This is a genomic window from Streptomyces sp. NPDC093261 (genome assembly GCF_044753645.1).
Lineage (GTDB): Bacteria > Actinomycetota > Actinomycetes > Streptomycetales > Streptomycetaceae > Streptomyces.
Genome location: NZ_JBIVNO010000027.1, coordinates 1 through 57175, shown reverse-complemented (window position 1 = coordinate 57175; position 57175 = coordinate 1). Strand labels below are relative to the sequence as shown.

Below are 57175 nucleotides of genomic sequence, written 5' to 3'. Positions count from 1 at the left end.
GGCCGGCTCGGCTCCATCCTGCGGACTAGTCGGTGGCTTTGCAACCCTGGCGAGAGCGTCACTCGAGCGACCGAAGCAGACGACGGCGGCCGCCCGAAGCCCGGCCATCGTCGCCACGGAAGCGGAAGCTTTCCGGCAGAAGCGGAAGCGGAAGACCGGCAGCGCCCGCACCTGCGGACCGGCGGCCTGGTGGAGGACGCACGTGTCCTCCCGCCGAGAGGTCACCAGTCCGGCCGCGCGCAGCTCCGCCAGGTCCTGGGAGGCGGCCGCGACACACGCCTCGATCGGCTCGGCCAGACGGCTGACCGGCAGCTCGCGCTCGCTCGATGCCCACAGCAGCCGGTAGCCCGACGGGTCGGCCGCCGCCTCGAGCGCCACGACCGACCGCCCGGCCCGCTCCTCGTCCCATGGCGCTACTTGCGCTTCCATGCACATACGGCAACCGGCGGTATGGACGACGCCTCCCGCCGTCAGGGGGGTGAGCCATGACGGCATGACGGTCCCGACCCGCGTCCGGACCGTCGTCGGCACCGTCAACACCGCAGCCACCCGCTTTGACCCGGCCCTTACCCACCCCTGGCACACTGCGCGGACCCGGCGAAGGAGAGTACCTGCATGTCAATGGTCGGCAACCTGCGCAAAGTGGCCAGCCTGACGCGTCGCAACCGCCGTCGCGTGGACCTCAGTCATCCCGCCCGCTCCCCGCTCGGCTCGGCCGTCGTCAACTGCGTCATCTACCGCGACGGCGTCCGCCAGGAGACCGCCCCCACCGTGGAGCAGTCCGTCGCCCGGGTCCGCGAACACGGTGACGGCTTCGTCTGGCTCGGCCTGCACGAGCCCACCGAAGCGGAGTTCGCGCGCGTCGCCGAGCTGTTCGGCCTGCACCCGCTCGCCGTCGAGGACGCCGTACAGGCCCATCAGCGGCCCAAGTTGGAGCAGTACGACGACGTGCTGTTCGCCGTCTTCAAGACGGTCACCTACGTCGAGCACGAGCGGCTCACCGCGACCAGCGAGGTCGTCGACACGGGCGAGATCATGGTCTTCACCGGCCCCGACTTCGTCGTCACCGTCCGCCACGGCCGCCACGGCTCCCTCGGCCCCCTGCGGGAGGACCTGGAGGCCGCACCCGAGCAACTCACCAAAGGCCCCTCAGCGGTGCTGCACGCGATCGCGGACCACGTCGTCGACGACTACGTGGGCGTCGCCGACGCCGTCCAGGAGGACATCGACGAGGTCGAGACCGAGGTCTTCTCGCCGAAGGGCACCAAGACCGCGGACGCCGGCCGCATCTACCAGCTCAAGCGCGAACTCCTGGAACTGAGGCGGGCGGTGGTCCCCCTCGGTCGCCCCCTGGAAGTGCTCTCCACGACTCCGCCGCGCACCATCGACGCGGAGATACGGGCGTACTTCCGCGACGTCGCCGACCACCTCGATCGCGTCACCGAGCAGATCACCGGCTTCGACGCCCTGCTGGACTCCATTCTCCAGGCCCACCTCGCGCAGGTCGCCGTCGCCCAGAACGACGACGCCCGCAAGATCACGGCCTGGGCGGCGGTCATCGCCGTACCCACCATGGTCACCGGCATGTACGGCATGAACTTCGAGCACATGCCCGAGCTGCACTGGCGCTACGGCTACCCCCTCGCGCTGAGCGTGATCATCGTGATCTGTGCCGTCATCTACCGCGGGTTCAAGCGCAACGGCTGGCTGTGATCGGTGGGGCCGGGGTACCCCCGCTTCGCGGCGGGGCAAGCGGCCGCCTGCCGGAACCGATGCCGTCGCCTCTCTGCCCCTCCTGAAGCGTTCGTACGCGAAACGTACGACGAACGTACGCGATCGGTACGCCTGACGAAGTAGGATGCCGTCAGGAGGTGTTGATGTCCGAGTTGTTCGACGCGGTCGACGCGCTGGTCGCGTCCCGGTCCCCGTTGCCGCCGCCGGAGGAGCGCAAGCGGCTGCGCCAGGCCCATGGGCTGACGCTCGACGAGGTGGCCGGGGCACTCAAGGTGCGCCGGGCGACGGTGTCCGGCTGGGAGTCCGGCAAGACCGAACCGCGGCCGCCGGAGCGGGAGGCCTACGCGCGACTGCTCCAGCAACTCGCCACGCTGTACCCCGCCCCGGCCGAGACCGCGGCGACCGCCACCGGTGCGGCGCCCGAGACGCCGGACCGCACGCCCGCTCCGGCGGCGCAAGCGCGGACCGTGCCCCGCGATCGGGCGCCCGAGGCTGCGGCCACGGCTCCTTCGAGGACCACCGCACCCCGCGCCGTCGCTCGCGCCGGCGTGTCGGGTCCGGCGGTCGCCGCCGGGCCGTCGTCGACGCCGCGCTGCCCGGCCCGAGAGCAGACGGCCTCCGCGAAGGCCTCGTCGGCTGGAAGTGACCGGTTCGGCAACGGGCCACTGCTCGTGGTCGACGTCGATGACGACCGCCAGGTCACCGGCTACGGCATCGGCGGCCTGGTTCTGGACGTACCCGCCAAGTCGCTGCCCGCGCTGGTGGAGTGGACGCTGAAGGAGGCACGACTGGGGGCCGACAAGCTGCACGGCTCCGGCAAGGACGCCGACCCGCTGCTCGTGCTCACCGCCGCCGCGTGCGAGCGATACGGGCTCTCGACCGAGCTGTCGGAGTCCGAGCGGCTCGCCGGGCGACTCCCGGACGGGCACAAGGTCCTCAAGCAGCTCGACCGCGCCGGCTGGCAGCTCACGAGGCGCGGGTTCGGGCCGTGGGCGAGGATCTACCGCCCCGCCCAGGGACGGGAGCGGCAGTGTGTGCAACTGTGCATCGCGTCGTGGAACGCGCTCGACGCCCGCACCTGGGGCCATGCCGCACAGCTCGAGCCGGCGGAACTCGCCCGGCTGCTGGGTACCTACGCGACCCGGGTGATGACGCCGCGGGGCTCCACGGCAGTCACCGGCCTGGAACTGATGACCGCCCTCAACCCGCCGACCCGTGCGAGTGAGCCGGACGCGAGCGGCAAGCGGCACAAGGAACATCGGCCTGGCTCACTGGGCGAGCACCCGATCGACTGCGCGCCGTGCGAGGCACCCGACGGACACCCGCTGCTCGCCGACCTGCCCCGCTTCCACCAGCGGGGACCCGCTCAGATGCTGTGCGAGGAGGCGTACGACTGGGCACGGGAGCTGACCGACGCGGAGTGTATGAAGCGGTGCCTGGTCGGCATCGACGTCAACCTCGCCTTCGGCGCGGCCGCCAACGGCGCGGTCGTCGGGTTGGCGACTCCGCCCGAGCACGTCACCCACCCCGCCTTCGACCCGACGCTGCCCGGGGCATGGCTGGTCGACCTCTCCCACGTCGACCTCTCCCATGTCCTGGTCGGAAAACAGTGGCGGCACCTGGAAGGCGCTCTGCTGCCCAGCCCGTTCACACCGACCGGCGAGCGCCCGACGGGTCCCGCCTGGTACGCGACCCCGACGGTGGCGTACGCGGTGGAACTCGGCTACGAGGTCGCCCCGATAGAGGCCTGGGTGCGGGGCGAGAAGGGCAGGTTCCTGGACGGCTGGTACAAGCGACTGCGCAACGCCTACGTCGACACCATGCGGGATCTGGGTGTGGACGAGTCGCTGCCCCCGCGGCAGTTCCTCGAGGCGATGGACGGCTGCAAGCAGCGTGATCCGGAAACGGCGATCGTGCTGGACGCCATCAAGTCCACGGTGAAGGGCGGCATCGGCAAACTGCGCGAGCGGGCGCGCGGTGGCGGCTGGAAGCCGGGCCAGGCGTGGCCGGCCCTCGCGCGGCCCACGTGGCGGCCGGACATCCGTGCCGTCGTCATCTCCCGGGCCCGCATCAACATGCACCGCAAGATGCTGGCCCTCGCCGCGGCCACCGGCCGCTACCCGGTGGCGATCCTCTCGGACTGCGCCGTGTACGCCGCCGACGGGCCGTCCCCGCTGGACGTCCTGCCGTACGACGCCGACGGCAGGACGGTGCCCGGCTCCTTCCGGCTGGGGGTGTCGCCGGGGATGGTCAAGCACGAGGGTACTCAGACCACCCTGTGGGCGGAGGAAGTGCGCGAGCGGTACGGCCAGGCCCTCAACCTCGCCCGCTACATCAAGACAGGCGAGGTCACCGCCAAGGACGACGGAGAGTAGGAGACGAGGGCCGATGGACAGGGTCGGGGACGGCCTCGACGCCGTACTGGAGAAGGCGTTCACCCGTCCGATCCCCAAAAGGGCGGGCGCGCAGATGCGGTACCTGGTCAGACAGCTCAAGGGCACCAGGGCGGTGGCCGAGCTGCTCGGCATCACCCAGCGAACCGTCGAGCGGTATGTGAAGGACCAGATCAAAAGGCCGCGGCCGGAGTTGGCGCAGCGCATAGAGCGTGAGGTCAGGAAGCGGTGGCAGCCGCAGATCCGCGCCAAGGCCAAGCAGGACGCCGCCACCACCGGCGGCATCGTGATCGACACTCGCGCCCGGTTCGGGTACACCGCCGCCCCCGGCAGCACCGACGACGCCCGGCTGCGCCACCTCACCGTCGCGCTGCCCCCGCAGTACGCCGCCCGCCTCTTCGAGACGAAGGACGCCGGCGGCACCGAGCAGCAACTGCGGGACATCGCGGCCGAGGGCCTCCAGGAGATCTACTTCAAGGACCAAGGGCGCCGGGCCCAGGGCCTGCTGGTGGAGTTCACCGATGTGGAGCAGGTGGAGTTCGACCTGTAGGCACACCGCGACGGAGCTTGCCACGTCCAGGAGGCCCGATCGAACCCGGCGGTTGCGTACGAGACGTGACACAGACCGGCGACCCGCACGTCCGGCTCCGCGCCCCACCGGCTCAACAGCCGCGCCACACGGACCAGGTGTTCCAGGAGCGTTCCTCCGGATGCGGCATCCGGTCCGCGCCTCGGGCGGCCGGGAACCCTGTGATCTTTGGCCGGTCCGTCGCGCGGCCGGGGCCGCCTGCGGGGGAGTGTCCGCCGGTGGGGGATGGGCGCTGCATCACACCTGCTGATGCACCGCGCGGGCCACCTGGGCCACGAGGCGGGCCGTGACCGGGGTGCCGACGCCGTGAGCGGCCGCGGCCCGCAGGACGGCTCCGCCGATGGCATCGAGTTCGAGCGGGCGTCCTGCCTCGGCGTCGCGCTGCATCGAGGACTTCATCGTCTGCGGGGCACGGTCGAAGAAGGAGAGCACGGCGTCGGTGGTCGCGGCCGCGCCCGCGGCCCGCGCCACGGTGGTGATCTCGTCGAGGACGGCGAGCAGTTCCGGTCGGTGCTCGGTGCGGACGGTGCCGACATCCGTCCGGTGGGAGGTGGTCAGCAGGGCGAAGGGAGCGAGGAAGGCGAGCTTGTCCCAGAGCATCGCGTCCTCGTCGTCGCGCAGGCAGACACCGAGGCCGGCTTGACGCAGCCGGTCAGCCAACTCGGCTGCCGGAGCGGCCAGTTCGATGTCGGCGAACGGGCTGGTGTGGACGATGCGCCCAGGGGAGACGCGGGTGGCCTCGACTCGGATCGTCCCGGCGACGACCCGGCCCGTCGGGTAGCGCCCGCGGATCACGGCGAGGTGGTCGAGTCCGTTGAGCAGCGGAACCACGACGGCGTCGCCGAGCACATGGGGCGGCACGCGGTCGAGCGCCGTCGCGAGGGCGGTCTGCTTGACGGTCACGAACAGCACATCCACCGGCTCGCGCAGCCGGGTGTCGGCCTCCACCGCCGCGGTGAAGTCACCGTACCGCGTGCTCTCGACACGCAGGCCGTCCCGGCGCAGCACGGCTGCGGTCTCCTCGCCGGCCAGGCAGAGGACGCGGTGCCCGTCGCGGGCGAGCAGACCGCCGACCAGACCGCCGATGCCGCCCGGACCGAGGACGGCCACCGTCAGAGGGGAAGTGGTCACGTGGGCTCCTGTCCTTGGGAGAACGATGTGTTGTGGGTCGGCACCCGCCCTGCGTCCGTGGGTCCGGACCGCGGTGGAAGCTCGGGGCGGGTTGCCGCCCTGGGCCCTGGACCGATGATCAAGCACCCCTGAAGCCCAAGTCAATGCAGGTGTCTGCTGGGGAGCCCCCAGGCAATGCCTTGGGGGCTCGTGACACTCGACGATCTCCGCGTTCTCGCCGTGGTCTGCCGGACCGGCTCACTGAGCGCCGCCGCCCGCGACCTGACCTGCACGCAGTCCGCGATCGGTCAGCACGTGAAGCGGCTTGAGCGGGAAATCGGCCTCAGCCTGCTCGAGCGCCGACCACGGGTCGCGCCAGAGGTCAGGACGTGCAGGTGGGCACGTCGTCGAGCCAGGCCGGGCCCTGGATGTAGATGTTGGTGACCCAGGCCCGGTAGTCGGGGAGATAGGACCAGGCGTCGTTGGTGTATCCGTCGGCGGTGACGACTTCCGCGTGCTTCTGGCACTCGACCCGGATCGTGGTCGGGCCCGGGAAGGCGTACACCCGTGCCGCCTTTGTGGACGGCTGGGCCTTTGTCCAGACACCGGTGCCCCAGGTATGGAACACATGCCCGGTCACCGCACCGGTGTTGACGCGCAGCGCGCCGAAGTAGTCGCCGCCGAGGCGGACGTCACTGACCATCAGCTTGGTGCCCGACTGCCGTGCCTCGACCATCTTGCCCGCGCCCAGGTAGATCGCGATGTGGTGCAGGTCCTGTGAGGTGCCCCAGGCGAGCAGGTCGCCGGGCAGCAGCGGGGCGAGACCCTGAGCGGCCGTGAAGCGGGAGGCGGCGCGGGCCGTGTAGTACTGGGCGCCGGCGTCGCCGTTGAGGATGTCGGACCCGGCGGCCTGCGCGTAGGCGTAGCGCACCAGCCCCGAGCAGTCGAAGCCGAGCCGTTCGGGATCGTGTTCGCTGGCCGGGTCGGTCGGGTCGACCTGACCGTAGGTGGCGCCCGGCCGCGTGCCGTGGCCGCCACCCCAGGTGTACCAGACCCCCGCCGCCACCTGGGCGCAGGCCGCGGCGATCGCCTGCTCGGCCCCCGCGGAGGCGCCCGGCGCGAGGACGGCGCACCTTTCGTCGTCGTGCGGTGCGGTGATGGTGGTGGGCGTCCGCTCGGCCGCATCCGCCGAGGAGGCGGACGCCCAGGTGATCAGGGTGAGTACGCCGATGACGGCGCCGATGAGACCGGTCCTGTCGCGCATGCCGGTACCCCCGTTCCTGTCGTGGATGTGCAGTGGTCGTCAGCGGTTCCCCGCCGCGGCGAAGGACGCCGCAGCGCCGGTGTGCGGGCGCCGCTCGGTGTCCAGGCTGCCGATCGGCCGCAGGGCCGGTCGACGCCGGCGCGGCACCCTCTTCGGGAGGGCGACGGGAAACCCTTGGGAAACCCCCGCCCGGCACGGCGGTCGCGGGCTCAAGTGCGGCCGCAGGCCTGCGCGACGGACACGCCGGCACCGGGGGTGAGCCCCACGGTCGCGTTGCGGCCGGCGGACTCGAGCAGTCGGCAGACCTGTGCCAGCCGCGCGGAGAGGTCCAGGTCCCACAGCCGGACGGTGCCGTCGTTGCTGCTGCTGGCCACCGTCCGCCCGTCCGGGGAGAAGACCACGCCCCACACCGCGTTGGTGTGTCCGGTCAGGGCGGCCCAGGCGCGTCGCCCCCGTACGTCCCACAGCCGCACCGTCCGGTCGCTGCCGCTGCTCGCCAGCAGACGGCCGTCCGGTGAGAAGGCGATGCCCCGCACCGCCCCGGCATGGCCGGTCAGGGAGGCCTCCGGTCGGTTCCGGCTGAGGTCCCACAGGCGTACGGTGCCGTCGTTGCCTCCGCTGGCCAGCGTGCGCCCGTCGGGGCTGTAGGCCACCGCGCGCACCGCACCGGTGTGGCCGGTGAGTGTGGCGGTGGGGCGGTGGGTGGCCACATCCCACAGCCGTACGGTCAGATCGTCGCCGGCGCTGGCGAGGGTGCGTCCGTCGGGACTGAAGACCACGTCGTTGACGAAGTCGGTGTGCCCGGTGAGCACGGCGAGCGGGCGGCGGGTCGCAACGTCCCACAGGCGTACGGTGCCGTCGGATCCTCCCGACGCCAGCGTGCGGCCGTCGGGAGCGAACGCCACCGCGAACACGCTTCCGTGGTGGCCTTCGAGCACGGCGAGCGGGCGGCGGGTCGCAACGTCCCACAGGCGTACGGTGCCGTCGGATCCCGCCGACCCCAGCGTGCGGCCGTCAGGAGCGAAGGCCACCGAGACCACGCTCTCGCGATGGCCGGTCAGGGTGGCCAGCGGCCGTCGCGGGGCCACGTCCCACAGCCGTACCGTGTGATCGGTGTCGGCGGTGGCCAGCAGCTTCCCGTCCGGGCTGTAGGCGGCGTGCGAGACCTCGGTGAACGGCGGTGCGGCGAGCGCGCGGCCCCTGAGGTCCCACAGTACGACGGACTGGTCGAAGCCCGCGGTGGCCAGCAGGGTCCCGCCGCCGTTCACCGCCACACCGAGCACGTAGTCCGTGTGCCCGGCCAGCGTTGCGGTCGGCCGTCCGCTGCGCACGTCCCACAGCCGGGTCGTGCCGTCGCCCCCCGCGCTGACGACACTCGCACCATCGGGTGTCCAGGCGACGCCATTGACGTCGTCACCGTGTCCGGTCAGTGTCGCGGTCGGCCGGTGCGCGGCCACGTCCCAGAGCCGCACGGTCCGGTCCACGCCTCCCGAGGCCAGGCTGTGCCCGTCCGGTGAGAACGCCACGCCCAGCACCTCGTCGGTGTGGCCGCGCAGTTCGGCGACGGGGCGCGCCGCGTCGGTGCTCCACAGCCGTACGGTGCGGTCGGAGCCGGCCGAGGCCAGCGTCCGGCCGTCAGGGGAGTACGACAGCGCGGTGACGGTCCCGGAGTGACCGCTGAGCACCGCACGGGCCCGGTGGCCGGGGCCGGTGTCCCACAACTGCACCGTACCGTCGCCGCCCGCGACGGCGAGCGTATGGCCGCGGGGGTCGAAGGCCACCGCTCGGGCGCCCGCGGTCCGTTCGGGCAGCACGGTCTGTGTCCGTCGGCCGCCCGTGAGCCATAACCGCACCGGGCCGCCTGTCGAACCGGCCGCGAGGCTACGGCCGTCGGGGCTGAAGGCGACCGAGCGTACCCGCCCGGGCAAGGTGAGCGTGGCGACGGTGCGGTGGTCGGACAAGCGCCGCAGCTTCACGGTTCCGTCGGAACTCGCCGTTGCCAGCAGCCGGCCGTCCGGCGAGAAGGCGAGGGCGTTGACCGGTCCTCGGTGGCCGCCGAGCCGGCCGGCGAACGGCTGGGCCTGGGTGCTCAGCAGGGCACCGCGTGCCTCGGCCGTGGCGCGGGCCCGGTAGGCCGCCACCGCCAGCACCATCGAGGCCTCGGGCCGGCCGCCGGCCAGCGAGGTGGACTGCAGGGCGAGGGCCTGGGAGCGGGAGACATGCTCCTGCTCCAGCGCTGCCGTGCGCTGCCGATAGGCCAGGCCGCCCGCGGCCAGGGCGAGACCGAGCAGGGCGACGAGCGTGGCGAGCATGGCGTCGCGCAGCCGTTCCTGACGCCGGGACCGCCGCTGCCGTGCCTTCTCCTCGGCGCAACTCGCCTGCAGAAACGCCTTTTCTCCCCGGCTGAGGCGGATCGAGCCGTCCAGTTCATCGGCCCAGGAGCGTGCCGTCTCCAGCCGGGTGCCCCGGTACAGGGCGGAGGCGTCGCAGCCCTCCCGCTCCCAGTCCGCGGCGGCATGGGCGAGCTGCTGGTGGATCAGGAGGCCGGCCCGGTCCGCGTGGATCCAGTCGCGCAACCGTGGCCAGGCGTGCAGCAGTGCCTCGTGGGTGATCTCGACCATGTCGTGGTCCACGGTGATCAGCCGCGCCCGTACGAAGGCGTCGAGCGCCGCGGCGACATCGTCCGTGTCGCCGAGCTGCTCCATCAGAACGGTACGGCTCGTACGGCGCCGGGTGGCGCTGGTGTCCTTGGAGACGTGCACCAGCCGGGACAGGACACGCCGGATCGTCCTCTGCTCGGCCGGATGCAACCGGGCGAACACATCCTCGGCGGTGCGGGCGACCGCACCCCGGATGCCGCCCGCGCGTTCGTACCCGGCGACGGTCAACGTGGACCGCTCCCGGTGCTGCCAGGTGGCCAGCAGTGCATGGGACACCAGGGGGAGCAACCCGGACGGCGTCTCCTGGACCCCAGCGCCGCCGTGGTCGGCCGTATCGGGCTCTTCGCGCAGCCCGGCGTCGCTCAGCAGCAGCGGCACCAACCCGGGTTCGAGCGTGACGCCCGCGAGTTCCGCGGGCCGGGTGATCGACTCGCGCAGCTCCGCGACCGACATCGGGGGCAGCGCGAACAGCCCGTCGGTGAACACCGGGGCGAGTTCCGGCAGTTCCAGGCACCGTCCGGAGAAGTCCGCCCGCAGCCCGAGCACCACCACGGCAGGGTCGTACGCCTGCTCGGAGGGTGGGGACGTGGCCAGTGCGCACAGCACCCGGGTGTAGGCGCGGCGTTCGCCCTCGTCCGTACAGAGGGTGAACAGCTCCTCGAACTGGTCCACGAGCAGCACCGGGCACACCGGCGCCGGCCTGCGGCCGTCGACGTCGGCCTCCGGCCGCCCCGCGTCCGTCATCCGGTGGACCGCCTCCAACAGCGCCCGGGGTCGGGCGCGGAGTTCGGGAAGGCTCAGGCGCAGATCACAGCCCAGCGTCTTTGCCGTGCGCTCCAGCAACTCCTCCAAGGGGCGTGCGGTGGGCGTGAGGGAGACCACCGGCCAGCGGTCCGCGCCCGGCATCGGAAAACGGCCGGGGCGCCCGAGAGCGGGCACCAGCCCGGCACTGAGCAGAGAGGACTTGCCCGCACCCGAGGGGGCCATCAGCATCAGCGGCCCGATGCCGATGCGCTGGAAGAGCCGCTCGACGAGCGCGGCGGTCGCGCGTTCCCTGCCGAAGAACCACTCGGCGTCCTGTGCGGTGAACGCCGACAGTCCGCGATAGGGGCAGGCGGGGGCGCCGATATCGTTGTCATGGATCTGCCCCCGGGCGGACGCCGCCTCCGCCAGGGCGAGCAACTCGCCCTCGGCGGCGAGGATACGGTCACAGCGGCGGGCGACATCGACGGTCGGAGGCTTCGCACCCGTCTCGATCTTGCTCAGGTAGCCCTTGCTGTAGTGGGTCTGTCGGGCCAGATCAGCCAGAGACAGCCCGCGTTGCCGTCTCAACCGTCTCAGCCGGACGGCGAAGGCCGGGGCCGTCGCCCCCGGCCCTTCCGGTTCGTTGCCGTCGTGATCGTGTGCTGCCTGCTGTGGCTCCCTCAAGGCGTCCCCCATGGCATCCCGTGCCCTTGCCGTGAGACGGCGGGTGCCCAGACTACGTTCCGGGCGGGATGCGAGGCGAAGCGCTTCACTCGTAAGTGGCGCAAACACGCGCTTCCGGAACCACCCTGGACGGGGCGGTTCCGGAAGCGCGTGTGCGTGGCCGGTCAGGGCCGGTTGAGCGTGATGGAGTTGATCGGCGTGAGGTCGGCCCACACACCCGTCTGCTGGGCGAACGAGGCTCCGCAGCCCTTGCCGTCGGAACCCGTGCACAGGCTGGCGGTCGCGCCGCCGTACTGGTTGTTGAGGACCCAGTGCCATCCGTACTGGTTGCTCAGGTTGTGGGGGCCGTAGCTGTAGAAGACCTGGCTGGGCGATACGGCCGGATTCTGGTTCTGCGGGTAGACGCAGACCGCGCCGGACGGGCAGCCGGCCCAGTCAGCCGCCGGCTTGGCCTGGGCCGCTCCGCCCAGTGCCACCACGGCGGCAGCGGCGGTCGCGAACGCGGCGGCGCCGCGGAAGATGCTGCGCATGGTTGTTCCCCTCTTGCGGTGTCCCGCGGAGCGCAGGACGTGCTTGGTGCTGACGGCTCCAGCCTGGGCACGCGGCACCGCGCGGTCGACGGGTTTCCCGTTGCCCGATGATTCGGGCGGCAGGGAAACCGCCGGGCTCAAGGACTTTCGGAGGGAGGCCCGAGGCGGCAATGACGTTCGCCGGCCGGCCCCGCACCGCCTCGGGTGCCGCGGCGGCGCCTCACCCCTCAGCCCTGGGCGACCAGCCGGGCGGACCGAACAGATACCCGGCCCGGTCGCGCCAGCGCCGCGCCCCACGGACGTCGCGCCAGGCGGCCGCGTACTCGTGAAAAGCGACCCGCAGCGGGTTGTAGGTGTCGATGTTCCTCGTCAGCCCGTACACCGCCCGCTCGCCCTCGGGCTCGAAGGTGCGGAAGAGCCGGTCCCAGACGATGAGGATCCCGCCGTAATTGCGGTCCAGATAGACGCGGTTCGACCCGTGGTGCACGCGGTGGTGGGAGGGGGTGTTGAAAACCCACTCCACCGGCCGCCACAGCTTGTCCACCCGTTCGGTGTGCAGGAAGAACTGGTAGATCAGACTGACGGACTGCTCGAGCAGGATCATCCAGGGCGGAATGCCGACCAGCGCAAGCGGCAGCCAGAACGGCAGGGCCGTCATCGGCGTCCAGCTCTGCCTGAGAGCCGTGGACAGATTGAAGTGAAGGCTGGAGTGGTGGACCACATGGCTCGCCCACAGCACCCGCACCCGGTGATGGGCGCGATGGAAGGCGTAGTACGCGAGGTCCTCGGCGAAGAACAGCAGCACCCACGTCCAGCCGGAGGCAGGCGGGAGGTGCCATGGCGAGACGGTGAAGAGAGCCGCGTACATGACGACCGTCACCGCCTTCCACGGCAGTGCGATGACCTGGCTGCCGACGCCCATGGACATGCTCGTCACGGTGTCGCGCACCGCGTAGCCGCGCCCGTCGTCATCCGGGAGGAAGCGGTAGGAGAAAGCCTCGACGACGACCAGGAGTACGAACGCCGGTATCGCGTAGACCACGGCCGGGATCATGTCAGCGCACCGCCTTCCGGTGCACCGAGGGCACGCTGCGGGACAGCAGCTCGCGCGCCAGGAGTTCGGCGGCCTCGGGCTCACGTGCGGCGATGTGCGCCGCGAGCCGCAGATGGGCGTCGATGTCGAGGAGTTCGGCCGTCCGCAGATCATCGGGCACGGCGGCGACCGGGAGGGTCCCGCCCACCAGGCTGTTGAACGCCAGCAGATAGGCCATGTTGCCCGAACCCTCCACGATCAGCCGCCACCAGGCGATGTTCGCCGCGCCGAGCTCCGCCAGGTCCGGCCCGCTCCGCGTGTAGTGGCCGGTGGCCTCGACGATCTCCGCGGCGGCCTGCTCGGAACATCGGATCGCGCACAACCTGGCCGCGTCCGCACCGATGCACGCCCGCATCTCCAGGGCGTCCCGGGCGAGGTCCGCCACCGAGGGGCCGCCGTCGGCCGCGGCGATCCCCACGGCCAGGTCCAGGCCGGCGGTGCGCCGCCAGTCCTGGACGAGGGTGCGGCCGCCGTGGCTGACCTCGACGAGCCGGGCCTGCTGGAGCCGTTTGACGGCCTCACGGACGGCATGACGGTTCACACCGAACTCGGCCGCCAGTTCCCGTTCGGCGGTGAGCGCGGAACAGGGCGGCAGTTCACCGTCCAGGATCCTGTCGCGCAGCACGGCGAAGAGCTGGTCGGAGACCGCTTCACGCCGGATGTGTCGCTCGGTCATGGCGATCAGAGTGGACAGGCCGAGGTCAGTGGTCAACTGGTTGGACCAGATTTTCTCGGCGGATCCGGCAGGCGTCGGCTCATCCGCGGGCCCCGGTGGGCCCCCTCGACGCCCATCCGGCGCACCTCACCACATGGGCTGGGACCTGCCGGCATGCGACCGGTCGTACGAGCGGCCGGTCGGCGGTCCGGAGGGACCGCAGGACGAGCAGCGCAACAGCGTCTGGCCGACGTTGCGCCCTTCCCACGCGGCAGGGCTGGCACACTGTCCCCGTGTCCAGACACCTTCGGATCGGGCTGCTCGGGGCAGCCGCCATCGCGCCGAGTGCGCTCATCAAGCCTGCGCGGCAGACCTCGCGTGTCACCGTGACCGCCGTCGCGGCGCGCGACCGGACCCGCGCCGAGGCGTTCGCCCGCAAGCACGATGTCCCGGTCGTACACGCCGGCTACGACGCGCTGCTCGCCGACCCGCGGGTGGACGCCGTGTACGTGCCCCTGCCCAACGGGCTGCACGCCGAGTGGACACTCAAGGCTCTCGAGGCCGGCAAGCACGTACTGTGCGAGAAGCCGTTCACCGCCAACCGTGCCGAGGCCGAGCGCGTCGCGGACGCCGCCGACGTCGCCTTCGCGCGCGACGGCCTGGTGGTGATGGAGGCCTTCCACTACCGCTACCACCCGCTTGCCGAGCGGATGCGCGAGATCGTGACGAGCGGCGAACTGGGGGAGCTGCGCCGGGTCGAGGCCGAGTTGTGCTTTCCCCTGCCCCGGTTCAGCGACATCCGGTACGACTACGCGCTGGCGGGCGGCGCGACGATGGACGCCGGCTGCTATGCGGTGCACGTCGCCCGGCTTCTCGGCGGTGGCGATCCGGCGGTCACCTCGGCACGGATGACGACTTTGCGCAAGGACCCGCGCATCGACCGCGCCATGACTGCGGAACTCGCCTTCCCCAAGGGGGTGTCCGGGCGCGTCCGCGCGTCGATGTGGTCGCGCCGGGTGTTGTCGATCCGGGCCCGCGCGGTCGGGACGGACGGCGAACTGAACGTGACCAACTTCGTGATGCCCCAGCTCTACCACCAGGTGACGATCCGTCGCCCGCGCAGCTCGGGAGCACACGTGGTGCGGCGGGAGCGTGTGCCGCGCAACCCGTCGAGCTACGCCCGCCAGTTGGAGGCGTTCGCTGCCGCGGTACTCGATGGCGGACCGGTCATCACCTCCGCCAGGGACGCCGTGAGGACCATGGGCGTCCTCGACGGCATCTACCGCGCCGGCGGACTACCGCTCCGCCGCCAGGAGAAGGACCAAGCCGCAACCCCATGACGACCTCTCCCGGCACGTTCCGGACCTGATGGCCTCGTATCCGTGTGTGCCCGGAGCCGGGTGACGGCCTCGACCGGACCCGTCCCGCAGCGCCGGGCGGACGCTTGCGCTGGAGCGGACTCCAACTCGTAGAGTCGCCGCATCCCCAACAGGGCGAGCTCCAAGGAGAGGTGAATGCGCTACCGCGTTCTGGGCAGGACCGGCATCGAGGTCAGCCCGTACTGCCTCGGCACCATGATGTTCGGTTCCGTCGGCAATGCCGACCACGACGAATGCGTCCGGATCATCCACGCCGCGCTGGACGAGGGGATCAACTTCATCGACACCGCCGACATGTACTCGGCCGGCGAGTCGGAGACCATCGTGGGCAAGGCGTTGAAGGGCCACCGCGATGACGTGATTCTCGCGACGAAGGTCCACTTCCCCATGGGCGACGGCCCCAACCGGGGCGGAAACTCCCGGCGTTGGATCGTCCGGGAGGTGGAGGACAGCCTGCGGAGGCTGGGGACGGACTGGATCGACCTGTACCAGGTGCACCGGCCGGACCACACGACCGACATCGAGGAGACGCTCTCGGCGCTGACCGATCTGGTGCACCAGGGCAAGATCAGGGCCTTCGGCTGCTCCACGTTCCCCGCCGAGGAGATCGTCGAGGCATACCACGTGGCCGACCGCCGAGGGCTCCATCGCTTCCGCACCGAGCAATCGCCCTACTCTCTCCTGGCCCGCGGCATCGAGAAGCATGTGCTGCCGGTCGCGCAACGCCTCGGCATGGGGGTGCTGACCTGGAGTCCCCTGGCCTCGGGGTTCCTGACCGGCCGCTACCGGAAGGGCCGGGAGCTCGATCTGAGCAGCGGGCGTCCCACCCTGCACCCCGACCGCTTCGATCCGTCGGCGCCCCGCACCGCCGCGAAGCTGGAGGCGGTCGAGCAACTCGTCGCCGTGGCCGAGGAAGTGGGCTGCTCACTGCCGGAGCTGGCCGTCGCCTTCCCGCTCGCGCATCCGGCGGTCACATCGGTGATCATCGGTCCCCGCACGATGGAGCACCTGCGCGACACGCTCAAGGGCATGTCCGTGATGCTGGACGACGCCGTCCTCGACCGGATCGACGACATCGTGCCGCCCGGAACCGATGTGTACCCCCCGGACGGCGTCTGGGCTCCGCCGTCGCTCACCACGCCGACGCTCCGTCGACGCCCGGCCGAGTCCAGGACCGCAGCCTGAAGCAGGGCGGAACGGCCCCTCGTCCGCCGCCGTGTGGGGAGCGGTCTTCGGGAGTCAGGGGGGAGTGTTCTTCGTGTGGGTCGTGGCTCCGCTGTGGGTGTGGTGCCGGCGGTAGGCGCCGGGCGTCATGTGGTGCCAGCAGGTGAACGCGCGTACCAGGGCGGCCGCCGACCCCACGGGCGACACCGCCGAGGGTCACATCGGTCGCCCTGAGCAGTCGCAGGGCACGCGTGTGCCGTGCGTCGTCGAGGAGTTCGTGTCACGAGGGGCCCTCCTCGCACTGCCTGGAAGGGCGGGGCTGACCGCCATGGGCTTTTGTGGCCGGCCCCGCGCACCGCTCACCGGACAGCGAAGAGCGCCTACCCCTTTTGCGCCCGCTGCCGTGCCCGGTAGGCGCGCAGATTCGCCGCATTACCGCAGATCTTCACGTTGTGCCAGACGCCGCTGATGTTGCGCGACCTGTCGAAGAACATCGTTCCGCAACGGTCGTTGCGGCACATCTTCAGTCGCTGCCAGGCACCTGTCTGCTGGGCCAGGAAAACCTCGATCAGGGCCAGTGCTGCCACTCGCCGCCAGCCGGTGCCGCGCGGCTCCAAGCGGGCCTGCCCGTCCCCACCGAGCTGCACCGCAGTGGCCGCTGTATGCAAAGGGGGAAGCGCGTCGTCGCGGCCCCGGGCCACAGCCTGGCGCAGACCGTCACGGAAACCGCGGAGCTCTTCCTGATCGTGAGCTTCGAGCTCGATCCCGGCCAGGGGGGTGCCGGTGACCTCGCCCCACTGTGCCAGCGCCTGATCAAGCCAGGCCTGAGCGTCGCCGAGGTCGGCGAGGAGATCCTTCGTACGGGGCTTACCGGCGGAGACCGTGTTCATGAAATCCTGCACAAAAGCGAGCCCTGCCGGGGCCGGCTCCGTACCGTAGCGAACCGTGGCCGACCAGCTCATGTGGATCACTTCCCGCTGTCCGTGCGCTTCTTAGTGACATAAGCATACGCCTTTTGTTAATAGTCTCGGACGCTACATAGCGTCAGGGGCGGACGGGTGAGCAGAGTCGCATAGGGGAAGATGCCTGTTCCCGCCGGGAGAATTGCCGTAGATGGGTACCTGAGTGGCGACATAGGCATCAGGATGAGGCCTATGCTCCGCGTTCTCATCTCCGCCCAGCATATGCGGGGTACGTCCTCATCACCGTCTTCGACTGGAGCCTGCGACGCCTCTCGGCCGACCCGGCCGAATCCGCCCGAAAGGCATAGCCGTTCCGCGCAGGCACACCCGCCCTCGGACGGAGCGCCCGTGGCGTGCATCTCGCGCGCAGCGGAGTGCGTGTCAACGCGGTGCTGTTCGGGCCGATCGAAACGCCGGACCAGCGAGCTGTCTTCGAGCGCAATCCAGGTGCGCTGGAGAAACGGCCGGTGAACTGGCCCATGGGGCGATTCGGCACGCTGAAGGAAGCCGCCGGAGTGATCACCTTTCTCGCCGGCGATGATTCCGGATTCATTACCGCCGCCGTGGTCCCACTCGACGGCGGCATTACCGAAGCGTTCACCGTCCCGGAATGACTGCCGGCGAAGGAGCCACCCCATAGCTGAACGCGGGCTGGCCGTGACATGAGGACAGCCGCGCGGGTTCTTCGGGTACGACCGAGAAGTGGGCCCGCGCGGCCTTGTTCCATCCTGGCTTCACCGCCGTGTCCGGCCGGCATCCAACTGGGCGATGTGATCGAGGAGTTGACCGAGCCGTGGCGCGCGCTGCGCGAGGCGGACCTGCACGGACGACGCGGTCATGAGCGCTCGAGGGCTGCGGGTGCCGACCCGAAGCAGGATCTGGTCTTCACCGACCGCACCGCGTTGTGCTCACCTTGGTCGACGATCCGCGGACAGGGACTACGGGACTCGACGCGCGCCCTCGGCCCCCACCCGCCTCGCGTACTCCGCCAGCCCGTCCGTGGTCTCTCCTGCCCAACCCACGTAACCGTCCGGGCGGATCAGGAACACCCCCGCGCCGTATCCCTGTGCCGCGTCGGTGTCCGTGTCCATCGTCAGCAGAGTCCAGTGCGGCCCGCGAAACGCGTCGAAAAGTTGTGTCCCCTCCACTGTTCCGTCCGGTGCGCGGTCACCCGCCCTCACCGGCCCCGGAGTGGCGCGGGTTTCCTCCGTGAGAGAGGAGGTCCGGTAGCCGAGGCCGAGCTGGCGGGTCGCCTCGCCGCGGCGGGCCTGGCCGCGGTGAATGCTCGTCGACAGGCCTAGCATCTCGGCCGCGATCGGGCGCCGTTCCTCCTCGTAGGTGTCAAGGAGTGAGGTGGGCGCGCCGTCCCGCAGCACCACGCCCAGCTTCCAGCCCAGGTTGTAGGCGTCCTGCACGCTGGTGTTGAGGCCCTGGCCGCCGGCCGGCGAGTGGACGTGCGCCGCGTCTCCGACGAGGAAGACCCTGCCCTGGCGGAAGCGGGCCGCCAGGGCCGCACGCGGGCGGAAGTCCGAGGCCCAGCGCACGTCGGTCACGTCCTCGGGGGCGAGGTGCGAGCGCGCGGCGACGAGCTTGCGAACACCGTCGAGGGACAGGTCCATCGTGGTGCCTTCGGGGAACTGTGCCGTGAGCTGAAAGTCCTCTGTGCCCGCCAGCGGGCAGATCGCCATGAAGCCGTCGTCCGCCCCGCTCGACGGGAAGATATGCCAGTTGTCGCGGTCCAGGCCGGTGATGCGGACGTCCGCCACCAGCACGGGGTGCGGATCGACCGTCTCGCCGGTCATGGCGATGCCGAGTGCCCGGCGCACCCTCGAGCGGCCCCCGTCGGCGGCGACCACGTATCCGGCCCTCAGCTCGGTGCCGTCGGCGCAGCGTACGGTCACCCCGCTCTCGTCCTGCTCAAGCCCGACCGCCTCCCTGCCGAAGGCGACCCGCCCGCCCAACTCCTCCAGCCGCGCCAGCAGGATCCGCTGTGTGCGCCACTGCGGCACCATCCACGGTTCGGTGTACGGCGAGTCCTCGGTCGCCTCCGCCGGGTCGAACATCCGACGTTCGCCCCTACGCTGTCCGTCCCGCCAGATCATTCCGACGGGGTAGGCGCCCCCCGCCGAGCGGACGGCGTCGAGGATGCCGAGGTCGTGGAAGACCTCCATGGTGCGCGGCTGGATCCCCTTGCCGCGCGAGCCGGGGAACAACCCGTCGGCCCGCTCGACGACGAGCGCGTCCACCCCGCGCCGGGCGAGGTCGATACCCAGCGTCAGCCCGCTGGGGCCCGCGCCCACCACCAGTACGTCCACCTGTGCGGCCATCCGCCCCATCCTCCTTAACGTCGTTAAGTTCGGTCGGGTGCGACGGTGGACTTAACGCCGTTAAGCTGTCAAGCGTGACCACGAAACGACGTGTGCCCCTCGACCGCAAACGGGTCGCGGACGCCGCCCTGAACCTCCTGAACGAGGTCGGCCTGGAGGGCCTGACGCTGAGTGCCATCGGCCGCGAGCTGGGCGTGAAGGCACCCGCTCTGTACTGGCACTTCAAGGACAAGCAGGCGCTGCTCGACGAGATGGCCACGGAGATGTACCGCCGGATCGTCGCCCGGACGCCGCTCGACCCCGACGACACCTGGCGGGAGCGGCTGCGCAAGGCCAGCCACGGCCTGCGCGAGGCGCTGCGCGGGTACCGCGACGGCGCGAAGGTCTTCAGTGGCTCACGCTTCACGGGCATCGAACACGCCGAGCAGATGGAGGACAACCTGCGCCTCTTCACGGCCGCCGGCTTCACCTTCGCCCAGGCCGTTCGCGCGACCACGACGACGTACCTCTACACGATCGGCTTCGTCATCGAGGAGCAGGGCGTCGAACCGCTGCCCGATGAGCGGCGCGAGGGCTTCGACGTCGCCGAACGCGCCCGGATGATGGCCGACTTCCCGCTGTCGGCCGCCGCGGGCGCCGAGATCTTCGCGGACTACGAGCGGCACTTCGAGGAGGGGCTGGAACTCCTGATCGCCGGCATCGCGACCCGGTATGGGATCGACTGACCAAGAGAGATGCCGGCTGAGGTTGTCCGGAAAGCGGCCGTCGACTCATGCCCCTTGTCCGCGTGCGGCTTGTCCGGCCGCCAGCGACGCACTCGACCGCTGCCGCGACGGCCGGCCTTGGACAAAAGGAACAACCACCACGGGCCGACCGGCCGGGGTGCCGAGGAGCGCGTGGGTCTGTGGGTCTCCTCCGGTCTGCCTTGCGCGGCTCGGCTGCGCTGTCTTCGTCAAACCGGACCCGGTTCGGGCTCGATGTTCAGGTCCAGGCCAGTGCGCCGGGCACGGGAGGCACGGGTCGTGCGCCGAGCACGGCAGGCACGGGTCGTGACGGCGGATGGCCCGTTCGCACAGGCGGGCGAGGTTGGCTAAGGACTGTCCGCCGACGGCGGTCCAGGCGGCTCTTCGAGGATGCTCCAGGCGACCGGCCCGAGCAGGTCGGCCACTCGCTGGAAAACGTCCAGCAACAGGTCGTCCACCGTCAGCATGCCCACGACCCTTTGGCCGTCGACGACGGGAAGGCGGCGCACACCGGACCGACGCAGAGTCCGATACGCCACGTAGACGTCGTCGTCCGCGCCCACGGTGATGACCTGCGGCGACATCACCGCCTCGACCGGCGCCCCGCTGTCCAGGCCACGGCCGAGCCCTCGCACCGCGAGGTCGCGGTCGGTGACGATGCCGCGCAGTGCCCCGCCCTCGACGACGAGTACGGAACCGATTCCGTATTCGTCCATCCGCCGGGCCGCTTCCGCCAAAGGTGCCCGAGGAGGGAGGGCCACTGCGGGTGCGCTCATTGCCGCGGAGACCTTCATGCCGAGCCTCCTCAGCGTGGGCTGTAGGTCAGGCAGTCGGCGCCTTGCCGCCCCGGGCCGACGGTGATGCCGTCGGCTTGGCACTCGAGCCGCGAGTTGTGTCGGCAATCGGACATCTTGGAGGCTCCGACCTGCCCGGCGGCACCCGGGTCGCCGCCTTTGAACGCGGTGACGAAGAATGTGTCGCACCGGGCGTGCGGAGGATCACCCACAGTGATGGCCAGCGCGTGACAGGCGGCACCGACGTTGTACGAGCACGACTCCACCGCGCACTCGTTGATGAAGGGCATCTGCACGGAGTTCTCCTGACATTCAGCCCGCTGCCGGTGCGAGCGGTGACGGCCCACGACGTCGCACCCTCGGTCAGTCATCAAGGTGTTCCCACTTCCGCCCCGGGGCGGCGTGCGACACCCGGAGAAGTCGCGAATCACCCGAAGGACCCGGGACGCGACCGGAGCCGGGTGCTTTCGAAGACGCTCGATGACCGGGATGACGGACCTCTCCTCGACCCTGCCGGGGGCAGCGTCACCACGCTTCTCGCGTACGTCGACACGGACGGTGTTCCGGGGGGGCGCCCAGGGTGGTGCCGAGCACGTCGCGGCGGATCTCGTCGCTGATCGCGGTGTCGCTGCGAAGGAAGGGCCGCGGCAGGGCGCGGCGGCTGATGACGCCACGAGCTTGCCCCTCTCGTCGATCACGGGCAGCCGCTTCACCGGGTTGCGGTACATGGCGCGGGCGGTCTCGACGACCTTCCAGCCGGGCCGTGCCGTCACCGCGGGCGAGGTCATCATCGCCTGAGCGGTCTCGGCGCCCGCGCGCGCCGGCTCGCCAGGGCCGGGCCGGTGGCTGCATGATCTGAGAGGAGGTGAGGGGCTATGGCCGCACAAGCTTCATCGAACGCGGCGGGAGGTCACCCCATCGGGGACCTTGGGCGCCGAATCGCCCTGCGGCGCGAAGAACTCGGCCTGACCCGAGAGGAAACGGCCGAGCGGGCCGGCATGGCTTCCAGCTATCTCCAGTACCTGGAAGAGCGGCCCACCGCCGCGCCCGGCGCGGCCTCCCTCCTCAGACTGGCCGGCGCGCTTCAGACCACCGTCCGGGACCTCTCCGGCGGCGATGTCGATCTTCCGCCCGGCCTCGGGCAGGCAGGACGACGCCCGAAGTTCACGGAGCTGACCACGGGGGAGTGCCGGGAGCTGCTCTCGACGCACGGCGTGGGAAGACTCGCGATGCACACGGCCGCGGGGCCGGTGATCGTCCCCGTGAACTACAGCGTCGTCCAGGGGACGCTCGTCTTCAGGACCCGCCCCCACGCGCTACCCGCGCAGGCGCAGGGCTCTCAAGTGGCCTTCGAGGTCGACCATCTCGACGAAGCCCTCAGCCAGGGTTGGAGCGTCCTGGTGAGCGGCCACGCCCGAGCCGTGACGGATCCCGAGTCGGTACGGCGGCTGGAGGAAGAGGCGTACAGCGCACCCTGGGCGGGGGGACAGCGTGAGTTGTGGATCCGTATCGAACCCTCCAGCATCACCGGGCGCCGGATCACGGTGTGACGAGACCGACGCCCCGGTAGTCCCGACAGTTGTCGCGGGGTGACGGCGGCCGTCGAAGAGCCGGACTTCCGGTCCGGCGTGCCTGGGAGCGTTGCGACGGATTCGCCCGGGTGGGTACGGACGTGCACCATGGAAAGGGATCGGGGGCACTCCTCGCGGAGGTGAACCGCGACGACACCGCCTGTACGGAACACGGACCGGCAGCCTGCCGGGGCGGGCCTTTCCCACCTACGGCCGACGTGCCGGTCCGGGATGGCGCACAATCCGGCAATCCCGCTCATCGCCGTCTGCTCTACGCGCCCCTGTCTCCCGGCCGCGAGGCTCGTACGCATCATGAGAGCGCGGCCTCCCGCCCGGAGGCGTCGGCAGGGCGTGGGGGAGTGACCATGAGACTTTCATTTCTCGAACCCCTGTACAAGCAGCCCGGCCCCTTCGCGTCGGTTTATCTGGACACCTCTCGCGACATCGACGATCCCGATGCCGCCCTGGAACTGCGCTGGCGGCATCTGCGGGACGCCCTGATGTCCGAGGGCGCGGACCAGGACTCCGTCGAGGCGGTGGCGCGCATGGTGGGCTGCGACACGGATGTCCCGGGCGCCCACGGGCAGGCCGTGTTCACGGCACACGGCCGGCCGGCCCTGATGGACGAGTTGCCCGCCCCTCCCGCACGGGACACGGCCCGCTTCGGAACGCTGCCGGACACCATGCCGCTGATCGTCCAGCACGCGCCCGGTATCCCGTATCTGGCGGTCCATGTCCACTACGGCGGCCGTCACTCCACGGACGCCACCGGCACCGTGCGCATCGACGTCGAGGCCGGGATCTGGCCCCACACCAAGGTCATGCCGGGGCACCGCCTGCACCAAGAGATCCCTGTGGCGGACTGGCTGCACGCCGCCGAAGCCATCGGCAGGGAACTGGAAGGTCACGCACGGTGCGTCGACAGCGAAGCGGTGGTCGTCGCGGGAGACGTCTGGGCCCGCGGCATCCTGGTCCGCCGGCTCCCCGCCTCCCTGCAAGGCCAGGTCACCACGGTGGAGGGCGCCGGCGAGTCGCAGCCTGGGCGGGCGCTTCTCGAGCACCGGCTCGAAGGTCTCTTCGATGGCCACATGGCGGCGCACGACCAAGCCCTGCTGGATGCCTTCCTCGCACAGCAAGCACGCGGCGGAGCGTCGGCCGAGGGCCTTTCCGCCGCCGTATCAGCCCTGCAGCGCGGTCGGGTCAAGGCCCTGTTCCTGAACAACCATCCGGAGTCGACGCTGCGCCTTCGGGTCGGTCCGGAAGCCGGCCAACTCTCCCTGACCGAAGAGGAACTGCGCTCCTACGGCGTACAGGACATCCGCGAGGAGCGCGCCGACGCTGCCCTGACCCGTGCCCTGGTCGGCACGCGGGCCGAACTGGTCGTGGTGTCCGAGCAGCAGCTGCGGATGGGCGACGGCGTGGGCGTACTGCTGCGCTACGCCGACCCCATGTAGCGGCGGCGGAAGAGCGTGCCCTGGCCGGCGCTCCACGGGCGTACGGCTGCCGGCGCCTGCCCGACCGCGGACTTAAGGGAGCCAATGGTGCCGATGGGGACTGCCTCCGTCCTCGGCGGCTCCTTGGCCGCCGAGGAGTACCCGCGGCGATCTCGTGTGACCTCGCACCGAAGAGAGGTTTTCTGTGCGAGTGGGAGACGGCCGGGCTTTGTCGGCTCGGTACGCGATGTGCTCGCGCCGGGCAACGGGCCGCCGCCACGGCGCAAGCGCAGCCACTGCGTGGTCACATCAGGGCCGGTCCGCGGCCGGCGGATGTCATCCGGCCAGGAAGAGGCCGAACTTGGCGTCGGCCCCGTCGTGCCAGCCGCTGATGTACTCAGGGCTGTGCTGGGACTCGTTGGACCAGCACCAGTCCTTGAACCACCGGCCGATCGTGATCTTGCCGCATGCCTCGAGGCCGTCGTGCTTGTTGTCCCACAGGTAGATCGCGCCGCTGGACTGCTTCTTGCCCTGGTACGTGCGCCAGCACTCCAGGTACCTCATGCCTGCCGGGTTCCCGTCCAGGCGAACCGACTTCCAGCCGGCGCACTTCGTGGCGGACGCGCCCACGGTGGATGAGAGGTGAGCCGGCGCGTCCCCGTGGGTCTGAGCGGTTGCGGCGGCCGGACCGGCGGCGGCAACGCCACCACCCAGGACGGCGGTGGCGAGCAGCAGGGCCATGCGCTTGCGAGCTTTCATGATCTTGGGTTCCTTCCCCGTCTCGGTGAGGGCGGCGCGGGGTGGACCGCGCCGCCCGGCTTGCAGTACTGAGCTTGCAGGCCGATCCAGGCCCGCCACCAGGAACCGCTGCTGCTTGAGGAGTTCGTGGGACATCCCCTCCGCTGACCTGATGGGACGTCGCCACACAGGACGCAGCGTTGGGACGCGGTGGGCCGAGAGGACGGCGGGAAGCTGGCCGAAAGGCGCACCGTCAGGCGCTTGCCGAGAACCCAGGATCCCCAAGCCGCGTACCAGAGCACAGAGGAGGCGGATACTGAACCTCGGTGACTGAGCGCGTATGGGGTGGAACGTGACGCGTTGGAATGAATTACCGAGTTCGCTCGGCGACCCGGAGCGGCAACTGGTTGTGCAGCTACGCCGGCTGAAGGACCGCAGCGGGCTGAGCCTGGCATCGCTCCAGTCAAAGACCGGCTACAGCCGCTCCTCCTGGGAGCGCTATCTCAACGGAAGGTCTCTGCCGCCCAGGCAGGCGGTGGAGGAACTGGCGCGGGTGGCCGGCGTCGAGCCGACACGGCTCCTGGTGCTCCATGATGTGGCCACGCAGGCGTGGCAGAAGGAGACCGGAGCAGCAGAGGCCGCAGAGGCCGCAGAGGCCGCAGAGGCAGCGGATGCACCGGCGCCGAGGGGCGTACGCCGGTCGGTGCTGATCGGCGTCTTCACAACCGCGGTGCTCGGCGCGCTGCTCGTGGGACTACTGCTCGCGGCACCGTGGACGCAGGACGGGGGTCGCCGGAAAGGCTTGGCCGGGGCGAAGCACAGCGCGGCTGTCCCGCCCGATGCGACCTTCGCCTACAAGCCCGGCAAGACCTATCCCTGCGCGGTCAAACGGGAGAACGGCCGCCTGTACGCGGGCTACAGCACCACCCGCACCGCTGTCCTCTCCCAGCCCGGGTGGGATGTCGTGGAGGCCCAGTGCCTGCTGCGTCACCTCGGTTTCGACCCGGGTGGCGCAGACGGCGTCTACGGAGAGAACACCACACGGGCCGTCAAGCGGCTGCAAGACAAGGCGGGCCTGCCGGCCGACGGCATCGTGGGCCCCCACACCTGGCAGGTGCTGCGACGATGAAGGGCAGCGCACCGCATGCCACCACTCCCGCATGCATGCGGCTGGCCGGCGAGTTGCGGGAACTCAGGGCGCGTACGGGCCTGAGCCTGGCCGTGCTGGCCGAGCGCACTCCGTACAGCAAGTCGTCCTGGGATCGCTATCTCAACGGCAAGCAGCTCGCCCCGCGCCAAGCCGTCGAGGCGTTGTGCGCGCTGGCGACCGAGCCGCCCGGACGTTTGATGGCGCTGTGGGATCTGGCCGATCTGGAGTGGAGCGGGCGGGCCCGGAGCGCGGCACCCTCTGTGATCGCGAAGGAGACGGCACGACCCCGGAACCACAGGCCGGGCAACCGCGCCGCAACCGCGGACCGGGCCGAACAGCGGCCGCGCAAGCGGACCACCGTAGGCCGCAGGGGGGCCGTCATCGCCGCCGCCTGCGCGGTCGCGGTCGGTGTCGCAGCGGCGGTGTGGGCCGCAGTCCTGCCGGACGCGGGCGCCGGGGATCCCGTGAGGCAGGCCGCGCTCAGCGCGCCGCCTTCCCCCGGCTGCCGCGCGCGGGGATGCGCGGGCAAGGACCCCGGGCTGATGGGCTGCGGCAACCCCACACAGGTCCGGGCACTCGGCGCGCCACGCCGCACCTCCACCGGGGCATGGACGGAGATCAGGTACAACCCGGCGTGCGATGCCGCGTGGGCCCGGGTGTGGCACACGCACATCGGGGACGCCCTCGAAGTGTCGGCCCCCGGCGGCAAGCCGCAGCGGGCCGAGGTCGCCGACAAGTACGACGCCGAGGGCTATCTCTTCACGCCGATGATCGACGGCAGTGACCTCACCGGGCTGCGGGTGTGCTTCGAACCGGGAGGCGGTGGGGGTCCGGAGTGCTTCCGGCGCTGACCGTAATTGTTGCGGTACCCCCACTGGATCGCTGATCCCGTGGCCCCGGCCGGCAGGGGCCACGGGCGCAGTCACGCTGCCTGTTCAGCAGGTGATGGTGATCCAGGCGACCCGCACCCTGTCCGCCGGGGAGTCGTGGTCCGCCACCCTCGCTCACCTGGTGATGCAGAGCGACGGCAACCTGGTCGTCTACGACGAGAACGGGCACGCCCGCTGGGCGTCGAACACGTCGGGAGCAGGCAACCGTGCTGTCTTCCAGGAGGACGGCAACCTGGTCGTATACAACAGCTCGAACCAGACCCTGTGGTCATCGGGCACCGCGGGACACAACGGCGCCGAACTGGTGCTGCAGGATGACGGCAACGTCGTCATCAGCCAGGGCGGCGCCGCCCTATGGTCTTCCCGCACGGAGCACTGAGCGGGTTCGACGGGGCGGGCGTCGTGAGCCCACTACCCGAGTGGGCTCGCCACGTGATGGCCACGGGATGGGAGTGACCCGTGCGTGCGCCCGACCGTGGCCGTCCGCCGCTGCCGCAGGGACGGACCGCAGTCGCGGGTCAAGGTTCCGTGGTGACCAGTTGGTCGGCCAGGCGGTGGGCTTGGGCCAGCAGCGTGCCGTAAGTGGCGACCTCATCGGGGTCGTTGAGCCTCGAACGGGTCAGATGGCGACGCAGTGCGTCGAGCGTCCTATGGAGTTCCTGTACGGCCTCGCGCAGTTCGCGACTGTTCTCGTGGCCGAAACGGCTTTGGCTGTAGAGCTGAAGCGAATGGGCGGTTTGACGGAGGAATTCGGCGTACTGGTGGGTGAGGGTGGGGTGCGGCCTGGCGGCCGCCCGTTTTCCGGCGGCGGCCTCGAGGACGGTGCGGGTCACGCCGGCGGTGTGCACAGCGGCGTACTCGAGCACGACGACCGCGTCGTCGTAGTCCTTGCCGGGAGCGGACTTCGAGCCGGCGCGGTGACGGAGGTTGATACGCAGGCTTTCCCTGCTGTGGCCGAGGGAGGCGCGGGCCTGGTCCACGAGGCGTTGCAGGCGCAGGGCACGTTCGTGCCAGGCGCCTGCCTCGTCGGTGTCCCATCGGTCGTCGGCCAGTCCGTCGGCGACCGCTCGGAGGATGTCGTGTGCCTCGTGGGTGGCATCGAGCAGGGCGGCGCGGGTGTCCCGCAGGTAGACCGGGGGCCGGACGAGCGCGTTGATGGCGATGCCCACCACGGCGCCGAAGAGCGCCTCGGTGATACGGGCCAGGGAGGTGGTGACGCTGACGGGGCCGTTGGTCAGCACGAACAGGGCGCCGGTGGCGGTGTAGATGCCCTCGCTGCCCAGGCGTCGCCAGTGGCCCAGCAGCACCGCTGTGGGCAGTACCAGCGCCATGGCCGACATCGTGTCGTGCAGCACCAGCGCGACCGCAGTGGCCAGGAAGGTCCCGGTGGCGATGGCCGCGAGCTGCTGCAGACCGCGTGCGAACGACCGGTAGACGGTCGACTCCACCAGGACGATGGCCACCCATGGCGCGACGAACGCCACCGGCGCCTTGAGCCACCAGCCCGCCACGGCCCAGGCGACCCAGGCAGCCAGCGCCGCCTTGACGGCTTGCATCGCCAGGTCCCGCTCCCGGCCCGGTCCGGTACAGGCCCGCTTCACCGTCTGCCCTGCAGACTGCAAGGCGCGTCGCACCGATTGCACCGTCACTCGCATCCACTGCATGCCAGGGCGAGTGCCACCTGTTCGTGCCACGTATGCCGCTGGGTCGCCGGCATCGGACGCCCCTTCCCGCCGAGCGGGATCCGATCGGGTGTCAGATCCAGCCCTTGCGGCGGAAGGACCGATACAGCAGTCCTGCCCCGAGGGCCATCACAGCCAGCGCGCACGGGTAGCCGTAGCGCCAGTCAAGCTCGGGCATGTGTGCGAAGTTCATGCCGTAGATACCAGCGACCAAGGTGGGGATGGCGAGAATCGCGGCCCAGGCGCTGATGCGGCGCATGTCGTCGTTCTGCCAGGTTCCGACCTTCGCCAGATGGGCGTCGAGGACGGAGCTGAGCAGGTCGTCCAGCGCACGGACCTCGGTGTCGGTGCGGGTGAGGTGGTCCGAGACGTCGCGGAAGTACGGCTCCACCTGTGGCGGCCAGTCGTCACGGGATACCGTGAGATGCTGCATGACCGGGACCAGCGGCTGGACGGCGCCGCGAAACTCCACAACCTCGCGCTTGAGCGAGTAGATCTGTTCCGTCAGATCCTCGCGCGTCGGCGAGAACACGCACCGCTCCAGATCCGTGAGGTCCTCGCGGACCTGGGCCGCGGCCTGCTCATAGCCGTCGACGATCACGTCGGCGACCGCGTGCAGGACGCTGACCGGGCCGAGCCCCGCGCTGTGCGGAGCGTCTTCCAGACGGATCGCCGCCTCCACCATGGGGTCTAGGGCGCCGTGCCGGACGGTCAAGACGAACGACGAGCCCAGGAAGATCATGACTTCACCGGTTTCCACGTCGGAGGTCTGCTCGACGAACCACAGCGTCTTCACCGCGACCGCCAGCACGTCTCCGTAGCGTTCCAGCTTCGGCCGCTGGTGCGCCTGGACAGCGTCCTCGATCGCCAGAGGGTGCAGATTCAGGTACTCGCCCAGCCGTTCCAAGTCCTCCTGGCCGGGTTCGTCCATGCGTATCCAGGCGAACTCGTCCTGCTTCAGCACACCGAGTCGGTCCAAAGCGGCCTGGCATCCGCCATCCTCCTGTCGGCAGTCGACCTGCTCACGCTCACCCGTCCGCTCCTGATAGATCACACACTCCATACTCCTTCGGGTGCTTCCGTCACCGGATTCCATGCGCGGACAGGCCCAATCACCACCACAGTGCGCAGTCGGCAACAGCCGACCCAAACCGGCTGGGGGTGGTGGGGCGGGGGGCCCGCCGGGGCACCGCCGCCGGCGTCGGCGCCGCCGCGGGGATCGACAGCACCGCGGGACCCCGCGGCAACCTGGGGGCGTAGGCGAGTCCTCCACGGTTACCCGCGGTGTATGGCGAGGTTGCATCAGGCGCGGAAAGTCCCCAGCGACAGCGACGAGGCGCAGGTCCCCGGGGTGCCGCCGCCCGAGGAGGTCGGCCCCGGGGCCGGCGGTCGAGCAGCCGGCCCCGGACGCGCGGACGAAGCTGCCCAAGCGTTCGTGGGGAGCGGATCCGGTTGTGCTTGTCGGCGCGGACCCGCCCTCGGGCTGGCGATGCGGCGGGGCTGGTGAACGAATCGCGCAGGGCCGCATCCACTGCCCTGAAGTGGGCCGTTCCGGGTACTCGGGCGCTCGATCGAGGACCGGAACGCGGGGAGCGGACCGGCGAGCAGGATGAGACGGACGGGAGGTGATCGCCTTGTCGAGTACGCAGCGGCACGACGCCGGGCCTGGCCGGCAAGGGCCCAGCCCTGACCAGGAGCCGGTGAGCGAGCTGGTGCACAGGGCCTCGCACCAGCTGACGGAGCTGGTGCGAGGCGAACTGCGCTTGGCGCAGGCGGAGATGAAGGAGAAGGGCAGGCGCTACGGCAAGGGCGGGGGCCTGTTCGGCGGAGCCGGAGTAGTCGGCTTCCTGACCCTGCAGGCCCTGGTGGCCACAGCGATCGCCGCGCTCGCGGTTCCGCTGCCGGTGTGGGCGGCGGCACTGATCGTCACCGCGGTGCTGGGTGTGATCGCCGCGGTCATGGCCATGAGCGGAAAGAAGCAGGTCAGCCAGGCTGCTCCACCGACGCCGGAGCAGACGATCGAGAACGTGAAGGCCGACGTGGCCGAAATCAAGGAGAGTGCCCACCGATGACCCAGCCGCCCCACGACGAGAAGACGGCCTCCAGCCCCGAGGAACTGCGCGAGCAGGTGGAGCAGACCCGCGAGGAACTCGGTCAGACGGTCGAGGCACTCGCGGCCAAGACCGACGTCAAGACCCGGGCCCAGGAAAAGGCCACCGACGTCATACAGCAGGCCACGGCCAAAGCCGGCGAGCTGAAGGCACAGACTGCCGTCAAAGCGGGGGAGTTGAAGGCCCAGGCGGCCGACCTGGCACATCAGGCGCAGGACAAGCTGCCCGATCCGGTCAGGGACAAGGCCGCACAGGCCGCCGAGCAGGCCCGCGCGAAAGCCGCTCAGGCGGGCCGGCTGTGGGAGGACAAGGCACCGGAGCCCGTGAAGCAGAGGACGGAACAGGGGGTGCGGCTGGCGCGGGACAACCGCACCCTGCTGTTGACGGCCGCCGGTGCGGCCGGTGCGGTGTGGCTGGCCCGGCGCCGCAAGGGGGGACGGTCGTGAGGGCATCTCGGAGCCCGCGACCACGCTACAGGTGGGGGCCTTCGCCCCGGTCAAGGCTGTCGCCGACCGCGCGGACGCCACTGTGACCCGCCGCCTGACCGGAACGTGGGCCGGCTGACCCAGCACACAAGGGGGGTGCCGGTACGACGTATACCGGCACCCCCTGCCCCGTACTGCGTGCGGTCACGGCGATCCATCCGCTCCCGGCCTCCAACCGCCCGCGGCGCGCGGCTGCTTTGACCCCTCTTGACCGCTTGACGACGTCCTTGCAGGCACTTTCACGTTCACCTCCCGACGGCGGGGTGTCAGGTTCTGGACAAAGATTTGGCCAAGCGGCGGACACGTCATTTCGATCGTGATCAGGTCTCCGGTGACGGCTGTATCACTGTCCGTGTGGGAGGACTTGGTGTCAGCACCAACCGGAAAGAGAAGATGGCTCACGATCTGCGCCATCACCGCATCGGCCGGCCTCGTCGCCCTACCCGCGAGCGCCGCGCCCGGCAAGCACCACAACAGCCCCTTCGGGGCTCGTACGCTCACTCGACTGGCCGGTGAACGCCAGCACTCGATCGGCGGCGTCACCCCCAAGGCAAAGGGGGAGGGCGGCGACGGCGGCAACGAGGCCGATGAGATCGCCGAGGGAGCGGACCAGTACGCCGAGGCCCGCACCGCACCCGGCGTTGTCGCACCGGGGGCATACGGTGCCGCCTGGCAAAGTCTGACCAACCTGAGTGGCACCGGCGGCAGTTGGCGGCACCTCACCGACAAGCCGTACAACTCCGACGACCCCCGCTACCGCGACATCGACTCCAACTCCAGCGGAGGTTCGGGCGACGTCACCGGCCGGATGGCCGCGATGGCCGCGGACGACGACGGCTACGTCTACGCGGGCAGCGCGGGTGGCGGAGTGTGGCGCTCGCGAACCGGTGGCGGGCACTGGCAGCCGATCAGCGACCGCCTGCCCTCGCAGTCCACCGGCGCGCTCGCCCTGGACGGGGCCGGGCGGCTGTGGCTGGGAACCGGCGAGGCGAACACCAATGCGGACGCGTACCTGGGCAGCGGCGTGTACGTGCTGTCCGACCCGCATCACGGGCGCTTCTCCACGCGCAGCAGGGTGGGCGGCGACGAGCTGGAGAGCACCACCATCCGCCAGCTGCGGTTCGGCGGCGGCAAGGTGTGGGCGGCGACCAGCGAGGGTGTGTGGAGCCACTCCACGCAGCACCTCAGCGGCCCCTGGAAGCTGGAGTTCGCGCCCAACCCCGACTATCTGCCGGGTGGTTCGAAGGCAGCCGACGACAGCGCCGCGTACAAGAACATCACCAACGACATCGCCATCGACCCCAAGGACCCCTCGAAGGTGATCCTGGCGGTCGGCTGGCGCAGCGGTGACGACTACAACGGCTTCTACAGCAAGGTCGGCGGTAGCTGGCAGCGGATCACCAGCGGCTTCGGCGACCTGCCGACCGACGCGCACAATGTCGGCACGGTCACCTTCGCGCGCTCTGCCGACGGTTCGCGCTACTACGCCATCGACCAGTCGCCCGCGCAGATGGCGTCCAATCCCGACAGCGGGCTGGAGGGCATCTACGGCGCAGCCTCCCCGTTCGGCCCCTGGACGAAGATCGCCGACTACAAGCAGTTGGCCGCCGACGGCTCGGCGCTGACCACGAGCGGTTACATGCCGGGCGTGCAGGCGTGGTACAACCAGTTCCTGACCGTCGACCCGGCCAACCCCAAGCACGTGTACGCGGGCCTGGAAGAGGTCTACGAGACCAAGGACGGCGGAGCCACCTGGTCTACCGTCGGCCCGTACTGGAACTTCACGTTCCCGTGCTGGAGCATCGACCCGGGCAAGCAGACCGGTGACTGCAGCCAGACCACGCACTCCGACCAGCACGGCGTCGCGATCGGCAGCTACCACGGCAAGAGCTTCGTGTACGTCGGCAACGACGGCGGTGCCTACAAGCGGCCGGTGAACGGGACGCAGGACGTCTCCGGGCACGCCACCGACTGGACCTCGCTCAACGACGGCAGCATCGACACCCTCCACTACTACTCGGTCGGCGTCGGCAAAGACCCCGCGTACGGCGGCGTCTCCGTCACCGGTGGTCTGCAGGACAACGGGCAGTCCGTCCTGCGCGGCAACGACAAGGTGATGGGCTCCAACTTCGGCGGCGACGGCGGCGACACCCTGACCGACCCGGCCAACGGCTGCAACATCGCCGAGGAATACGTCTACCTCTCCGTCCAGGTCACCCAGAACTGCGCTGTCAACGACGGCTCCTGGACCACCGACGCCACCAAGGCGACCTCGTACAACGTCGCCCCGGCCGACAACGCCACCAGTGAGGCCCGTTTCATCGCGCCGCTCGCCAGCGACGCGAAGAGCAGCTCGACCTGGATCGCAGGCGGCCGCCACATCTGGGTGCAGACCCACGGCTATGCCATCCGCAGCGGATCGGAGTGGAAGAGCGTCTACGACCTCGGCGCCGGCCGCAGCGCGACCGCCGTCGCGGCCTCCGGCGGCAAGGTCTACGCGGCCTGGTGCGGCCCCTGCAACGAGCAGGGCTTCGCCCGTGGCATCGCGGTCGGCAACGCGGACGGCACGGGCTGGCACGACATCACCCTGCCCGTGGACGGAACCGTTCCCAACCGCTACCTCAGCGGCTTCGCCGTCGACCCGAAGAACGCCGACCACGTCTTCCTCGCGGTCAACGGCTTCTCCCGGCACTGGACCGAGGGACCCGGCGCGGGCGTCGGCCACGTCTTCGAGTCCAAGGACGGCGGTACGACCTGGACGGACATCTCGGCGAACCTTCCCGACGTACCGGCCAACTCCGCGGTTGTCACGGCGAACGGCGGCATCGCTGTCGCCACCGACCTCGGCGTCGTCTACCGCGCGCCGGGCCGGACGAAGTGGCAGCGCGTCGGCTCCCTTCCGGCCGTCGCCGTGCTCCAGCTGAAGCTGAGCCCCGACGGCCGGACCCTGTACGCGGCGACGCACGGCCGCGGGCTCTACACGATCAGCGTGCGTGACTGCGGCTGACGCATCTGCGCGGCCGACCGCTGGACGGAGGGGTGATCCCGGCTTCCGGGGTTCACCCCTCCTTCGGGTACGGCACCACACTGACGTCCAGTGTGAAGGCGCCGCGCGCCGCACCCGCCACGTCCGGCGCCTTCGCCAGCGCGGTGATCCGTGCTCTGCCGGCCCGGGTGCCCGCGCAGCGCAGCGTGGCGTATGCGGTGCCGTCCGCGTCCACCCGCCACCCGGATACAAGGACGAAAACCGGCGCGGAGCTCTGCACGCCTTTCCAACGCCTGTCATCCAGGCGCGGCTGCAGGACGAGAGACACCACCGTCCCCGGACGCACGCACAACCGCTGTCCGGCCGTTGCACCGGGGCGGACGGCGACCTCCGTGTGTCCGGCGGCACAGCCTTTCACCGAGGTGGACGGCGCGGTGGCCGGCACTGACGGGCTTTTCGCGGTAGGGCTCGCGGCCTTGCTCGGTGGCGCAGGCGCGGAGGTGTGCGTCGGCGCACCGGTCGACGGCCCCGCCGAGTGGCTCGCGGACGGCCCTTGGCCTGATCCTCCATCCGACGGCGAACTGCACGCGGCCAGGACGACCACCCCGGCGACCATCCAGCCCACGGCGCACCAACGCATCCCTGCGCCTCCCGACCCGCTTGTACGAAACCGTCGACCCAGCATGCCCTGCTCTGCGGCCGAAACGCCTGGGATTTGTCCGGAGATTACGGTGGAGGGCGGTTGGGGCCGTGAGAGGTCATGCGCCGGTGAGTATCCGTCAGGACACGTCGGTTGACCAGGGCCGCGGCGGTGGCTGCACCCGGGGCTCACCGCTTGGCGGGCGGGACCGTCGTGCGCAGCTTGTGCCACGTTTTCGCCCTCAGCGTGCCGTCGGGCTCCAGAAGTTCGCTCGTCTGCGGGGAGGTGACGGCGTGCTCGGTATTGGTGCCGTACCAGCCGTCGACACCCGCGGCGCCGAGTCCGTACCCGAGGCGCTGGAGCAGACACTGCGCCTCGGCCACCTCCCTCCGTGCGAACCGGACGTGAGCAGGGCGTCCTGGGTATCGCTGATGCCCGCGTACCAGAGTCCGTCGCGCTGCCGGAAGCGGCACTTGTACGGCGGCCCGTATCGGACGTCGAAGGTGGTCCAACCGGTGCGCCGGCCGGTGGCTTCGTCCGTCACCCGTAGCCGGTGGGTGCCCCGCTGATCCGTGCTGGAACAGGGTCAGGACGGCTTCAGCGACCCGCTGTCGTTGACCGTCCCCGTGGTGGAGACGTTCTTCGGCGTGCGGCCGACCGGCGCGATGATCAGGTCTCGCGGCCCACGATGCCGTCGGCGGTCAACCGGCTCCGCGTCTGGAAGGCGCTGACGTCGAGCCCGCGCACAGCGGCATCCGTGGCCTGCCGCGGCCGCGTTGCCTGGGCCGTCGCCGATACCGCGACCGCGGTGGCCAAAAGCGCGGCGGTGACGGTCACCGCGGTCAACGCGCCGGGCACCCCCCTCCGCACGCCGCGTCTGACAACGGGAGAAGTCCCCAGAAGGTGCCGGGGAGTTCCGAGAGGACGCGCCATCCGTGGATTCCTTTCGCTCACACGCCTGTTTCGGCGGGGGGCATGACGCCGCGCAGCCACCACAGACGAGCAGCCGGGAACGGCATTCCCGCGTCTGCCTCCGAGAACCGTGCCGACGACGTCTTCTTCGCCGTCGGCCACTGGCCTCGTCTCTACGGCAATGCCCGCCCTACCGGCCGCCGTCGACCGCCACATGCTTCCGGGCCGGCTCGTTGTTGCGCGCCCTCGGCTCGCCGTGTGAAACAAACGTCGCGGGGCCCGGCCGAAGGAGTTCGATCGGCTGAAACGTGCTGTTCAGGGATGCGACGGGCGAAAGACGGTGCAACTGTTGTCCTTCACTGTTCGTGCCGACCATGGGGATGGGATGGGACGTCGTGAGGGCCCGCTGGATCCGGCGGCAGGGCCGGTCCAGCGCTTCGCCTTCGAGTTACGCAAGCTGCGCCAGGACGCGGGGGGTCCGACCTACCGGGTCATGGCGCAGTGCACCGACTACTCGGTCGCCACGTTGTCGAGGGCGGCCGCGGGAGAGCAACTGCCGTCCCTGGCGGTGGTGCTGGCCTACGTACGGGCATGCGGCGCGGACCCCAAGGAGTGGGAGCAGCGCTGGCACGCGGCGGCTCAGGAGGTGGCCGCCGAGCCGGAGGGCGCCGACGATACGGACGCCCCCTACCGGGGGCTGGCCCGCTTCGAACCCGCTGATCGGGACTTGTTCTTCGGCCGCGATCAATTCGTGGCCCAACTCGTCGAGTGCGTGCGGACGCGCCGTATCGTCGCGGTGGTGGGCGCGTCGGGCAGCGGTAAGTCCTCCCTTCTGCGCGCGGGGCTCATCCCTGCCCTCCGTACCGACGGTTCGTCACGGCAGGAACTTGCGGCCATCCGGATCCTCGCCCCGGGGTCACACCCGTCGTCCACTCACGCGGATGCGCTGACGGCGAGCCAGGAACCCGGTGACACGGTGGTCGTGGTCGACCAGTTCGAAGAGCTCTTCACCCTGTGCACGGATCAGGCCGAGCGCGCCGCCTTCCTCGACCTGCTGGTGACGGCCGTGGAACCGGAGAGCGGGCTGCGGGTGGTGATCGCGGTGCGAGCGGACTTCTTCGGTCGCTGCGCCGAACATCATCCGCTCGCCGCAGCGCTCAGGGACGCCACCCTCCTCCTCGGCCCCATGGGGCCGGCCGAACTGCGCGAAGCGATCGTCAAGCCGGCCGCATCGGCCGGACTGATCGTCGAGCGCACGTTGACCGCGAGGATCGTCGAGGACGTCGCCGAGGAACCCGGCGGACTTCCCTTGATGTCCCATGCCCTGCTGGAGACCTGGCGCCGACGCAGAGGCCGCGCCCTCACACTGACCGCATACCAGGCGGCAGGCGGCGTCCACGGCGCCCTCACCCACACTGCCGAAGAGCTGTACGCCCAACTCACCCCCGAACAAACGGAAGTCGCCCGGCGCATCCTGCTGCGACTCATCACCCCCGGTGAAGGAGCTCAGGACACCAGCCGCCCCGCCGACCGCGCCGAACTCCACACCCAGAGTGCCACCGGCCGCGCCACGGACACGGCCTCGGTCCTGGAAAGACTGGCCCGCGCACGGCTGATCACACTCGACGGCGACACGGTGCACCTGGCCCACGAGGCCCTGATCACCGCCTGGCCCCGGCTCCGGTCCTGGATCGACGGCGCCCGCGACCGCCTGCGGGTCCAGCGCCAGCTCACCGAAGCCGCCCACACCTGGAACGCACTCGACCAAGACCCCGGGGCCCTGTACCGCGGGACCCGCCTTGCCGCAGCCGAGGAGTGCTTCGCCGACTACCGCGCGGACCTCACCCCCGTCGAACGCGCATTCCTCGACGCCAGCATCGACGCCCGCGAGCAGGAGCGGCGGTCGGCGGCCCGCACGGCCCGCCGCTTCCGGGCCCTGCTGTCCGCGGTGACTGCCCTGCTGGTGCTCGCGTCGACGGCCGCCGTCATCGCCTTTCAGCAGCGCACGTTGGCCCGGGCCGACCGCGACCGTGCTGTGGCCGAGCAGGTGGTGGCCGAGGCAGGCCAGCTCAGCGCGACCGATCCGTCACTGGCGGCGCGGATGTATGTGGCGGCCCATCGGCTGCGGTTCGACCGCGAATCCGCGGCGGGTCTCCTGGACACGCAGAACATCCCACTGTCCTCCGTACTGTCCGGACACACCCAAGCGGTGTACGCGGTGGCGTTCTCACCGGACGGCCGCACCCTCGCAACGGGGGCCGGCGACGACACCATCCGGCTGTGGAACCTGGCCGACCCCGCGCACCCCGTCCCGCTGGGCAGGCCGCTGACCGGGCACACCAGTTGGGTGTACTGGCTGCAGTTCTCGCCCGACGGCCACACCCTGGCGAGTGCGAGCCGCGACCACACGGCACGGCTGTGGGACGTCCGCGATCCGCTGCACCCGAGGGCCTTCGGCAGGCCGCTGTCCAGGCACCGCGACTTCGTGTTCTCCGTGTCGTTCAGCCGCGACGGCCGCACTCTGGCCACCGCCAGTCACGACCACACCGTACGGCTGTGGGACGTCTCCGACCCGGCACACGCCAAGGCGCTGGGCCGGCCGCTCACCGGAGCGAGCGACTCCGTCGCCTCGGCCGCCTTCAGCCCCGACGGCCGCACCGTGGCGGCCCCCGGCCACGACCACATGATCCGCCTGTGGAACGTCGTCGACCGGATGCGCCCGAAGCTCTGGCGGAAGCCGCTGAGCAACCCCGACGTCGTCTACGCGGTCGCGTTCCGAAGGGACAGCCGGCTCATGGCCAGCGTGGGCGACGACCGCAAGGTACGGCTGTGGGACGTCTCCGACCCGGCACACACCAGGACGCTGGGCCGGCCGCTCACCGGCCACAGCAGCACCCTGCTCGCGGTCGCCTTCTCGCCGGACGGCCGGACACTGGCCACCGGCGGCGCGGATCACACCATCCGGCTGTGGGACGTCTCCGACCCGCTGCACCCGTCTGCCGTCGGGCGGCCGCTGATCGGCCACACCGGGTTCGTCAACTGGCTGGCGTTCAGCCCCGACGGGCGGTCCCTGGCCAGCGCGAGCGACGACCACACCGTGCGCTGGTGGCATCTGCCGCGTACTGTGCTGGCCGGCCACATCGGCGCCGTCACCAGCATCGCCTTCAGCGGGGACGGCCGCAGCCTGGCCGGTGCGAGCGACGGGACGGTACGGCTGTGGGACATGCGTGCACCGACGCGCGGCGGGCGGCTGAGCGAACTGCCGACGGAGCACTCCGCCACCCGGGTGGTGTTCCAGCCGAAAGGCCGCCTGCTGGCGAGCGCCGACGCTGATGGCGGCGTGCGCCTCTGGGACGTCTCCGACCCGGGCCATCCCAGGTGTGCCGGCACGGTTCGCACCGGCGGCGCCCACCAGGCCGACGTGCTGGCATTCACCCCCGACGGGCACGTACTGGTCACCGGCGGCCCCCAGTACAGCCTGCGGCTCTGGGACGTCACCGACCCCGCCCACCCCGCCACCCTCGGCAGCCCACTGACCGGTCATATCAGCTTCGTCCACTGGGCGGGCGTCAGCCCGGACGGCCGCACCCTGGCCAGCACCAGCGAGGACGACAAGGTCCGGCTGTGGGACATAGGCGATCCGGTACGCCCTCGGGCCCTGCCGGACATCCGCACCGGTGACACCGGTGGCACACTGTGGGGCGCGTTCAGCCCCGACGGACGGCTGCTGGCCACCGCCGGCGTCGGCCACGACGTCCGCCTGTGGAACGTCTCCGCCCCCGCACACCCCACGGCCTTCGGCAGACCGCTGACCGGCCACACCGACGCGGTCACGTGGGCGGGTTTCAGCCCGGACGGCCGCACGCTCGCCGCTGCCGGCGGCGATCGGACCGTCCTGCTGTGGGACGTGAGCGATCCGGCCCGTCCGGCCTCATGGGGCAAGGGGCTGACCGCCGGACACACCGACGCGATCGAGACCGCCGCCTACGACCCGGACGGGCAACTACTGGTCACAGCGGGACCGGACGGCACGATCGAGCTCACCCCCCTCGGACTCGACCAGGCGATTCAGCGTATCTGCGCGAGCACAACCGGCCTGCTCGCCCCGGAGCAATGGCCGGACTACATACCCGAACTGCCCTACAGTCCGCCCTGCCGCAGCTGAGTGCGGGGGACGCGTCAGTGGGAAGGTGGCGTGGCGGACCCTCAGCCTGCCTTGGGGCCCCGCTGAGGCGCGGGGCCCCACCTTGGTCAGGGTGCGGCTCACCAGTCGCCGGTATGCGGTCATCTGCGCGGAGCGCTCCTTGGAGACCCGGTCTCGGTACCGGGCGACCAGTTTCGAGCCCTCGCGCCCGTGCAGGGCGACGTCATCGCCCCGGCGGGGATCCTGCGCGGCCGGCGCGCCGCTTGGATGCCACTGGGCCGGCAGATAGGTCCAGCCTCGCGCGGTCATACAGCGGGCAATGATCTGCTGTTCCGCGTTGAAGAGCGTCTTCTGGTCGGTGGGGCTGACGCTCGCCGACGCCGCGGCGGTCGGTCCGACGGGCGCCGGATGCGTCGAGCAGGAGGTGACGAGGGCGGCGTAGACGAGGGACCCGGCCACGACGCGGCGCACAACTGCCGCTCCGCTCGTGGAACCTCCTCGGGCGGCCCTACATCTCTCTGTCCGGGAAGGCAGAAGCGAGCGGCACTCGGCCGCCGTAGGGGTGTCCTCACCCAGAGAGGAATTCATGGCACGGCGGACAGCAGCTGTCTCCGCGATCGGCCTGGCGGTGCTTCTGGCAGCCACCGCCTGTGGTGGGAGCCAGACCGTCTCCACCCGGCCGACGACCGGACCGCGGCAGACCACCGCTCCCACCACCGGGCCAAAGGTGTCCTCGCCGGGCTCGTCGGATGCTGAGGGGGCCGCCGCCTGCGGGACGCGGCAGCTGCGGTGGAAACTGACGCGTCTCGACGGCAAGCCGGACAACGCGCCGACGGCCCTGCTCAGCGCCATGAACACCGGCCCCCGGCCCTGCGCCTTCGACGGCTACCCCGACATCGACGTCTACGTGGGCAAGGGACCGAGCGTCTCGTCGAAGCCGAAGAGCAGCACGTCCGTCCGGCTGGTGCTGAACGCGGGCCATGCCGTCGAGTTCCCGCTCTTCTACGAGCCTACCGCCGGCCCGCACGGGAGCTGCTTCATTCCGGGCGACAACGACCCCCGCATCTCCGTGCGGCCGCCGCACGCCGCTGCTCGCGACTACGGGGCCTTCGCGCAGCTGACCGACGCTAACGGCCGCCGTCTGAAGGCGCAGGTGTGCGGGACCGCTCTCCAGCTGGGCTCGCCTCAACTGCGCTAGGCGATATGGCTGTTTATCGTGCACATGCCCATTCGGTCATGCGATCATGGTGACTGCGACCGCTGACCACGGTCGACAGGAAACCGTCTTCCGGCGGCACGAGGGGGAGCAATGCGACAGGGGCGCTGCCTCGTGCAGTGAGCCCTGTGCAGTGAGCTGTGCGGGAATGTCCACGCCTGCCCGCAGTACGCATGGGTCGTGACGTTTCTCGCGGCGCATGAGCCTGTGGCGCACCGCGTTGCGGGCGGCCGGCGCCACCTCGCGCGCCCGCGCTGCACAGCGGTGGATCGCTGTGCGGAGGATCAGGGCCGGCCTGGCCCTCACGCTTCGCCGTGCCTGCCATCGAGACGCACAGCCGGCGACCTACCGTGCCTGCCTCACTTTGGAGTAGACCACGTTGTACAAGAGACGAATATTCGGGGCTGTGGGTGCGCTCTGCACCCCGGTGCTGCTGGGCAGCGCAGCGGCAGCGCAGGGCGCCACGCCGGCCCCGTCCACCACCAGCCCGGCGCCGGCCACGTCGGCGGCTCCGCTCGAGGCCACGTCCGTACCGGACGCCTCGCAGTCGGTCACCACCTCGCCGTCCGCCGACGGAAGCTGGACGGTCCAGGACGCCATCCGGTTCTGGACACCCCAGAGGATGGCCTCGGCCACCGACCCCTCGGGCCGCGTCTCCCCACCGAGGACCCCGATGGCTCCGCGGAGGAACGGGCTGACCGTCGCCGGGCTCACCGGTCAGCACTTCGACGGCATCAAATCCGTCGGCATGCTCTTCCACACGGACAGCGCAATGCGGACTCACTACTGCTCGGCCAGCGTGGTGAGCGGTGAGGGACACGACCTCATCCTCACCGCCGGACACTGTCTCGGCGCGAACGCGGCCTTCGTTCCCCAGTACGATCGCACCAAGTCGGCGGCGCAGCAGCCGTACGGCATCTGGCCGGTCAAGGAGTGGTTTCGCGACAAGCAGTACGCCTCCGACAAGAGCGCCAATTCCGACCTGGACTTCGCCTTCGCCAGCCTGAAGCCCAATGGCGGCGAGAAGATCCAGGACGCCGTGGGCGGCAACACCTTGGCCCGTACGCCCGACTTCGCGAACAAGGTGACGGTGATCGGCTACCCGTCGATCGGGCGCAACCCGCAGGACCAGGCCTTCCGATGTCCCGACGTCCAGACGACCGCACTGGCGTCCTACTACCAGATGCAGATCGACTGCGGTGGTATGTGGGGCGGTGTCTCCGGCGGGCCGTGGTTCTCCAAGTTCGACGCCTCGGGCGACACCGGTGAGATCATCGGCAACGTGGGCGGCTCCAACGGGGGCGGCCCCGATGTCAAGCCCAGCGACCCGCTGTACAACCGGATCACCTACAGCCCGCTGCATGGGGACCGTTTCTTCCAGCTCTACGCCGACGCCCAGCAGGGCCTCCACACCGACCACGGCCCCTATCGGCAGCCGCCTCTGCCCTACACGATGGGCAACGGTACGACCTGGAAGCACGCGAAGCTGATGGCCTCGGGTGACTTCAACGGCGTCGGCCACAGCGATCTGATCGTCGTCTGGGACGACGGCGAGGTGACCCTCTACAGCGGCGACGCCAACGGCCACTTCGTCGCCGAACGACAGATGCTGGCCCCCAATCCGGCCTGGAAGCGCGCGGTGACCATCACCGCGGGCGACTTCACCGGCTCGACCCGCTCCGACCTGATGGTGCGCTGGTCCGACGGCAAGGTCACGCTCTACGGCGACGTCGGCACCAGCGGCCTCAAGGTGCCCGGCACCCAGCTGGTCGGCCCCAACAACACCTGGAAGAACGCCACTCAGATCGCCGCGGGCCGCTTCAGCGACTCGCAGCGTGTCAACGACCTGGTGGTGCGCTGGTCCGACGGCGAACTGACGCTCTACACCAACGTCAGCGCGGGACGCTTCGGGCAGGAGCACAAGCTCAAGGACCCCAACGGCACCTGGAAGAACGCCACGCTGCTCACCAGCGGCGAGTTCTCCGGCAACCGGAACTGGGACCTGATGGCGCAGTGGCCGGACGGCAAGCTCGACAACTACGTGGGCACCACCGCCTCCGGCCTTGGCAGCGAGGCACGCATCAGGAACCCCAACGGCCTCTGGACTCGCGACACGGTGGTGGCCACGGGCAACTTCACCGGCAACCACCGCACCGATGACCTCGTCGTCCGCCGGTCCGACGGTGAGACGACGATGTCCATCGACACGGGCAAGGACCACCTGGGCACCAACGAAAACCTGGTGCCCCACGCCTGACCCCGAGGCCCACGCCGTGATGCCGTCCAGCGCCTTTGGGCGCTGGACGGCCCTGCCGTCGCCCCCCGTGAAGAACAACTGCCCTTGAGAGGTCCCCGGTCGGGTGACGGGCGGCGCGCGTTCCGAGAACGACCTTCACGAATTCCTGTCGCGACCCCCCGGATTTCGGCCCCACTATGGGACCAATCCGAGGGCGCTTTGGGATCGTCTGTCGACGGACGTTGAACGACCAGTTCACGCACGGCGCCGCGGCCGCCAACCCCAGCATCGGAGATCACTCACCTCACTGCTCGGTGACAGCGATATCAGGCCATCGCGGCGTGCCGATGGTTTTCGCAGCAGTGACGAAGATGAGAATGCGGCGCATTCCGTTGCGCCTGAACCGGTTTGTGAGTAGCTTGCGGGCCCACTGTTTCCCGAAAGGTGGTCACGCCATGCGCCGAAGAACGCTTTTCCTCGCATTAGTGGCGGCCGCAGTGTGGCTTGCCGCACTTCCGGCCACCGCGTCGGCAGGACATCACCGCTCACCCGTCCTGCCCATACCCGGCGATCCCCGTGCGGCGCACCTCGAGCCGTTCACCGGTCACGAGGCTGTTGCACACCCGGTCGCTGCCCCGGCCGTTCCCAGGCACCCCTTCATGGCTCCCAACGGCACGAGCAATCTGCACGACGACGCGTATCAGACGGACAGCTACACCCAAGGGGGCCCCGCAGGACACGGCCTGACCGTCCACAGCCGGCTGCAGGGCGGACTGTGCGGCTCGGTCACCTTCGATTCCAGGGGCCGGTTGGTCACCGTCTGCATAGCCCCGGGGCGCGCGCCACGACTGATGCTGCTCGACCCCGACAACCTCGGCACGATCGCCGGCCTCGACCTCCCGGGAACCGCCGGCCCAAGTCCCACGGACGTGACGGGCGGCGGCTACTTTTACCTGGACGACAGGGACCGCGTGGTCGTGCCGACCAAGGCCGGTGGCATCCAAGTCGTCGCGATCCAGGGCAACACCTTCGTGACCCAGCGCAGTTATGACCTGAAACCGGTCATCGGCACGGCTGGGATCGTTTCCGCTCTCCCCGACTGGTCGGGGCTGCTGTGGTTCGTGGCCAGGAGCGGTGTCGTCGGCACCCTCAACCTGACCACCGGCGCGGTGCGGTCCCAGGCACTGCGCGGCGAACGGATCGCCAACAGCATCGCGGTCGACGAGTCGGGGGGAGTGTTCGTCGTCAGTGACCACGCGCTCTACCGGTTCGACGCGGGACCCGGGGGAGCGCCCCGCACAACCTGGCGTGCCGTGTACGACCGAGGCGCCCGGCGAAAGCCCGGTCAGCTCAGCCAAGGCAGTGGCACCACCCCGACCCTCATCGGCCCGGCGTCGGGGCCGGGCGGCGGCTACGTGGCGATCGCGGACAACGCCGACCCGAAGATGCACGTACTGGTGATGGCCCGCGGCAAGGCCGGACCGACCCGAGTGTGCGCCGCGCCGGTCTTCCCGGCGTGGAATGGAGCCGACGAGAACAGCCTGATAGCCGTGGACGGCGACCTGATAGCCGAGAACAACTACGGGTACGAGGTCGGCAGCAAGCCGCTTCTCAAAGGCTTTCTCGGGCACAGGGTGTCCGACACGGTTCCCGGTATGGTCCGGGTGCACGTCGACTACGCACGCAGGAACTGCACCATCGCCTGGTCCAACACCACCGAGCGCATCCCCAGCGTGGTCGCCAAGGCAGCACTGGGCAACGGGCTGCTGTACACCTACACCCATCCCTCCGCCGCGGAACTCGCCTTCAAGCCCGGGCAGCACTCCTTGGGGGCTCCGGATGCCTGGTACCTCACGGCATTGGACGTCCGGACGGGCGAGCGGGCTTGGACTCGGCTGGCGGGCGCCGGACCACTGTTCAACAACCACTACGCCCCGGTGTCGATCGGGGCCGACGGTGCGGTGTACGTGGGTTGTGTCGGCGGACTGGTCCGCATCGCCGACTCCTGAACGCGCCGGCCATGGTTTGACGATGTGTCAGACCTGCTGGCCGGATTCCGCCCGCGACACTCTCGGCCCGTTACGTTCTCCCCACTCGATCTTCACAAGCGGCTACGCTCCCTGCGCATCCAGCGGGCGGATGGCCCGTCCCTTGACATGAGCCTGTCATTTTGCAGGAAAGGAGTGTCTTCGCATGACACCGTCCAAGCGGGCTTCTCGTGATCGGCGCCGATTCCGGGGTGGCCTCGCTGCGGCTGGGAGCGCCGCGGTCCTTCTCGCCGCGATACCCATGGCTTCGGCCGCTGCTGCCCCGCATACCCTGCCCGGATCCGTGATGATCGAGAGTGGCACGTTCCACGGCTATGTGCTGTGTGCCGGCCCCACGGATGAATCGGTCTGGCTCAAGCCGATCAACACCAGTGACCCGTACTGTTCGTGGATGTCCTTCGGCCCTGCCTCGCAGTTCACGTTATTCAACCCGGCCAAGGGGCAGGTGATGGCCTACACGGGCGGCAACGAGGGGGCTGTGGTGATGGAGGCTCCCGGGACCTCGCGTCTGGGCGCGAACGGCGAGCTGTGGTCATGGGGAGGTCAAGAGGACTGGGGGGCCGCGGCCCTGCAGTCCTTCTCGGACAGCGGACAGAACGTCGATGCCAAGTCCCCTGACGGGGACTCTCCTCGCACGGACCCGGTTCACACCCGCGGGTGGCGCCACGGCCACCAGCGTGAGTTGACCTGGAATGCGATCACCGTGGGCTGATCTCCGCCGGGTCCTCGACCCGTTCGAGCCGGGCGTCCTCCGCTCGGCTCGAACTGCGGGTCCGGCCGCGCCTCCTGAGGCCACAAGGCCTTCTTCCCAAGGCGCGTGCACGCACGGCGGCGCAGCACCTACTCCCCGGCGCGGGCCACGAGCAGCGGCTGAAAGAAGCCTGTCTCCTGCGGCATCCGCCACCTGAGGTCGACAAAGCCGGCTTCGGCTGCGAGACCGGCCAGCCGGTCCCGGCCGAGCGCCCAGTAGGTGGTCCGGCGGACCTTCACGCGCCATTCCCCGTCCGCCGCCACGAGCTGGAAGTGTTCCAGGTCGTAGTGCTCACCGTCGTCGTGCCAGTGCCAGAGCTGGAAGGTGACGGTTCGTTCTGCGCCGTCGGCGCAGTCGGCGATCCGGTGGGCTTGTGGAGGCGTCGAAGCGGGGCGGTCGCGCAGGAGGTCGTCATAGGGGCGTGTGCTGACCAGCAGCAGCCCGCCAGGGCGCAGTACGCGGCGCATCTCGGCCAGGGCAGCGTGCACATCCCGCTCTGTGAGCAGGTGAGGCAGCGAGTTGTCGGCGCAGACGACAGTGTCGAACCGGCCGTCGGGAAACGGAAGGCGTCGCATGTCGGCGGCGGCCGTGCGCAGGCTCACGCTCCGGCGGGCGGCCTCACGGGCGGCGCGGGCGGCAGCGCGTGGGCTGAGATCGGTTCCGGTGACGCGGTGCCCGCGCAGCGCCAGGCCGATGGCCTGCGTGCCGATGCCACACGAACAGTCGAGCACCGCCGCGCGAACCCGGCCGATCAGAGCGTCCAGGGCCTCCCCCTGCCGACGGACGCTCGCCTCCCAGTCCGAGTAGATCAGGTGGTAGTCGTCGGCCAGTTCGTCGTAGAAGCGCGCCACCGATGGTTCGGGCATGGCCCGAGATTACCGCGCCCGATTCCCTGGACACCTGCTGTCGGTCCTCCTGCTCCGGCTGACCCATGCGCAGGCAAGGCGAGAGGCGGCCGCGAGCGGTGATGAGGCGTTCCGCCGCTTCCGCGGACCTGGTGAGCCCGCTCAACCGCGGGCGCCGGGTCGTCGACACCGCACGCCGAGCCGAGCAGGCCGAGCCGGATCAACGACGAGCCGGACCAACGATCCGGCCACCACTTCCACATGTCGGCCCACTGCCCTGACGTGGTGTTTTACAGTGGCCTTCATCAGTTCCGGCGACAGGACCTGTGAGGTGTACGCGAACATGCCGACTGAAACGATTGAGTTTCAGGTGGAAGCCCGTCAGCTGTTGCAGCTGATGATTCACTCGGTCTACTCGAACAAGGACGTCTTCCTGCGGGAGCTCGTCTCCAACGCTTCCGACGCGCTGGACAAGCTGCGTCTTGAGAAGCTGCGGGACGACTCGCTCGACGCCGACGTGTCCGATCTGCACATCGGGATCGACATCGACAAGGACGCCCGCACCCTCACCGTGCGGGACAACGGCATCGGGATGTCGTACGAAGAGGTCGGGCAGCTCATCGGCACGATCGCCAACTCGGGTACGGCGAAGTTCCTCCAGGAGCTCCGGGAGGCCAAGGACGGCGCCGGGGCGGAGGGGCTCATCGGCCAGTTCGGCGTCGGTTTCTACTCCGGCTTCATGGTGGCGGACGAGGTCACCCTGGTGACCCGGCGCGCTGGTGAGAGCCAGGGCACCCGCTGGACATCGCGCGGTGAGAACACGTACACGCTGGAGACGGTCGACGACGCGCCCCAGGGCACCTCGGTCACGCTCCACCTCAAGCCGGCCGACCCGGAGAACCAGCTGCACGACTACACCTCTCCGTGGAAGATCAGGGAGATCGTCAAGCGGTACTCGGACTTCATCACCTGGCCCATCCGGATGGCGCCCGAGGGTTCCGCCGCAGCCGACACGAGCGACGAGACCCCCGAGCCCGAGACGCTCAACTCGATGAAGGCGCTGTGGGCACGGCCGCGCGACGAGGTGTCCGACGACGAGTACCACGAGCTGTACAAGCACATCAGCCACGACTGGCAGGACCCGCTGGAGACGCTGCGGCTCCAGGCAGAGGGCACCTTCGAGTACCAGGCCCTGCTGTTCCTCCCCGCTCGCGCCTCCCACGATCTCTTCACACGCGACTCCAGGCGTGGCCTGCAGCTGTATGTCAAGCGCGTGTTCATCATGGACGACTGCGAGGCGCTGCTGCCGTCGTATCTGCGCTTCGTCAAGGGCGTTGTCGACGCGGCGGACCTCGCGCTCAACGTCTCCCGCGAGATCCTCCAGCAGGACCGCCACATCGAGATGATGCGGCGCCGGCTGACGAAGAAGGTCCTGTCCACCATCAAGGACATGGCGGCCAAGGACCGGGACCGCTATGCCACGCTCTGGCGGGAGTTCGGCGCGGTCCTGAAGGAGGGACTGGTCACCGACTCGGAGAACCGCGATGCGATCCTTGCCTTCGCGTCGTTCGCGAGCACGCACCACGACACCGAGCCGACCACGCTCAAGCAGTACGTGGAGCGGATGAAGGACGGGCAGGAGGACATCTACTACCTGACCGGCGAGTCCCGGCAGAGCGTGGAGAACTCCCCCCACATGGAGGCGTTCCGGGACCGGGGCATCGAGGTGCTGCTGCTGACCGACCCCGTCGACGAGGTGTGGGCCGACGCCGTCGGCGAGTACGAGGGCAGGAACCTGAGGTCCATCGCCAAGGGGCAGATCGACCTCGGCGCCAAGGACGAGGACCTTAAGGACGGCGAGCGGGAGAGGCAGACCGAGGAGTACGCCGGGCTGCTCGACTGGATGAAGGAGCAGCTCGACGAGGACATCAAGGAGGTGCGCCTGTCCTCCCGCCTAACCGTCTCCCCGGCCTGCGTCGTCTCCGATGCGCACGATCTGACCCCGGCCTTGGAGAACATGTACCGCGCGATGGGCCAGGAGGTGCCCCGAGCCAAGCGGATCCTGGAGCTCAATCCGGATCATCAGCTGGTGAAGGGCCTCAACCAGGCGTACAAGGAACGCGAGGACCGCTCGGAGCTCGCCGAGACCGTCGAGCTGCTGCACGGCCTGGCGGTGCTGGCCGAGGGGGGCCAGCCGAAGGAACCGGCCCGGTTCGTCAAGCTGATGGCGGACCGTATGCAACGCGTGCTCTGACGACCGTCGTCTGCCGGAACACCTCTGGCAGCTCGCTCATCGACGACGAGGTCCGGGAACCGGGGGGCCGTCTGCCGCTGGTCGCGACAGATGGCCCCTCAGTCGAGTTTGCGTCGCAGCTGCAGGGTGTACAGCATCAGGAGCGAGGGGCCGACCAGCCCTGCCGCGACGCAGGAGACGACGGCCAGCACCCACAAGCTGGCCGAGGGAGCCGCCGCCTGCTGGATGGTCAGATGGGTGCCCAGCATGTAGGGGTACTGCGCGACTCCCCATCCCGCGACCACGGTGGCGATGGCGGTGGCGGCCAGGGTGCGTACGACAACGGTGCGCCCCTTGCGCAACAACAGGAGCGCGGCGAGACCGCAAAGACCGGAGACGGCCAGGAGCGGCGCACCCACCGTGCTCAGTTGGCGGAACAGCCGCGGCGAGTCGGTGCGCAGTACGAACACGCCCGCCAGGGCCACCAGTCCCGCGACAATGGCCGCACCGAAGGCCCGGTCACGGAACGCCTTGGCCAGCGGGTCGTCTGCGCGACGCTGAGCCTGCCCGGTGAGGAACACGGCCGCGAGATACGCGCAGACCGTGACGGCGAGTGCGCCGCCGAGGATGGATGTCGGGTTCACCCAGCTCGAGAAGGGGTCACCGTGTCCGCCGGTGGGGATGCGGCCGGAGGCGATGCCCCCGGCCACGGTGCCGAAAAAGAACGGCGTAAGGACGGATGAACAGGCGAAGGCGACGCCGCTCAGCTGCTCGCCCCGTCCTTCAGTCAGTGCGTGACGGAAGGCGAAGCCCGCTCCTCTGGTCACGATTCCCAAGGCGGCCAGGCCCAAGGGGATGTAGAGCGTTGTGGTGATCGCGGCGAAGGCTTGCGGGAAGCCGGTCCACAGCGTGACGAGACAGAAGATGAGCCACGTGTGATTGGCCTCCCAGACCGGGCTCAGCGACAGGCTGATCAACTCACGCGCGTGACGCCCTCGCTCGTGCCCGCCGGCCGTCAGGTCCCAGAAGCCGGCCCCGTAGTCGGCTCCGCCGAACAGTGCGTAGGCGATGACGCCGATGAAGAGAATTGCCGCGATCAGAGTGCTCATGGGCGGTCAGCTCCCTCCGAGTGTTCCTTCAGGGCTGCTGTCGGGGGACCGTAGGGCACGGCAACCTCCTCGGGGCCGGTCTCGGACCACCGTCTGCGCATGGTCCGCAACGCCAGGAGGGCGCCGACGCCGACGGAGACGTAGATGACCAGGACAGTGGCGAACAACGGCCACAGGTTGCCCTGCGTCGCCACGGCGTCCCTGGTCAGCAGGACACCCACGACGGTCCAGGGCTGGCGGCCGACCTCGGTCACCACCCACCCGCTCTCCAGGGAGGCCAGTGCCACCAGCCCGGCCACCGCTGAGCCGCGAAGGAACCAGCGGTTCATGGGCACCTCACGCCGGCGCCACCAGAGCCAGGCGAACCAGAGGGACAGCAGGAGCAGCAACGAGGCGGTCCCCACCATGACGTCGAAGGCCAGATGCACAATGCTGACCACCGTGGCGTCCGGGCGTACGGCCACGGGAATCTCGTTGAGGCCTTTGATGGTGGTGGAAGGCTTGAAACCGGCCAGGAGCGATGCCACGTCGGGGATGCGGAGGCCGTATCGCACCTCGCCGTCGACCATGACACCGCCGAGGGTCTCCGCCACGTGGTCAGCGGTGAACGGTACGAGTTCGATGGCGGCGAACTTCGCCGGTTCCCGGTCGAAGACCTGACGGGCGATTGTGTCGCCCACCAGAAACTGCAGCGGCATCGCGATGGCGGCCACCGTGAAGGGAACGAGGAATCCCAGTCGGTGGTAGCGGTCCCGGCGCCCTTTGAGCAGCCCCCACGCGTACACCCCGGCGACCAGGAAACCCGCGACGATGTACGCCGCGAGAAGCATGTGCACCATCTCCCACCAGAAGGCGCCGTTGAAGAAGACCCTGGACGGGATCACCTCGGTCACCCGGCCGTCCCTGACCGTGAAGCCCGCGGGCTGGTTCATCCAGCTGTTCGCCGCGATGACGGACGCCGTCCCGCCGACGCCCGCGAGGGTGACGACGACTCCGGTGAGGAAATGGGGCCACCGCGGCAGCCTCTTCCAGCCGTAGATGTAGATGGCCACGAAGATGGCCTCGAGGAAGAAGAAAAGCCCTTCGATGGCGAAGGGAAACCCGAACGCGGCGCCGTATCTCCCCATGAGCCCGGGCCACAGCAGGCCGAGCTCGAAAGTCAGAACGGTGCCGGAGACAGCCCCGACCGCGAAGAGCACGGCCGCCACCCGCGACCATCGTTGAGCCAGAAGCAGGGATTGCTGATCGCCGTAGCGCAATGCCCGGTAGTGGCAGATGAGCATCATGAAGGTGAACGCGACACCGAAGGGCACCACGATGATGTGGAAGCCCAAGGTGAATGCCATCTGCTCACGCGCGGGAAGGAGCTGCGGTGGGTCAACGGCTCCCACCAGGGCGGGCATCAGCATGATGTTCCCTTCCGGGCATGACACGGGTCCTACGGGCGGGCGCTCGGGGCTTGAAGGGTGCCGACCGCGTCGACACGCCGACAGGAAAGTGGTCTCCGGCCGGTTTGTCGGTGACGCGTTCACGGTCTACGGCGGCCGTATCCCTATCCGCGTTGAGGAGTGGGCAACCCGCTCTTTCCCCCGTTGGAGCCAAGCTTGCACGCCATGTGGCGCAAGCTGCCCCGATGATCGGGGTCACTGCTCGTCCGGCCCCTCCCGGGAGGCTCGCAGTCCCTCGCGCTGCGGCTTGACCACGCAGGCCGGGTCCTTCGTGGACGTGACGCCTGCCTCGAAGGTGCCGAAACGCTGCAGAAACGCTGCCCGCCAACAGGGCCAGTCCGCCCCCGTGCGGCGGCCGCGCGGCGGCTCCGGGCGAGGGTCAGCGCCCTCGCTGCTCCGCCCGGGTGAGGTACTCGGACGCTTTGCCCAGGTGGTGCGGGCGGCCGGTGGTGTACGCCATCGGGACGAGGCCGGCGCGCCGGTCGATGATCCGGGACTGTGACGACTTCGGCTGCCGCGCCCAGAACGCCGAGCCGCCGCGCCGGGCCCGCCTCCGGTACCGGGGCAGGCAGCATGCCGAGGCCGCCGCCACTCACCGCCGAGGAACCGGTGAAGACGAAGGGAAGCTCGCGGCGGGCGTCATGCCACGCAGGCACCGCCGTCTGCGAGAGCAGGAGCGCCGTGTATGAGGCGGCCCCGGGCGCGAGCAGGGCTGCGGACAGGCCGGCCGGGGCGTGCGGCCGGTCGGAGCAGCCGGTCGGGCAACGTGCCCCGCCCCGCGGCAGGCAGGCCGACGTCGGTTGACCGGCCTGGGGCGGAGCCGCATCCAGCGGCCCCGCCCCTCGAACCTCCGCCACGGACCGGACAGCCGTCCTGGATCGGCCGGCCGCCCTTGTCCTGCCGTCCTGCGCGCCTCAGGTCCGGTCCGGACTCACGGGTAGCCGACCAGGTAGGCCACGTTGCTGCTGGCGGTGACCTGGTTGCCGGTGTTGTCGACGATGTGGTTGATGGTGCCCGCGCCGCCCAGGACCGTGGTGACCATACTGTGGAACTTCACGGTGGACGTGGTGGGCACCTCGATGCCATGGCCGAGAACCACGGACGGGTTGTCGCGGAGGTAGGCGTAGACACCCACACCCCATGCCTCGTGGGAGGTCACCGAGTTGGCGACCTTGTACGAGGCGTAGCCGAGGTCCCCTCCGCTGGTGGTCCAACTCGACTGGTCGGGCACGTCGTAGGGGGTCTCGCTCTGGTAGAAGTACGTGCGGCCGCCATTGCCGTTCCAAGTGGTCTGATACTTCTGGTAGTGCTCGACCGCCAGGCCGTACATGGTGCAGTTGTTGCCGTTGACGATCAGTCCGTTGGCGGCCGGGTTGGTCGTCCAGCCGACGCCGTTGGTGTGGTCCGCCCGCCACAGCCACAGGTCGTCGCCGATGACGTCATTGCTGTTGATCACCAGCGTCCGAGAGGCCTTGCCGGCGATGTCGCCACCGATACGGAAGAACACGTCGTGCAGCACGATCGGGTCGGCGCTGTGACCGGCGGTCGCGCCGGCCGGCCCCACCTGCATCAGCGTGTCGGAGTTGGTGGTGTTCGCGCTGATGAGCAGCCCGGCGATGTCGATGCCGTCGACATCGGCGGTGGTGATCGCGGTGACGCCGTTGTCGGGCACGAGGGTTGCCAGACCCAGTCCGAGGACCACCGTGTCGGGTCGTGTGATGTTCAGCGGGGCGGACAGGTGGTAGACACCCGGGGTGACGATGAGGTTCTGCCCCGCGGCGAGCGCGTTGTTGATCGTCGTCGCGGTGTCACCGGGCTTGACGATGTAGAACTGGCTGATCGGCAGCGAGGTGCCCGGTGCGGTGCCGTTGATCCAGTCCGGGCCCTGCACATTGGTGCGCACCGACGGGACGAACACCTGCCAGTCGCCTGAGCCGTTGACGTAGATGAAGGGCTTCTCGCGCATCACCGGGCTCTGGGCGACGGTGGTGTACTGCGGATTGGGGAAGCTGGTCGCCGGGGCGCCGGTGTCGCCGACGAAGACCATGTTCCAGTTGTGCCCGGCCCAGCCGCCGTCCATGGCGGTGTCCTGGGTCAGGAACTGCTGTTGGGTCCCGGAGTTGATCTGGCCGGATATCCGGGAGTTGCCCATATACCCGCCGCTGGACCAGTTGGTGGTGGTGCCGTGGGTGTCATCCCACAGCTTCATGGTGCCGTGCACGTCCATCCGCCGGAACGGGTCGGCCTGCGAGACGGCCCACATGGTGCTGCCGGAGCTGGGGCTCACCGACATGTTCTCCACGTCGCGCCAGAAGTTCTGGGTGGCGTTGCCGTCGCTGGTGTGACCCTCGACGTGCACGCCGCCGCCGGTGATCGACACCGCGTCAGGCGACAGGCCTAGCCCGGAGACCTGGGTGTAGTAGCCGACCGGGATATCGACGTTGTACGTGCCGGGGGTGAACAGCAGGGCGTTGCGTTGGGTGCCGAACTCGTTGCTCTGCTGGGCGCTGTAGACGGAGTTGATCTTCGACTGGATGGTGGACGCCGGCATCGATGGATCGAAGACGGTCACGTTGGGGCCGAAGTCAGGGGTGTTGGGCGGTGGGGTTGTGCCGCCGGTGAGTGTGAAGGACTGGGCGCCGGTGCCGTTGCAGGCGTACTGCTGCAGCTGGACGCTGTCGGCGGTGGACGCCGACGGCACATCGAGGCACTTGCCGCTGTTGCGGTTGACGAAGTGGTACGTGCCGGAGGCCTCGGCGACCGGCAGCCACTGCTGGTTGGCGCCGCCGCCGTAGAGCCACAGCTGGGTGAGTGCGCCGTCGGCGGTGGAGACGTCGGTCTCGTCCCAGACCTGGTTGGGCGCGGAGGCCGCACCGATCCGGTAGTAGCCGCTGTCGGTCGCGGTGAACTGCCAGGACTGGGCGCCGGTGCCGTTGCAGGTGTACTGCTGCACGGCGGTGCCGTTGCCTGTTGCCGCGGCACGTGCGTCCACGCACTTGCCGCTGCTCGCGTTGACGACGGTGGTGGGAGTGGCGGGGATGGTCGCGGCGCCGGCAGCCGGGGCGGAGGCCAGCGCGATGCCGGCGGCCGGCAGCAGAAGGGTCGTCATGAGAGCCGCTGTGCGTCTGCGGTGACGGCGGGCTCGGACGAGCACGGCGAGAACGTTGGTCACGCGTGTCTCCTCGGTCGCGTTGTGGGGCGCGATGCGGATGGGACGGTAAGCGCCGCCTGCCGGGCCGTCAATACACATCAAAAGATAAGTCGTGAACTATGCTGCCGAAGAAGCCTTGCGGCGCCGCTTCCCTGTCGCTCGGCGCATCGACAGACCCGAGCCCGACCCCACCGTGGCGCCCGGCTTGCCGCGCATCGTCACGGTGGACGTCGACGGCGAAGTTCACGGTGGGGTGGTGACGCCGACGACGGTCGTGCCGCCGCCGCGCCCCTGCCTCGTGCGGTGACCCGGCCTGCGGCGCAGGCCGGGTCAGTGGGCAGCCGCGGGCGCGGTTTTCCTGCGGGCGCGGTACGCGGCTGCCTTGATCTTGTTCCCGCAGGACTCCATCCCGCACCACTGCCGGCGCATGCCTCGCGAGCGGTCGATGTAAGTGCGGGTGCACTCCGGGTTGCCGCATTCCTTGAGCAGGGGCACGTCCGGCCCGCTCAGGAGCTCGATGGCGTGGCGCGCCACCATGGAAAGGGCTTCTTCCGGTGTTGCCTGCATCCATCGCCCGGCCGGAGTCAGCTGCGGCACCGCGGGCGGCTTGCGGGCCGCGTTGTTCAGCACGGTCAGCGCCGCCCCGTCGAGCTCTTCTGCGAGCCGACGGGCGGTGACCAACTGGTAAACGGCTTCCCGTACGGCTTTCGCCTGCTCGACGTCGGCATCCTGGCAGGGTGAGACCGCATCGACGATGCCGGACTCCACGTACCATGCGCTCAGCCTGTCCGGTGCTGTGAACATCTCGAAGCGCACGGAACGGCGCGCTCGCAGTGTCGCGGCGAAGTCGAGTGCAGGGTTTCCGCAGACGAAGACATGGTCGAGGTTCACGTCACCATTCTGGCAGGTGACTGTGGAGCCGGGAAGGACTCGCCGCCCGCTGAAGCGGTGACCGATCGATCGCTCCGGTTCACAAGGCCAGGTCGGCGGCGAGACAGGAGAACGACGTCCACGATGCCTCGGGGTCGCAGGCGTAGCGCGTCGGCTCGTTCGGCGTAGCCGCCTTTTCCGTGGGCGGCACCGGCCCGGGCCGCGCCATCGCCCGCGACCTCGCCGACCGCCGCCCCGGCACTCTCACCGGCGCCGGACCCGGCGCCTGCTTCGAGGCACGTTCCCCCGTACCTGCCGCACCACGATTCCAGAGACCCCGCACATCAGTTGTGCGACAAAGCCGCCGAAAGCTTCGGTGAGGACCGCCCGCGTGGCGCCGAGGGCACGCAGCTTCCCGTGTACACGTGGCGCGCGACGGCTGCGCGAAGCGCCTCAACACTGCGCCGACACAGGCGCGGACCGCCCCCGGCAATGCGCTCTCCGTTCCCGCACACGCCGCTTCACACTCCCGGATAGGGTGTCCACGTACTGGTCTGATCCGTTCACCGGCTCCATGGAGTTGCTATGACGACCGCCTCACAGCCGTCCATGCCGATCGACACCGGCAGAGCGCATCCTGCGCGGGTCTACGACTGGCTGCTCGGCGGCAAGGACAACTATCCGGTCGATGAGGCGGTCGGAGAGCAACTGCCGCCCGAGGCAAAGGCAGCGGCTCGCCAGAATCGTCAGTTCATGCACCGGGCAGCGGCCTGGCTCGCCGAGCAGGGTGTCGACCAGTTCCTGGACGTCGGCACGGGAATTCCGACCGCGCCCAATCTCCACCAGATCGTTCAGGACATCCTGCCGACGGCGAAGGTGGTGTACACCGACAACGACCCGATCGTGCTCCGCCATGCCGAGGCGTTGCTGGTCAGCCGTCCCGAGGGAGTAACCGACTACATCCAGGCCGACGTACGGCAGCCGGAAGACATTGTCGAGCACGCCCGGCGGATCCTGGACTTCGACCGTCCGATCGCTCTGTCGCTGATAGCGCTGATGCATTTCATAACCGATGAGCAGAACGCCCACGGAATCGTGCGGGATCTGGTGGCGGAGCTGTCTCCGGGAAGCTGTCTGGTGCTGTCACACGCGGCATCCGACCTCTATCCGGAACTGGCCGCCCAGGTCACTGCGGAGTACGCCAAGGGCGGCATCCAGCTCGGTTTCCGTACCCGCGCGGAGGTGGAACGGTTCTTCGACGGCTTGGAACTCGAACCTCCCGGCCTGGTGACGGCGACGGAGTGGGGCACCTCCGCTCCGGGCTCCGTGCCGGAAGGGAGCGGTATCTACGCGGGGGTGGCCCGCGTTCTCTGAACGCCTGCCACAGGAGACCGCCCCCTGAGCCCCGGACCTCGGGGTGGCGGCCCGGTCGGCGGCACTCACGCACGGGCGGGGCGCGGAACAGGACGTTCGCTCCACCTGTCGTCGCTTCGCCCTGCCGGCTCACCCATGGAGCACAGCCCGACTGCAGCGCCGGGTGATGGTGCCGCCGCGCTGCTTCTTCGGCTCCGGCCCGCTCGAAGATCGGTTGGTCGTGGGCTCTTGTGCCTAGTGAGCCGGTCCGGAGATCCTGTCGCAGTAGCGGCAGATGCGGTCGATGATCTGGTCTGCGGTCTTGGTCCACTTGAAGGGGCGGGCCTG

47 protein-coding genes and 2 pseudogenes are annotated in these 57175 nt (G+C 70.0%); 26 read left to right on the top strand and 23 right to left on the bottom strand.

Features of this window, described 5'->3' with window-relative positions:
• Positions 1-202: 202 nt before the first annotated feature.
• From ACIP94_RS35030 to tpg, 4 genes are all read left to right on the top strand, one after another.
• A complete protein-coding gene (locus ACIP94_RS35030) occupies positions 203-346 on the top strand; it encodes a hypothetical protein (protein ID WP_402435009.1) in 144 nt (47 codons plus the stop codon).
• Between the two features lie 269 nt (positions 347-615).
• A complete protein-coding gene (gene corA / locus ACIP94_RS35025) occupies positions 616-1713 on the top strand; it encodes a magnesium/cobalt transporter CorA (protein ID WP_402435006.1) in 1098 nt (365 codons plus the stop codon).
• Between the two features lie 164 nt (positions 1714-1877).
• Entirely contained in the window at positions 1878-4109 is a 2232-nt protein-coding gene (gene tap, locus ACIP94_RS35020; protein ID WP_402435003.1) for a telomere-associated protein Tap, read from the top strand.
• Between the two features lie 13 nt (positions 4110-4122).
• On the top strand, positions 4123-4677 hold the full coding sequence (tpg, locus tag ACIP94_RS35015; protein ID WP_402435000.1) for a telomere-protecting terminal protein Tpg: 555 nt from the start codon (positions 4123-4125) through the stop codon (positions 4675-4677).
• On the opposite strand, the gene ACIP94_RS35010 is transcribed toward tpg, so the two are convergent.
• Together ACIP94_RS35010 and ACIP94_RS35005 are read right to left on the bottom strand one after the other, a co-directional pair.
• The gene (locus tag ACIP94_RS35010) at positions 4596-5063 is read right to left on the bottom strand and encodes a DUF6817 domain-containing protein (protein ID WP_402434997.1); all 468 of its coding nucleotides are present in this window, start codon (positions 5061-5063) and stop codon (positions 4596-4598) included. The genes tpg and ACIP94_RS35010 overlap by 82 nt on opposite strands.
• Positions 4954-5847 (bottom strand): ketopantoate reductase family protein, encoded by an 894-nt coding sequence (locus ACIP94_RS35005; protein WP_402434994.1) that lies wholly within the window; start codon positions 5845-5847, stop codon positions 4954-4956. Before ACIP94_RS35005 ends, ACIP94_RS35010 begins: the two co-directional genes overlap by 110 nt.
• A gap of 189 nt (positions 5848-6036) precedes the next feature.
• Between ACIP94_RS35005 and ACIP94_RS35000 the strand changes: the two are divergent.
• Positions 6037-6204, top strand: a pseudogene (locus tag ACIP94_RS35000) (LysR family transcriptional regulator); the annotation flags it as partial.
• A gap of 4 nt (positions 6205-6208) precedes the next feature.
• Here the strand turns inward: ACIP94_RS35000 and ACIP94_RS34995 are convergent.
• From ACIP94_RS34995 to ACIP94_RS34975, 5 genes are all read right to left on the bottom strand, one after another.
• Positions 6209-7090: an NlpC/P60 family protein gene (locus tag ACIP94_RS34995; RefSeq protein ID WP_402434991.1), complete on the bottom strand. Its 882-nt coding sequence runs from the start codon at positions 7088-7090 to the stop codon at positions 6209-6211.
• Between the two features lie 209 nt (positions 7091-7299).
• A complete protein-coding gene (locus tag ACIP94_RS34990; RefSeq protein ID WP_402434986.1) occupies positions 7300-11190 on the bottom strand; it encodes a helix-turn-helix domain-containing protein in 3891 nt (1296 codons plus the stop codon).
• 152 nt (positions 11191-11342) lie between these two features.
• Positions 11343-11708: a hypothetical protein gene (locus tag ACIP94_RS34985; protein ID WP_402434982.1), complete on the bottom strand. Its 366-nt coding sequence runs from the start codon at positions 11706-11708 to the stop codon at positions 11343-11345.
• Between the two features lie 220 nt (positions 11709-11928).
• Positions 11929-12762 (bottom strand): sterol desaturase family protein, encoded by an 834-nt coding sequence (locus ACIP94_RS34980; RefSeq protein ID WP_402434979.1) that lies wholly within the window; start codon positions 12760-12762, stop codon positions 11929-11931.
• Between the two features lies 1 nt (position 12763).
• A complete protein-coding gene (locus ACIP94_RS34975) occupies positions 12764-13477 on the bottom strand; it encodes a FadR/GntR family transcriptional regulator (protein WP_402434976.1) in 714 nt (237 codons plus the stop codon).
• 272 nt (positions 13478-13749) lie between these two features.
• Here ACIP94_RS34975 and ACIP94_RS34970 point away from each other — a divergent pair, with 272 nt between their 5' ends.
• Positions 13750-14796: a Gfo/Idh/MocA family protein gene (locus ACIP94_RS34970; protein WP_402434973.1), complete on the top strand. Its 1047-nt coding sequence runs from the start codon at positions 13750-13752 to the stop codon at positions 14794-14796.
• A gap of 174 nt (positions 14797-14970) precedes the next feature.
• Positions 14971-16020, top strand: coding sequence for an aldo/keto reductase (locus ACIP94_RS34965; protein ID WP_402434970.1), 1050 nt, complete (start codon positions 14971-14973; stop codon positions 16018-16020).
• Positions 16021-16379: 359 nt separating this feature from the next.
• On the opposite strand, the gene ACIP94_RS34960 is transcribed toward ACIP94_RS34965, so the two are convergent.
• Entirely contained in the window at positions 16380-16961 is a 582-nt protein-coding gene (locus tag ACIP94_RS34960; protein WP_402434967.1) for a CGNR zinc finger domain-containing protein, read from the bottom strand.
• Positions 16962-17314: 353 nt separating this feature from the next.
• On the opposite strand from ACIP94_RS34960, the gene ACIP94_RS34955 reads away from it, so the two are divergent.
• The gene (locus ACIP94_RS34955; RefSeq protein WP_402434964.1) at positions 17315-17575 is read left to right on the top strand and encodes an SDR family oxidoreductase; all 261 of its coding nucleotides are present in this window, start codon (positions 17315-17317) and stop codon (positions 17573-17575) included.
• A gap of 324 nt (positions 17576-17899) precedes the next feature.
• Here ACIP94_RS34955 and ACIP94_RS34950 read toward each other — a convergent pair whose 3' ends face one another.
• Entirely contained in the window at positions 17900-19288 is a 1389-nt protein-coding gene (locus ACIP94_RS34950) for an FAD-dependent oxidoreductase (protein ID WP_402434961.1), read from the bottom strand.
• Between the two features lie 74 nt (positions 19289-19362).
• Here ACIP94_RS34950 and ACIP94_RS34945 point away from each other — a divergent pair, with 74 nt between their 5' ends.
• Positions 19363-20013 carry a TetR/AcrR family transcriptional regulator gene (locus ACIP94_RS34945; protein ID WP_402434958.1) on the top strand — a complete coding sequence of 217 codons (651 nt, stop codon included), beginning with the start codon at positions 19363-19365 and terminating at the stop codon, positions 20011-20013.
• Between the two features lie 365 nt (positions 20014-20378).
• On the opposite strand, the gene ACIP94_RS34940 is transcribed toward ACIP94_RS34945, so the two are convergent.
• From ACIP94_RS34940 to ACIP94_RS34930, 3 genes and pseudogenes are all read right to left on the bottom strand, one after another.
• Positions 20379-20807, bottom strand: a complete 429-nt coding sequence (locus ACIP94_RS34940; RefSeq protein ID WP_402434955.1) for a CBS domain-containing protein — start codon at positions 20805-20807, stop codon at positions 20379-20381.
• A 29-nt stretch (positions 20808-20836) separates the two neighbouring features.
• Positions 20837-21115, bottom strand: a complete 279-nt coding sequence (locus ACIP94_RS34935; RefSeq protein ID WP_402435095.1) for a DUF1540 domain-containing protein — start codon at positions 21113-21115, stop codon at positions 20837-20839.
• 438 nt (positions 21116-21553) lie between these two features.
• A pseudogene (locus ACIP94_RS34930) lies at positions 21554-21613 on the bottom strand (hypothetical protein); the annotation flags it as partial.
• A gap of 87 nt (positions 21614-21700) precedes the next feature.
• Here ACIP94_RS34930 and ACIP94_RS34925 point away from each other — a divergent pair.
• Positions 21701-22375: a helix-turn-helix domain-containing protein gene (locus tag ACIP94_RS34925; protein WP_402434952.1), complete on the top strand. Its 675-nt coding sequence runs from the start codon at positions 21701-21703 to the stop codon at positions 22373-22375.
• 386 nt (positions 22376-22761) lie between these two features.
• Positions 22762-23850, top strand: coding sequence for a hypothetical protein (locus ACIP94_RS34920; RefSeq protein WP_402434949.1), 1089 nt, complete (start codon positions 22762-22764; stop codon positions 23848-23850).
• A gap of 315 nt (positions 23851-24165) precedes the next feature.
• On the opposite strand, the gene ACIP94_RS34915 is transcribed toward ACIP94_RS34920, so the two are convergent.
• Entirely contained in the window at positions 24166-24588 is a 423-nt protein-coding gene (locus ACIP94_RS34915) for a hypothetical protein (protein ID WP_402434946.1), read from the bottom strand.
• 319 nt (positions 24589-24907) lie between these two features.
• On the opposite strand from ACIP94_RS34915, the gene ACIP94_RS34910 reads away from it, so the two are divergent.
• The 3 genes from ACIP94_RS34910 (at position 24908) to ACIP94_RS34900 (ending at position 26986) form a co-directional block, all read left to right on the top strand.
• Positions 24908-25696, top strand: a complete 789-nt coding sequence (locus ACIP94_RS34910) for a peptidoglycan-binding protein (protein ID WP_402434943.1) — start codon at positions 24908-24910, stop codon at positions 25694-25696.
• Complete coding sequence (locus ACIP94_RS34905; protein WP_402434940.1) at positions 25693-26568, top strand: helix-turn-helix domain-containing protein; 876 nt, start codon at positions 25693-25695, stop codon at positions 26566-26568. The genes ACIP94_RS34910 and ACIP94_RS34905 overlap by 4 nt, the downstream gene beginning before the upstream one ends.
• Before the next feature lie 94 nt (positions 26569-26662).
• Complete coding sequence (locus ACIP94_RS34900) at positions 26663-26986, top strand: hypothetical protein (RefSeq protein WP_402434937.1); 324 nt, start codon at positions 26663-26665, stop codon at positions 26984-26986.
• A 139-nt stretch (positions 26987-27125) separates the two neighbouring features.
• Here ACIP94_RS34900 and ACIP94_RS34895 read toward each other — a convergent pair whose 3' ends face one another.
• Together ACIP94_RS34895 and ACIP94_RS34890 are read right to left on the bottom strand one after the other, a co-directional pair.
• Positions 27126-28163, bottom strand: coding sequence for an aromatic acid exporter family protein (locus tag ACIP94_RS34895; RefSeq protein WP_402434934.1), 1038 nt, complete (start codon positions 28161-28163; stop codon positions 27126-27128).
• Between the two features lie 199 nt (positions 28164-28362).
• On the bottom strand, positions 28363-29352 hold the full coding sequence (locus ACIP94_RS34890; protein ID WP_402434931.1) for a magnesium and cobalt transport protein CorA: 990 nt from the start codon (positions 29350-29352) through the stop codon (positions 28363-28365).
• Between the two features lie 637 nt (positions 29353-29989).
• On the opposite strand from ACIP94_RS34890, the gene ACIP94_RS34885 reads away from it, so the two are divergent.
• The 3 genes from ACIP94_RS34885 to ACIP94_RS34875 all read left to right on the top strand — a co-directional run bounded on the left by ACIP94_RS34885 (position 29990) and on the right by ACIP94_RS34875 (position 33892).
• The gene (locus ACIP94_RS34885) at positions 29990-30361 is read left to right on the top strand and encodes a phage holin family protein (RefSeq protein WP_402434928.1); all 372 of its coding nucleotides are present in this window, start codon (positions 29990-29992) and stop codon (positions 30359-30361) included.
• Positions 30358-30846 carry a DUF3618 domain-containing protein gene (locus ACIP94_RS34880; protein WP_402434925.1) on the top strand — a complete coding sequence of 163 codons (489 nt, stop codon included), beginning with the start codon at positions 30358-30360 and terminating at the stop codon, positions 30844-30846. Before ACIP94_RS34885 ends, ACIP94_RS34880 begins: the two co-directional genes overlap by 4 nt.
• Before the next feature lie 406 nt (positions 30847-31252).
• Positions 31253-33892 carry a glycosyl hydrolase gene (locus ACIP94_RS34875; RefSeq protein WP_402434920.1) on the top strand — a complete coding sequence of 880 codons (2640 nt, stop codon included), beginning with the start codon at positions 31253-31255 and terminating at the stop codon, positions 33890-33892.
• Between the two features lie 52 nt (positions 33893-33944).
• On the opposite strand, the gene ACIP94_RS34870 is transcribed toward ACIP94_RS34875, so the two are convergent.
• The 3 genes from ACIP94_RS34870 to ACIP94_RS34860 all read right to left on the bottom strand — a co-directional run bounded on the left by ACIP94_RS34870 (position 33945) and on the right by ACIP94_RS34860 (position 35357).
• A complete protein-coding gene (locus ACIP94_RS34870; protein WP_402434917.1) occupies positions 33945-34106 on the bottom strand; it encodes a hypothetical protein in 162 nt (53 codons plus the stop codon).
• 593 nt (positions 34107-34699) lie between these two features.
• Positions 34700-34894 (bottom strand): peptidoglycan-binding protein, encoded by a 195-nt coding sequence (locus ACIP94_RS34865; protein ID WP_402434915.1) that lies wholly within the window; start codon positions 34892-34894, stop codon positions 34700-34702.
• A gap of 286 nt (positions 34895-35180) precedes the next feature.
• Positions 35181-35357 (bottom strand): hypothetical protein, encoded by a 177-nt coding sequence (locus ACIP94_RS34860; protein WP_402434912.1) that lies wholly within the window; start codon positions 35355-35357, stop codon positions 35181-35183.
• 451 nt (positions 35358-35808) lie between these two features.
• Here ACIP94_RS34860 and ACIP94_RS34855 point away from each other — a divergent pair, with 451 nt between their 5' ends.
• From ACIP94_RS34855 to ACIP94_RS34830, 6 genes are all read left to right on the top strand, one after another.
• Positions 35809-39588, top strand: coding sequence for a WD40 repeat domain-containing protein (locus tag ACIP94_RS34855; RefSeq protein WP_402434909.1), 3780 nt, complete (start codon positions 35809-35811; stop codon positions 39586-39588).
• A gap of 298 nt (positions 39589-39886) precedes the next feature.
• On the top strand, positions 39887-40009 hold the full coding sequence (locus tag ACIP94_RS34850) for a hypothetical protein (RefSeq protein ID WP_402434906.1): 123 nt from the start codon (positions 39887-39889) through the stop codon (positions 40007-40009).
• A 144-nt stretch (positions 40010-40153) separates the two neighbouring features.
• Positions 40154-40765: a DUF4232 domain-containing protein gene (locus tag ACIP94_RS34845; protein WP_402434903.1), complete on the top strand. Its 612-nt coding sequence runs from the start codon at positions 40154-40156 to the stop codon at positions 40763-40765.
• A gap of 424 nt (positions 40766-41189) precedes the next feature.
• Entirely contained in the window at positions 41190-43040 is a 1851-nt protein-coding gene (locus ACIP94_RS34840) for a trypsin-like serine peptidase (RefSeq protein ID WP_402434900.1), read from the top strand.
• Positions 43041-43678: 638 nt separating this feature from the next.
• Complete coding sequence (locus ACIP94_RS34835; protein ID WP_402434898.1) at positions 43679-45028, top strand: hypothetical protein; 1350 nt, start codon at positions 43679-43681, stop codon at positions 45026-45028.
• A 184-nt stretch (positions 45029-45212) separates the two neighbouring features.
• On the top strand, positions 45213-45779 hold the full coding sequence (locus tag ACIP94_RS34830) for a hypothetical protein (protein WP_402434895.1): 567 nt from the start codon (positions 45213-45215) through the stop codon (positions 45777-45779).
• A gap of 128 nt (positions 45780-45907) precedes the next feature.
• On the opposite strand, the gene ACIP94_RS34825 is transcribed toward ACIP94_RS34830, so the two are convergent.
• Entirely contained in the window at positions 45908-46684 is a 777-nt protein-coding gene (locus ACIP94_RS34825) for a class I SAM-dependent methyltransferase (RefSeq protein WP_402434892.1), read from the bottom strand.
• 322 nt (positions 46685-47006) lie between these two features.
• Here ACIP94_RS34825 and htpG point away from each other — a divergent pair, with 322 nt between their 5' ends.
• On the top strand, positions 47007-48917 hold the full coding sequence (gene htpG, locus ACIP94_RS34820; protein ID WP_402434889.1) for a molecular chaperone HtpG: 1911 nt from the start codon (positions 47007-47009) through the stop codon (positions 48915-48917).
• Positions 48918-49015: 98 nt separating this feature from the next.
• On the opposite strand, the gene ACIP94_RS34815 is transcribed toward htpG, so the two are convergent.
• From ACIP94_RS34815 to ACIP94_RS34805, 3 genes are all read right to left on the bottom strand, one after another.
• Complete coding sequence (locus ACIP94_RS34815) at positions 49016-50005, bottom strand: cytochrome d ubiquinol oxidase subunit II (RefSeq protein ID WP_402434886.1); 990 nt, start codon at positions 50003-50005, stop codon at positions 49016-49018.
• Positions 50002-51414 (bottom strand): cytochrome ubiquinol oxidase subunit I, encoded by a 1413-nt coding sequence (locus ACIP94_RS34810; protein ID WP_402434883.1) that lies wholly within the window; start codon positions 51412-51414, stop codon positions 50002-50004. Before ACIP94_RS34810 ends, ACIP94_RS34815 begins: the two co-directional genes overlap by 4 nt.
• 970 nt (positions 51415-52384) lie before the next feature.
• The gene (locus ACIP94_RS34805; RefSeq protein ID WP_402435092.1) at positions 52385-54562 is read right to left on the bottom strand and encodes an RICIN domain-containing protein; all 2178 of its coding nucleotides are present in this window, start codon (positions 54560-54562) and stop codon (positions 52385-52387) included.
• A 154-nt stretch (positions 54563-54716) separates the two neighbouring features.
• Between ACIP94_RS34805 and ACIP94_RS34800 the strand changes: the two genes are divergently transcribed.
• Positions 54717-54911, top strand: a complete 195-nt coding sequence (locus tag ACIP94_RS34800; protein ID WP_402434880.1) for a hypothetical protein — start codon at positions 54717-54719, stop codon at positions 54909-54911.
• A 23-nt stretch (positions 54912-54934) separates the two neighbouring features.
• On the opposite strand, the gene ACIP94_RS34795 is transcribed toward ACIP94_RS34800, so the two are convergent.
• Positions 54935-55495, bottom strand: coding sequence for a CGNR zinc finger domain-containing protein (locus tag ACIP94_RS34795; RefSeq protein ID WP_402434877.1), 561 nt, complete (start codon positions 55493-55495; stop codon positions 54935-54937).
• Between the two features lie 564 nt (positions 55496-56059).
• Here ACIP94_RS34795 and ACIP94_RS34790 point away from each other — a divergent pair.
• Positions 56060-56848 carry an SAM-dependent methyltransferase gene (locus tag ACIP94_RS34790; protein WP_402434874.1) on the top strand — a complete coding sequence of 263 codons (789 nt, stop codon included), beginning with the start codon at positions 56060-56062 and terminating at the stop codon, positions 56846-56848.
• Positions 56849-57175 lie beyond the last annotated feature (327 nt).

Coding starts and splice junctions, on each gene's coding strand:
- corA (WP_402435006.1), top strand. CDS start 616: ATGTCAATGGTCGGCAACCTGCGCAAAGTGGCCAGCCTGACGCGTCGC.
- tap (WP_402435003.1), top strand. CDS start 1,878: ATGTCCGAGTTGTTCGACGCGGTCGACGCGCTGGTCGCGTCCCGGTCC.
- tpg (WP_402435000.1), top strand. CDS start 4,123: ATGGACAGGGTCGGGGACGGCCTCGACGCCGTACTGGAGAAGGCGTTC.
- ACIP94_RS35010 (WP_402434997.1), bottom strand. CDS start 5,063: ATGCCATCGGCGGAGCCGTCCTGCGGGCCGCGGCCGCTCACGGCGTCG.
- ACIP94_RS34995 (WP_402434991.1), bottom strand. CDS start 7,090: ATGCGCGACAGGACCGGTCTCATCGGCGCCGTCATCGGCGTACTCACC.
- ACIP94_RS34990 (WP_402434986.1), bottom strand. CDS start 11,190: ATGGGGGACGCCTTGAGGGAGCCACAGCAGGCAGCACACGATCACGAC.
- ACIP94_RS34985 (WP_402434982.1), bottom strand. CDS start 11,708: ATGCGCAGCATCTTCCGCGGCGCCGCCGCGTTCGCGACCGCCGCTGCC.
- ACIP94_RS34980 (WP_402434979.1), bottom strand. CDS start 12,762: ATGATCCCGGCCGTGGTCTACGCGATACCGGCGTTCGTACTCCTGGTC.
- ACIP94_RS34975 (WP_402434976.1), bottom strand. CDS start 13,477: ATGACCGAGCGACACATCCGGCGTGAAGCGGTCTCCGACCAGCTCTTC.
- ACIP94_RS34965 (WP_402434970.1), top strand. CDS start 14,971: ATGCGCTACCGCGTTCTGGGCAGGACCGGCATCGAGGTCAGCCCGTAC.
- ACIP94_RS34960 (WP_402434967.1), bottom strand. CDS start 16,961: ATGAGCTGGTCGGCCACGGTTCGCTACGGTACGGAGCCGGCCCCGGCA.
- ACIP94_RS34950 (WP_402434961.1), bottom strand. CDS start 19,288: ATGGCCGCACAGGTGGACGTACTGGTGGTGGGCGCGGGCCCCAGCGGG.
- ACIP94_RS34940 (WP_402434955.1), bottom strand. CDS start 20,807: ATGAGCGCACCCGCAGTGGCCCTCCCTCCTCGGGCACCTTTGGCGGAA.
- ACIP94_RS34935 (WP_402435095.1), bottom strand. CDS start 21,115: ATGCCCTTCATCAACGAGTGCGCGGTGGAGTCGTGCTCGTACAACGTC.
- ACIP94_RS34925 (WP_402434952.1), top strand. CDS start 21,701: ATGGCCGCACAAGCTTCATCGAACGCGGCGGGAGGTCACCCCATCGGG.
- ACIP94_RS34920 (WP_402434949.1), top strand. CDS start 22,762: ATGAGACTTTCATTTCTCGAACCCCTGTACAAGCAGCCCGGCCCCTTC.
- ACIP94_RS34915 (WP_402434946.1), bottom strand. CDS start 24,588: ATGAAAGCTCGCAAGCGCATGGCCCTGCTGCTCGCCACCGCCGTCCTG.
- ACIP94_RS34910 (WP_402434943.1), top strand. CDS start 24,908: ATGGGGTGGAACGTGACGCGTTGGAATGAATTACCGAGTTCGCTCGGC.
- ACIP94_RS34905 (WP_402434940.1), top strand. CDS start 25,693: ATGAAGGGCAGCGCACCGCATGCCACCACTCCCGCATGCATGCGGCTG.
- ACIP94_RS34900 (WP_402434937.1), top strand. CDS start 26,663: ATGGTGATCCAGGCGACCCGCACCCTGTCCGCCGGGGAGTCGTGGTCC.
- ACIP94_RS34895 (WP_402434934.1), bottom strand. CDS start 28,163: ATGCAAGCCGTCAAGGCGGCGCTGGCTGCCTGGGTCGCCTGGGCCGTG.
- ACIP94_RS34890 (WP_402434931.1), bottom strand. CDS start 29,352: ATGGAGTGTGTGATCTATCAGGAGCGGACGGGTGAGCGTGAGCAGGTC.
- ACIP94_RS34880 (WP_402434925.1), top strand. CDS start 30,358: ATGACCCAGCCGCCCCACGACGAGAAGACGGCCTCCAGCCCCGAGGAA.
- ACIP94_RS34855 (WP_402434909.1), top strand. CDS start 35,809: ATGGGACGTCGTGAGGGCCCGCTGGATCCGGCGGCAGGGCCGGTCCAG.
- ACIP94_RS34850 (WP_402434906.1), top strand. CDS start 39,887: ATGATCTGCTGTTCCGCGTTGAAGAGCGTCTTCTGGTCGGTGGGGCTG.
- ACIP94_RS34845 (WP_402434903.1), top strand. CDS start 40,154: ATGGCACGGCGGACAGCAGCTGTCTCCGCGATCGGCCTGGCGGTGCTT.
- ACIP94_RS34835 (WP_402434898.1), top strand. CDS start 43,679: ATGGCTCCCAACGGCACGAGCAATCTGCACGACGACGCGTATCAGACG.
- ACIP94_RS34830 (WP_402434895.1), top strand. CDS start 45,213: ATGACACCGTCCAAGCGGGCTTCTCGTGATCGGCGCCGATTCCGGGGT.
- ACIP94_RS34825 (WP_402434892.1), bottom strand. CDS start 46,684: ATGCCCGAACCATCGGTGGCGCGCTTCTACGACGAACTGGCCGACGAC.
- htpG (WP_402434889.1), top strand. CDS start 47,007: ATGCCGACTGAAACGATTGAGTTTCAGGTGGAAGCCCGTCAGCTGTTG.
- ACIP94_RS34815 (WP_402434886.1), bottom strand. CDS start 50,005: ATGAGCACTCTGATCGCGGCAATTCTCTTCATCGGCGTCATCGCCTAC.
- ACIP94_RS34810 (WP_402434883.1), bottom strand. CDS start 51,414: ATGCTGATGCCCGCCCTGGTGGGAGCCGTTGACCCACCGCAGCTCCTT.
- ACIP94_RS34805 (WP_402435092.1), bottom strand. CDS start 54,562: ATGACGACCCTTCTGCTGCCGGCCGCCGGCATCGCGCTGGCCTCCGCC.
- ACIP94_RS34790 (WP_402434874.1), top strand. CDS start 56,060: ATGACGACCGCCTCACAGCCGTCCATGCCGATCGACACCGGCAGAGCG.